Origin of the sequence: Pseudomonas moraviensis subsp. stanleyae (assembly GCF_036283065.1) — a bacterium.
Taxonomy (GTDB): Bacteria; Pseudomonadota; Gammaproteobacteria; order Pseudomonadales; family Pseudomonadaceae; genus Aquipseudomonas; species Aquipseudomonas stanleyae.
This window is the reverse complement of record NZ_JAADJI010000005.1, coordinates 228,997-285,666: the sequence shown is the minus strand read 5'-3', so window position 1 is coordinate 285,666 and position 56,670 is coordinate 228,997. Positions and strand designations below refer to the sequence as shown.

Below are 56,670 nucleotides of genomic sequence, written 5' to 3'. Positions count from 1 at the left end.
AGCGCACACAACTCGGCCGATGTCGCCGAAGTGGTCAGGTACAGCAGCGGTTTTTCACTGGAGCGAGCTGTGGCGCTCAAGCGCAGGGGCCAGGCGTTGATCCGGGTCTGGGCATTTGCGGTTTGGCTCTGTTTGCTGGAGCGGATGACCCAGATGTGCCTGGCTGTTCCCGGATCCGTTTCGAGGCGATTGGCGATATCGACCATGGTTAGCAGCGGCGAGGAAGAGCCCGCAGTCTGCTGCGGTGGAACTGTGCGGATCTTATCGATGCAGGCCTGAGCGGCCAGGCTGGTTTCTGGCGTCTTAGTGAAGCTGGAAAAGCCGATCATTCCACAATCTCCGTACGTTCCTTCGTGCCTGCACCTTACTCAAGGCTTCAATGTGATTGCAAGTGCAATGAAGTTGGGTGTCGGTTGCAGGCGATCGAAGTCCGACCTGATCAGGGGGCTGACAGCCTCGACGCGCGCGTTTTTTGGGGGCAAAAAAAAGGACCCGATGCGGGTCCTTCCGTATGTTTAACCCGGTCACAAGCGACCGGGTTAAAACAGCGCATCAGAGCTTCGGCAACTGCCCGACACGCCCCATCATTTCCGTGACGATCTGCAGATCCAGCAGGAACTGCTCGACGGTCTTGAACTCGCCATCGGTGTGGCCGGTGTATTTGGCTTCAGGTCGCGCCAGGCCGAATTGCACGCCGTTCGGCAATTCGTGGACCGAAGTCGCGCCAGCGGAAGTACCGAATTCCGACTTCATGCCGAGGTTTTCGCTGGCCACGGCGAGCAACGCCTTGACCCATTCACCTTCGGGATTGCGATACATCGGTTCGGCCACTGAATAGTCGAATGCGACCGCGACATGGGTCTTCTTGCTCCAGGCATCCAGTTTCTCGGCGATCTCGGCCTTGAGTTTCTCCGGCGACTTGCCCTTCGGCACCCGCAGGTTCACCGCCAGTTTGAAGGCCTTTTGATCTTCACCAACATAGGTCAGCGAGGTGGTCAGTGGTCCCATGAACGAGTCGGAGAAACCCACGCCAAGTTTTTTACCCAAGTAATCCAGGCCCCAGTTGTCATCGGCATAACGCGCGGCATCGGTGAACTGGTTGTGCTTGAGCGCGACTTTGCCATCCAGACTGTTGATGAAACTCAGCATTCGTGCGACCGGATTGACACCGGACTCTGGTTCGGACGAGTGCGCAGAAACCCCCGTTACAGTCAGTTTGACGTCCTTGCCATCAACCTTCGCAGCGACCTCAAAGTCGCCACCATTGGCTTTCGCATAGGCGTCGCCAGCTTTTTGCAGACTGGCGGCGAGCTCGGCAGGCTTGTCGGTTACCAGTGTGACAACCGAAGCCGATGGAATCTGGTTGGTCGCTTTGCCGCCGGTCATCGAAAGGATTTCCGCGCCGTTGCCTTCGCCTTTACGTTTGGCAAAGTTGGCCATGACAGTGCCGTAACCTTTTTCGGCGATCACCACCGGATAACCGCCGTCCAGCGCCATGTTGTAGTTCGGCGTCGGGTTGCGCTCGAAGTAGTAGGGAATGGCGTCGCCGCTGGTTTCTTCGGTGGTGTCGACCAGCAGTTTGAAATTGCGTGCCAGTGGCAGCTTCTCGTCCTTGATCACTTTCATGGCGTACAGCGCCACGACGATGGCGTTCTTGTCATCCTCGGTGCCGCGACCGTACATGCGATCACCAATCAGCGTGACTTTGAACGGGTCGAGCTTGGTGCCGTCTTTCAGCACCCAGTTTTCCGGGGTCACTGGCACCACATCAGCGTGTGCATGAATGCCAACGACTTCGTCGCCTTTGCCGTCCAGAGAAATTTCGTAGACACGGTTATCGATGTTGCGGAATTTCAAACCGAAGGATTCGGCGAGTTTCTGAATCTCGCCGGCAATCTTGATGAATTCAGGGTTGTCGTGCTGCGCCACGCCGTCCTTGCGGAAGGTTGGAATCTCGACGAGTTGACGCAGGGTTTCCAGCGCGGCCTTGCCGTATTTCACGCGGGTGTAGATACCCAGCAGGCGGTGGATTTCATTCTGCTGCTGGGCGTTCAGGGTCTTGTTATCGAGGAAAGCGCTGATGGACGGGTTGAGGTTATCCGTCTTGGCCAGGTCGTTTTTCGCCAGGCTGCCAAGGAAGCTGCGGAAATCCGTCAAGCTCTTGCCGTCGAAGGATTTCAGGATCGCTGCGCTCTGCTCGGCAGTGATGTTGGCTTGGGCGGCGCTGGTAAATGTGGCGAGGCTGGCCATGACCAGAGTGGCGGCGGCCAGTTTTTTCAGGGAAAAGACCATGGAACAGGCATTCCTTTGCTAAGGGTGGGAGGTAATAATTCTGACGCTTGTGGCAGAAACATTTTGCAACCTAACACCGTGAGCGGGTGAAGAGGGAGTCACAAACTTGATCTGTCGCACAGAAATGCAAAAGAGGCGCAAAGATGAAAAAGTCCCGGCAGCTGATGCCGGGACTTTTTTGCGTGGGTTACATCGACAGCATCAGGCGTCCGGCGAACAGAATCAGGATGACGCCCATGCTGCGCTCGAACCAATGTCCCAGGCGCATGAACAGCAGGCGCACTTTGTTGCTGGAGAAAAACAGCGCGACGATGACGAACCACAGCGCGTTGACGAAGCACATCCACAAACCGTAGAACGCCTGAATCTGCAGGGGTGTGCTGGCGCTGATGATCGTGGTGAAGATTGCCAGGAAAAACAGCGTGGCCTTGGGGTTGGTCGCGTTGGTCAGAAATCCGGTGCTGAAGGCTTTGAACAGCGACTGTTCGACCAGCGGCTCGTCAGCGGTTTTTTCGCCTTCGACGCTGCTTTTCGGTTTGCTGCGGATCAGGCTGACGCCCAGATAAAGGATGTAGGCACCGCCGACAACCTTGGCGACGGTGAGCAGCCAAGGCGTGGTGTGCATCAACGCGCCGACGCCGAGCAAGGTATACAGCACATGCACGGAAATCCCCGCGCCGATGCCCAGCGCGGTGCAGATGCCGACAAGGCGACCGAAGCGCACGCTCTGGCGGATGGTCACGGCGAAGTCCGGGCCGGGTGCAACGACGGCGAGGAAGTGGATGGTGGCCAATGCGAGAAATTCGCCCAGGTAATTGGAAAGCATGTCAGCTCCAGAAAGTCAGAGGGGAAGCATTGCCGCGATAGCCGACAAAGAACGACAGGCTCAAACGCGGATCCGCTACGCCCGGGGTCACCGAGTGCATGCGGCGCGAGTTGAACATGATGAAATCGCCGGGCTGCGGGCGCACTTCGAGCGCTGGCGGCCCCAGCAGCGCCGGCTCGATGCCATAACTGTCGCCTCGCATTTCGTCGAATTGGTCCGGGGTGATGTGGTCATTCCACATCTGCAGAGCGCCACCTTCGGTGGGCATGTTCAGGTAGACGTTGCAGGCAAACTGCGCCTCGAGGCTGCGTGCCTGAAAGCTGTCCGGGGCGTCCTTGGCGAAAATGTCGTGGTGGGCGAGAAAGCACACGCCGGGTTTGACCACCCGCGACAAGCCGACGTACATCTTGCGCCCGTAGAGGTTTTCCAGATGCGCGCCGGCGGGCCAGGACTCGTCGAGCATGCAGCGCAGGGTGTCGATCGGCGAGGAGTAGGGCGCGCAGCGCTGGCGCAGTTCGTCGATGTTGCGGGTGGCGCGTTCGAAGTAGTCCTCGATCAGCAGCGGCTGGTTTTCCGCCTCGTAAAAGGCCATGCCGATGCGGCCGATGCTCGGCGCATTGATGTAGCCCTCAAAGCCCGGGGCGAGAATCTTGTCACCGATTTCGATCGCCAGCGGCTCGGGTAGAAAGCGTTTGACGCGGATGGCGAGGACTTCTTCGTTGGCCAGTTTTTTTATGCACGTCTCATCGAGACGCTCGACGTCTAGCATCATTTGTTTTAGGTCCATCTATCGATAGTCAACGGAACCGGCGAGTGCGGTTCCCCGGCGTCGGACGCTGCGCGACGGCAATGCCCGAAATGCTCAATCCACGCTGTAGTGGACGGACAGCGTGCCTTTCTTCTGCGAAAGCGACGCGATCGTGACTGTGCCCAGATCCTTCAGGCTGCGTACGTGGGTGCCACCGCAGCCATAGGCCGGCAGTTCACCAAAACTGATTTCCCGCGCGCCTTCGCGCAGGGAGGTCAGGCGCGGCAGATCGTGTTCGATCCACTGCTCGATGCCGGTTTGCACCGTTGTCGCATCGACTTCTTCAGCGCCATCACCTGGCTTGAACTGCACCCGACCTTCGTCCGGCCAGTGATGCGCCTTGATCGGCATCCAGCCCTTGGCCTGAATGAAATGACCGATCAGGTGACCGGCCGAGTGCATGCGTGTGTTGAAGCGGCGGCGCTGTTCATCGACCCGGATGACGGTCATGCCCAGCGGCACCGGGCGGTCGACAAAATGAACGATGCGCTCCGGTTCCTGCACCACGCGCGATACCCGGCTTTCACCGATCCAGCCGGTGTCGCAAGGCTGACCGCCGCCCTGGGGGTGGAACAGGGTAGCGCGCAGCACTACGGCGAATTCGTTCTCGTGGGGTGTGCAGTCGAGGACTTCGACATTCGCCTTGAGGTCATCACTGTGAAAAAACAGGCGAAGCGTCATATTCCATGCCCTGATCGAAGTTCTGTTTTTATTATATGAATCGTGCAATAACGTGATAATCCATTCGAACATCAAAGGACTTGTGCGTTGTGAGCATCAATCTTCCACTGCCGCTGCTGGGTGAAATGGCGATTTTCGTCAAGGTTGTCGAGACCGGCAGCTTCTCTGAAGCGGCGCGGCAGATGGGTTCGTCTCCCTCAGCGGTCAGTCGCAGCATTTCCCGTCTGGAGAAGGCTTTGGCCACGCGCTTGCTGCAACGCACCACGCGCAAACTGCGCTTGAGCGATGGTGGTGAAGAGGTGTTCAAGCGTTGCCAGGAAATGGTCAGCGCGGCCAGGTCGGTGATGGAGATCAGCGGCCAGTTCACCCACGAAGCCGAAGGTCTGGTGCGGGTCAGCGTGCCGAAAGCGGTGGGGCGGTTTGTGATTCATCCGCACATGCCCGAGTTTCTGCGGCGCTATCCCAAGGTCGATGTCGAGTTGTTGCTGGAAGATCGGCAGGTTGATCTGATCGATGACCATGTCGATCTGGCGATTCGCATCACTGATCGTCCGCCGGCCGGTCTGGTCGGGCGGCAGTTGCTGACGATCGATCATTTGCTCTGCGCCACGCCGCAATACCTGGCCGAACATGGCACGCCGACGCATCCTCACGATTTGCTCAATCACAGTTGTATCTATCTGGGCGAAACGCCGAGCGATGCGCGCTGGAAATTCAAGAAAGGCAGCAAGGCGGTGACGGTCGGTGTGCGCGGGCGCTATGCCGCCAATCACACCGGGGTGCGGTTGGGGGCGGTGTTGCAGCATATCGGGATTGGCAGTCTGCCGTATTTCACGGCGCGTTATGCGTTGGAGCAGAAGTTGATTGTGCAGGTGCTGCCGGAGTGGACGTTTCTTGCTTCCTATCATGGTGGGTTGTGGTTGTTGCATTCGCCGACGCGGTATTTGCCGCCGAAGTTGCGGGTGTTTATTGATTATCTGGTGGAGTGTTTGCAGAAGGAGCCGACGTTGGGCAGGCCGGGGAAATCGGCCGGTGAGAGCAATGCGGCTGTGGCTTATGAGCTGCCGGAGAGTGAGGGGTTGCTTTGAGGTTTTCTGGGGGGCTTGGCGGCCTTTGGGCCGACCATGCTCTGGTGGTTTGGGTGAATATCCGTTGCTTCGGGGGTTGCTTCTGGCGGTTTCGCCCTTACGGCGAGTCACTTTTTCAGACGCCGGAATGCCGGCCCAGCAAAAAGTAACCAAAAGGCTAGCTCCTGCGTTCGGCCCTCGCAGGCTCGGGTTCCTTCGCTGCGGGATCGATCCGGGCGCAGCGTTTCCGGTTTGCTTCGCTGCACCTCCTTCCGCTGTGTACGACTGCGTCGTACGGTCGCTGCGCTCCCACGCCCGGATCATTCCCTCCACTCAGCCTTCCGACGTCGCCCGTGGATCAAGATCAAGAGCACTCGAGCTAACGCTCATTGTTGAGTGGTGAAAAGCGTGTGGTCTGCTTTGGATCTGTGTTGGATTCGCCCCTCATCGGAACGCCGCCCGCCCAGCCCTCTCCCGAGGGAGAGGGGGCCGATTTTTTGGCTTTTCGAAATCTGTATTCGACTCGGTAATTCAGGTCGGCGTACCTCGTCCAAACAACGCGGTCAATCCCCTCTCCCTCCGGGAGAGGGCTAGGGTGAGGGGCTTTTGATCTTCTGCATATTTGCATTCGATTCGGTATCACAGAACGACGTAACTCGCCCAAACACCTCGGTCAGTCCCCTCTCCCTCCGGGAGAGGGCCAGTGAGGGGCTTGATCTTGTGCATATTTTTGCATTCGACTCGGTATCACAGAGCGACGTAACTCGCCCAAACACCACGGTCAGTCCCCTCTCCCTCCGGGAGAGGGCTAGGGGGAGGGGCTTTTGATCTTCTGCATATTTGCATTCGACTCGGTATCACAGAGCGACGTAACTCGCCCAAACACCACGGTCAGTCCCCTCTCCCTCCGGGAGAGGGTTAGGGTGAGGGTGTTTTTGATCTTGAATAAAAAGGCCCGCATGGAATCTCCATGCGGGCCTTTTCATTTCCGTTTGAATATCAGTGCTTGCTGTCCTGTGCGGACATGGCCAGCAGTTGTTTTTCCTGGTTCCAGTCGAACGGTTCGTCGTTCTGTTCGGCTTCGTAGCGGCGTTCTTCGAGGGCCTGGTACAGGTCGATTTCTTCGTCGGAGAGGTAGTGCAGGCAGTCGCCGGCGAAGAACCACAGCAGGTCGCGTGGGATCAGGTGGGCGATTTGCGGGTAGCGGGTGATGACTTGGGTGAGGATGTCCTGGCCCAGGTATTGGCTTTCGATAGGGTCGATCGGCAGGGAGGCCAGCAGTTCGTCGAAGCGCTCGAGGAACAGGGCATGGCTTTCTTCGGGCACTTGTTCGGCCTCACCTACGGCGACCAGGATACTGCGCAGGTGGTCGAGCAACACGAGATGATCGGCAACGACGTTGGACACGAGATAAGTCCTCAAGAGCAAAACGGGCGCGGGAGTATAAAGCCCTCGCGCCGTTTTTTCACAAAAACCGGGATCAGCGGACTTTGCCCTCTGCCTGGGTCAGTTCGTCTTTGTCGAAATCATCGACGTCGATCACCTTGCGGCGGGCCGCTTCGGCGTCGCGCAGGCTTTGCGCTTCGACAGCTTGCAGCACGCCGGCCTCCAGGGCGGCATCAATGGCATGTTCGCCTGCTGCCGGTTTGACCTGGCCGCTTTTCAGCGCGATGTGCAGCTTTTTGTGCAGCGGTTGCGCAGCGTTGAGCAGGTTGCTGGCGTGTTGCAATGCGCCCACGGCATCGTCCGCCGATTGCGGGCGGTAGCAGCCGGCGAGCAGTTCTTCCAGTGCCGGATCGCCTTTGGCGCGACCAATGACCGCAGCGACTTCGGCACCGAGTTTGTCCGACGGGCCTTTGTGACGGCGGCCGAACGGGAACACGATAACCCGCAGCAGGCAGCCGAAGACCTTGTTCGGGAAGTTGCTCAGCAGTTCATCCAGCGCGCGCTCCGACTGGCCGAGGCTCTCTTCCATGGCCCAGCGGAACAGCGGTTCCATATACGCCGGCGAATCGAGGTCGTGATAGCGTTTGAGCGCGGCGGAGGCCAGATACAGGTTGCTCAACACATCACCGAGGCGCGCTGACAGGCGTTCGCGGCGTTTCAGTTCGCCGCCCAGGAGCATCATGCTGAAGTCGGCAAGCATGGCGAATGCGGCAGCCTGACGGTTGAGCGCGCGGAAGTAGCCTTGGCTGATCCTGTCGCCCGGCGCATGTTCGAAGTGACCGAGCCCGAGGTTCAGCACCAGTGTGCTGGCCGCGTTGCTCACGGCGAAGCCGATGTGCTTGAGCAGCAGGCCATCGAATTCCTTGAGTGCCTGTTCCTTGTCCGCACGACCAGCCAGGGCCATTTCCTTGAGTACAAACGGATGGCAGCGGATCGCGCCCTGGCCGAAGATCATCAGGTTGCGTGACAGAATGTTCGCGCCTTCGACGGTGATGAAGATCGGCGCGCCGTTCCAGCTGCGGCCGAGGTAGTTGTTCGGCCCCATGATGATCGCTTTACCGCCATGCACATCCATGGCGTGGCTGATGCATTCGCGGCCGCGTTCGGTGAGGTGATATTTGAGGATCGCCGAGAGCACCGAGGGTTTTTCACCGAGGTCCACCGCGTTGGCGGTGAGCATGCGGGCGGCGTCCATCATCCACGCGTTGCCGCCGATGCGCGCCATCGCTTCCTGGATGCCTTCGAACGCCGACAGCGGCACATTGAACTGTTCACGAATCTGCGCGTACTGGCCGGTCACCAGACTGGTGAACTTGGCCGCGCCGGTGCCGACGGCTGGCAGCGAGATCGAACGCCCGACCGACAGGCAGTTCATCAGCATCATCCAGCCCTTGCCGAGCATTTCCTGGCCGCCGATGAGGTAGTCCAGCGGAATGAACACGTCCTTGCCGGAGTTCGGCCCGTTCATGAACGCGGCGCCCAGCGGCAGGTGACGACGACCGATTTCCACGCCTGCGGTATCGGTCGGGATCAGCGCCAGACTGATGCCGAGATCTTCTTCTTCACCGAGCAGGTGATCCGGGTCGTAGGCCTTGAATGCCAGGCCAAGCAGAGTCGCGACCGGGCCGAGGGTGATGTAGCGCTTCTCCCAGTTCAGGCGCAGGCCGATGACTTCTTCACCCTCCCACTGGCCCTTGCAGATGATCCCGGTGTCGGGCATCGCGCCAGCGTCGGACCCCGCCAGCGGGCCGGTGAGGGCGAAGCATGGAATATCGTCGCCACGGGCCAGGCGCGGCAGGTAGTGATTGCGTTGTTCGTCAGTGCCGTAATGCAGAAGTAATTCGGCCGGGCCGAGGGAGTTGGGCACCATCACGGTAGAGGCGAGGTCACCGCTGCGGGTCGCCAGTTTCATTGCCACTTGCGAGTGGGCATAGGCAGAGAAGCCCTTGCCGCCGTATTCCTTGGGAATGATCAGGGCGAAGAAACCGTGTTGCTTGATGTGCGTCCAGGCTTCGGGCGGCAGGTCCATCGACTGACCTATCTGCCAGTCGCTGACCATCGCGCAGAGTTCTTCGGTCGGACCGTCGATGAAGGCTTGTTCTTCTTCGCTCAACTGCACCTTGGGATAGGACAGCAGTTTGTCCCAGTCAGGACGGCCGCTGAACAGCTCGCCGTCCCACCACACGGTGCCGGCATCGATCGCGTCGCGTTCGGTCTGCGACATCGGCGGCAGGGTTTTCTGGAACCAGTTGAACAGTGGCGCGGTGAAGTGTTTGCGGCGCAGGTCAGGCAGCAACAATGGCGCGGCGACCACCGCCAGCAAGACCCAGAAGATCAACAACAGCCAGCCCGGCGCGTGACTGAAAATCCCCATCGCCACCAGATAGGCAGCGACGATGCCCAACGCGGGCAGCGGGGCGATGCGTCGATGGGCGAGATACGCCACGCCGACGATCAAAACCAGTATCCACAACAACAGCATATTCAGTCCTCCGTGAACCAAGGCAAATCGACCCTCCAGAGCTTAGACGGCATCTGTAAATCCGGGTGGTCAGAGCATGGTGATTGAAATCGTGGGAAACCCCGGATGGTTTTCGTAGGTTCGGTGGGCAACACGTGTGGGAAATCGTTCGTTGCTGCGCAGCTTTGCTTTCAGGTTTGGCCGAAACGTCGTTATCTCTGTGCTCAGGCTGTCGCTAGACTCGTGGCTTACCCAGGAGATTGCCGTCATGCACGAGTATCTGAGCCCCGGCCGCTTCATCGATAGTGACCACCCGGCAGTGGTGGAGTTCGCCGAGCAGCATCGCGGCGCCAGCAATGATCCGCGTGAGCAGGCGATCAGTCTTTATTACGCCGTGCGTGAGGCGGTGCGCTACAACCCCTACACCTTCAGCCGTGATCCGCAAACCTTGCGTGGCAGTTACGCGCTGGCAGCGGGAGAGAGCTACTGCGTGCCGAAAGCCACGCTGCTCGCCGGTTGCGCGCGGCATTGCGGGATCCCGGCGCGCATCGGTCTGGCCGATGTGCGCAATCACCTGTCGACGCCGCGACTGCTCGAGTTGCTGAAAAGCGATGTGTTTGCCATGCATGGCTACACCGAGCTGTTTCTCGATGGCCGCTGGGTCAAGGCGACGCCGGCGTTCAACCAGCAACTGTGCGAATTGTTCAACGTCGCAGCGCTGGAATTCGACGGGGTCAACGACAGCGTTTTTCACCCGTTCAACCGCGACGGCGTGCAGTTGATGGAATATCTGCTCGATCACGGCCAGTTCACTGATGTGCCGGAAATCTTCTTCTTCGAGCACCTGCAAAAGTGCTATCCGCATCTGTTTGCTGAGCAGTTGCCGTTGCTGCTGGGCGATATGCAGACGGATTTGAGTCGTACCTGATCCGGCGTATGCTGGCCGTCCACTCATGTGCAAAGAGGCGGTCATGCTGAAGATCTGGGGACGGAAAAATTCATCGAACGTCAGGAAGCCCTTGTGGGCTGCCGAGGAGCTGGGCCTGGCCTACGAGGCCATTGATGCCGGGGGCGCGTTCGGTGTGGTCGACACGCCCGAGTACCGTGCGATGAACCCCAACGGCCGGGTGCCGGTGATCGAGGATGATGGTTTCGTGCTGTGGGAATCCAACGCCATCGTGCGCTATCTGCTGGCCAGACATGCACCGGACAGCGCCTGGTATCCGGCCGATGCGCAAGCCCGCGCCGCGGCGGACAAGTGGATGGATTGGACTACTTCCAGTTTCGCCGGGCCGTTTCGCACGGTGTTCTGGGGTGTGTTGCGCACGCCTGCCGAGAAGCAGGACTGGAAGGCGATCAATGCTGCGATCAAGGAATGCGATGAGTTGCTGAACATGGCCGACCATGCCCTGATCAGCCAGCCTTACCTCTCCGGCAATGACATCGGCATGGGCGACATCCCGCTGGGCAGCTTCATTTACGCCTGGTTCGAAATGCCCATCGAGCGCGCCCCGCAACCCCATCTGCAAGCCTGGTATGAACGTTTGAAGCAGCGTCCGGCCTATCAGAAAGCGGTCATGACCGCGTTGACTTGATAATTACTATCGACACACTTGACTGTACTTGTGCGGCGGCGGCAAGCACCATTGCGAACTTGCGCCGCGGTTGTTTCCCTCGCCGCTCGCCCTTATTTACTTCTTTCCTTCCTTCTTGGTGCGTAAATCCGATATGAGTTCCGCTCTGTCCATCCGGCAGCTAACCAAAACCTACGGCAACGGGTTCCAGGCCTTGAGTGGTATCGATCTGGACGTCGCCGAAGGTGACTTTTTCGCCTTGCTCGGCCCCAACGGCGCCGGCAAATCCACCACCATCGGCATCCTCTCGACCCTGGTCAACAAGACCAGCGGTACGGTGAATATCTTCGGCCACGATCTGGACAAGAACCCGGCGGCGCTCAAGCGCTCGATCGGCGTGGTGCCGCAGGAATTCAATTTCAACCAGTTCGAAAAGACCTTCGACATCGTCGTGACCCAGGCCGGTTACTACGGTATTCCGGCGAAAGTCGCCAAGGAACGCGCCGAGCAGTACCTGACCCAGCTCGGCCTGTGGGACAAGCGCGATGTGCCGTCGCGTTCGCTGTCCGGCGGCATGAAACGTCGTCTGATGATCGCCCGTGCATTGGTGCACGAACCGCGTCTGCTGATCCTCGATGAGCCGACTGCGGGCGTCGATATCGAGCTGCGCCGTTCGATGTGGACCTTCCTCACCGAGCTGAACCAGAAAGGCATCACCATCATCCTGACTACGCATTACCTGGAAGAGGCCGAGCAGCTGTGCCGCAATATCGGCATCATCGACCACGGCACCATCGTCGAGAACACCAGCATGAAACAATTGCTGGGCCAGTTGCACGTGGAAACCTTCTTGCTGGATCTGAAAAACGATCTGCACGCCGCGCCGCAGTTGCTCGGCTACCCGGCCCGGTTGCTCGACAGCCATACCCTGGAAGTCCAGGTCGACAAATCCATGGGCATCACGGCGTTGTTCACCCAGTTGGCGCAGCAGAACATCGAAGTGCTGAGCCTGCGTAACAAAACCAATCGCCTCGAGGAGTTGTTCGTGTCCCTGGTGGAGAAAAATCTGTCGAAGGTGGCGGTATGAGTTCCGAGTTCGGTCCCAACCTCGTCGCCCTGCAAACCATCGTCTACCGCGAGGTCAAACGCTTCATGCGGATCTGGCCGCAGACGCTGCTGCCGCCGGCGATCACCATGGTTCTGTACTTCGTGATCTTCGGCAACCTGATCGGCCGGCAGATCGGCGACATGGGTGGTTTCACCTACATGGAGTACATTGTGCCGGGGCTGATCATGATGTCGGTGATCACCAACTCCTACGGCAACGTGGTCTCGAGTTTCTTCGGCAGCAAGTTCCAGCGCTCGATCGAAGAGCTGATGGTCTCGCCAGTGTCCCCGCACACCATCCTGATCGGCTTCACCATTGGTGGCGTATTGCGCGGTCTGGCGGTGGGCCTGATCGTGACGATCCTGTCGCTGTTCTTCACCGATCTGCAGGTGCATCACCTCGGCGTGACCATTCTGGTGGTGGTGCTGACCGCGACGATCTTCTCGCTGCTGGGCTTCATCAACGCGGTGTTTGCGCGCAACTTCGATGATATTTCGATCATCCCCACTTTTGTGCTGACTCCGCTGACCTACCTTGGCGGCGTGTTCTACTCGATCACTTTGCTGCCATCGTTCTGGCAGACCGTGTCGCTGGCAAACCCGGTGCTGCACATGGTCAACGCCTTCCGCTACGGCATCCTTGGGGTTTCGGATATCCGCATCGGCATCGCCATTACCTTCATGCTGGTGGCGACGGTGGTGCTGTATCTCGGCTGTGCGCGGTTGCTGGTGAGCGGGCGCGGGATGCGTACCTGATCTCGACCGCAGCGCTTCCTTCGCGAGCAGGCTCGCTCCCACATTGGAATGATGTTCTCTGTGGGAGCGAGCCTGCTCGCGAAGGGGCCAGCCCAGACACAACAAAAAACGGCCTCCCATCGTGGAGGCCGTTTTGCATTCATTTCTGCCGACTTTTTTTGCGCCGCCGCCATTGCCGCGCCACCCACCAGCGCCAGTACAGCATCACCAGAAAGTAGGCGAGGATGCCCAGCACCAGGCCGACAACCACCGAGCCCAGCAGAAACGGCTGCCACAGCGTCGACAATTCGCCGCTGATCCATTCCCAGGTCAACTCGTCCGGCAGGTGCCGCGCCGGCACGTCCATCAGGAATGCCCCTGCCTGGTAGGTACAGAAAAACACCGCTGGCATGGTGATCGGGTTGGTCAGCCAGACCAGACTCACCGCGATCGGCATGTTGCCGCGCACCATCACCGCCAGCGCTGCCGCGACCAGCATCTGCGCGGGTATCGGCAGGAATGCGGCAAACAGGCCGACCGCCATCGCCCGGGCCACCGAGTGGCGATTGAGGTGCCACAGGTTCGGGTCATGCAGCAACTTGCCGAGAAAGCGTAAGGATTTGTGTTCCCTGATGCTCGTCGGGTCGGGCATGTAACGTTTGAATAAGCGCCGGGGCATAAGGCTTCTCGGTCGGTTAAGGCGGCAAGTATGTCTGGATTCTACGAACCGCCCATTCAGACTTTGTGACAATTGTTGACGACGGTGGTGCCGCAGACCCGCTATGCCTAGGGAGGGGACTCTCAAGGACGGGCATATGCGCACAGGGATGATGGCGCTGGCAGTCGGTCTGCTGGCCCCGGTTTTTTTGCCGGCGTTGCCGCCGGTCGGTTGCCTGGTGGTACTGCCGGTGTTGGCGCTGATGCTTTTGCCGTTTCGCAGCTATCCACTGGCATTTTTGCTGTTTGGTTTCACGTGGGCCTGCGTCGGCGCGCAGTGGGCCTTGAATGATCGTTTGCCGCCGAAACTGGATGGCGAAACGCGCTGGCTCGAAGGGCGTGTGGTCGGCTTGCCGCAGCATGGCGACGGCGTGGTGCGTTTCGAGCTGGCCGATGCACACTCACGGCACGAGAAACTGCCATCGCTGCTGCGCCTGGCCTGGTACGCCGGGCCATCGGTCAATAGCGGCGAACGCTGGCGCCTGGCCGTGAAGTTGAAGCGCCCGAGTGGCTTGCTCAACCCGGACGCCTTCGATTACGAGGCCTGGCTGCTGGCACAACGCATCGGTGCGACCGGCACGATCAAGGATGGACGGCGTCTGGCTGAGGCCCGGCATGCCTGGCGCGACGGCGTCCGTCAGCGCCTGTTGGCGGTGGATGCGCAGGGACGGGAGGGCGCGCTGGCGGCGCTGGTGCTCGGTGATGGCTCCGGGCTCAGTCGTGAGGACTGGCAGATACTGCAAGACACCGGCACCGTGCATTTGCTGGTGATTTCCGGCCAGCACATCGGTTTGCTGGCGGCAGTGATGTATCTGCTGGTCGCCGGGCTGGCGCGTTTCGGAATCTGGCCGTTGCGCTGGCCATGGTTGCCCTGGGCATGCGGCCTCGCCTTCGCGGCGGCGCTGGGTTATGGCTTGCTCGCCGGTTTCGATGTGCCGGTGCAGCGCGCCTGCGTGATGGTGGCGCTGGTATTGTTGTGGCGCCTGCGTTTTCGCCATCTCGGCGCGTGGTGGCCGTTGTTGCTGGCGTTCAACGGCGTGCTGCTGTTTGATCCGTTGGCCAGTTTGCGTCCCGGTTTCTGGCTGTCTTTCGCGGCAGTGGCGGTGTTGATCTTCACCTTCGGCGGGCGCTTGGGGGCCTGGCGTTGGTGGCAGACCTGGACCCGCGCGCAGTGGCTGATCGCGATTGGTTTGTGCCCGGTGTTGCTGGCGCTCAGCCTGCCGATCAGCGTCAGTGGCCCCGTGGCGAATCTGTTGGCGGTGCCGTGGGTCAGTCTTGTGGTATTGCCGCCGGCGTTGCTCGGCACGCTATTGCTGCCCGTGCCTTATGTTGGCGAAGGGTTGTTGTGGCTGGCCGGTGGTTTGATCGACTGGCTGTTTATCGGGCTGGCGCTGATTGCCGGGCAATGGCCGGCGTGGATACCTGCCGCCATTCCCTTGTGGGCGCTGGTCTTGGGCAGCCTCGGCGCCTTGTTATTGCTGTTGCCCCGTGGTGTGCCGCTGCGTCCATTGGGCTGGCCGTTGATGTTGCTGCTGATATTGCCGCCCCGAGAGCGAATAGAAGAGGGGCGGGCCGACGTCTGGCAATTCGACGTCGGCCAAGGCCTGGCCATCCTTGTGCGCACCCGCCATCACACGTTGCTGTATGACGCCGGGCCGCGTTTCGGCGAGTTCGATCTTGGCGAGCGGGTGGTGCTGCCAGCGCTGCGCAAACTGAATGTGCAAGCACTCGACCTGATGCTGCTCAGCCATGCCGACGCCGATCACGCTGGCGGCGCTCGAGCAGTGATGCGGGGATTGAAGGTGCAGCGCGTTGTCAGCGGCGATCCGCCAAACCTGCCGCCGGAGCTGAGCGCCGAAACCTGCGCAAGCGGCGAACAGTGGCAGTGGGATGGCGTGCACTTCCAGCTCTGGCAATGGTCGGCTGCCGATGACAGCAACCAGCGCTCCTGTGTCTTGCAGATCGAAGCCAACGGCGAGCGCCTGCTGCTCACCGGCGACATCGACATTCACGCCGAGCGCGTTCTGCTCGACAGCCCACTGGCGGTGCCGACGCAGTGGCTGCAATCGCCCCATCACGGCAGTCGCAGTTCATCCTCGATGGCCCTGCTCAAAGCCTTGCAGCCAGAAGCGGTGCTGATCTCCCGTGGCCACGGCAACTCCTTCGGTCACCCGCATCCAACCGTGCTTGCGCGCTACCGCAAGCAAGGCCTGCGCATCTACGACAGTGCCGAACAGGGCGCCATTCATCTGCAACTGGGCAGCTTCAAGTCGCCGTGGACGATGCGTCACCAACGGCGTTTCTGGCGCGACCCGCCGGCGCCCGGCCGTTGATCGGTGCCAGCATGGCTGCCATCTTACGGTCGTCGGGGCGGCGGGTCTTAATCGCGGATCGGTATGGTAAAGTGGCGCACTTTTTCGAGGGGACTGTCACTGTGTGGGAATTGGTCAAATCCGGCGGCTGGATGATGTTGCCGATCATTCTGAGTTCCATCGCGGCCATGGCGATCGTCGCCGAGCGCCTGTGGACACTGCGCGCCAGTCGCGTCACCCCCGAGCATCTGCTGGGTCAGGTCTGGGTCTGGATCAAGGACAAGCAGCTCAACAAGGAAAAACTCAAGGAATTGCGCGCCAATTCGCCGCTGGGGGAAATCCTTGCCGCGGGCCTGGCCAACTCCAAGCATGGCCGCGAGATCATGAAGGAGTGCATCGAAGAGGCTGCCGCGCGGGTCATTCATGAGCTCGAACGCTACGTCAATGCGTTGGGCACCATCGCCGCGATGTCGCCATTGCTCGGTCTGCTCGGCACGGTGCTGGGCATGATCGACATTTTCAGTGCCTTCACCGGTTCCGGCATGACCACCAATGCTTCGGTGCTGGCCGGCGGTATTTCCAAGGCGCTGATCACTACCGCTGCGGGCCTGATGGTCGGGATCCCGGCAGTGTTCTTCCACCGCTTCCTGCAACGCCGTATCGATGAGCTGGTGGTCGGCATGGAGCAGGAAGCGATCAAACTGGTGGAAGTGGTGCAGGGCGACCGTGATGTCGATCTGGCCGAGGGCCGCGCGTGAAATTCCGTCGCAAGCCTCGGGAAACCATCGATATCAACCTCGCGTCGCTGATCGACGTGGTGTTCATTCTGCTGCTGTTTTTCGTGGTCACTACCACCTTCACCCGCGAAACCCAGCTGCGCGTGGATTTGCCGGAAGCGGTCAGCGGTTCGCCCGCCGAAGATCAGCAAGTCAAACAACTGGACGTCGCGATCAGTGCCGAAGGCGTGTTTTCGGTGAACAACAGGATTCTGCCGAAAAATGATCTGCCGACGCTGATGGAAGCCATGCAGAAAGAATCCAACGGCGACACCAACATGCCGTTGTCGATCAGCGCCGATGGCAAGGCTCAGCATCAATCGGTGATCACCGCCATGGACGCGGCCGGCAAGCTCGGTTTCAGCCATCTGCGCATGACCACGGTCGAGGCGGCGCCGAAATCCTGATGAGCCTGTCCGATCGCCTGCTCGACGCGTGGTATCAGGGGCATCCGGCCCTGACGTTGTTGTGGCCGCTGGAAATGTTGTATCGCCGTGTGGTGATCAACAAACGTCAGCGCTTTCTCGACGGCGAAGGTGAAATCTACCAATCGCCGGTGCCGCTGATCGTGGTCGGCAATATCACCGTAGGCGGCACGGGCAAGACGCCGATGATTCTCTGGCTGATAGAACATTGCCGACGCCGTGGATTGCGCGTTGGCGTGGTCAGTCGCGGGTATGGCGCCAAGCCGCCGCAGCTGCCATGGCGGGTCGAGGCCGAGCAGAGCGCCGAGGTTGCCGGTGACGAGCCCCTGTTGATTGTCCAGCGCACCGGCGTGCCGCTGATGATCGACCCTGATCGCAGCGCCGCCGTCAGAGCCTTGATCGCCAGTGAGCCGCTGGACCTTATTCTGTCTGACGACGGCATGCAGCATTACCGCCTCGCGCGGGATCTGGAACTGGTGCTGATCGATGCCGCACGGGGCCTGGGCAACCAGCGCTGCTTGCCGGCGGGACCGTTGCGCGAGCCGGTCGAGCGCCTGCAAAATGTCGACGGCGTGCTGTTCAACGGTGCCTTGGCTGATCGTGAGGATGGTTTTGCCTTTCGCCTGCAGCCCACCGCGCTGGTCAATCTGCGCAGCGGCGAACATCAGCCGCTCAAGCATTTTCCGCCCGGGCAAGCGCTGCACGCGGTAGCCGGGATCGGCAATCCGCAACGTTTCTTCAATACCCTCGAAGCGCTAGACTGGCGCCCGGTTCCGCATGCATTTGCCGACCACGCCGAGTACAGCGTGCAGGCGTTGAATTTCACCCCGTCATTGCCGTTGGTGATGACCGAAAAGGACGCGGTGAAGTGCCGTGCCTTCGCCGCTGCCGACTGGTGGTATCTGGCGGTCGATGCCGTGCCGTCGCCGGCCTTCGTGGCCTGGTTCGACACGCAGCTGATGCGCCTGTTGCCGGATCGTCTGTTGCCTTAACTGTTTTTATTTCTGGGAATGTTCATGGATACCAAACTGCTCGACATCCTCGCTTGCCCCGTGTGCAAAGGCCCGCTCAAGCTCAGCGCCGACAAGACCGAACTGATCAGCAAGGGCGCCGGCCTGGCGTACCCGATCCGCGACGGCATCCCGGTGATGCTGGAAAGCGAAGCGCGCACCCTGACCACCGACGAGCGCCTGGATAAATGACCACAGCCTTCACCGTTGTCATCCCGTCGCGTTTCGCCTCGACCCGTCTGCCGGGCAAGCCGTTGCTGGATATTGCCGGCAAGCCGATGATCCAGCATGTCTGGGAACAGGCGAGTAAAAGCAGCGCCACCCGCGTCGTGGTTGCCACCGATGACGCGCGCATTGTCGAAGCGTGCAAAAGCTTTGGCGCCGAAGTGGTGCTGACCCGTGAAGATCACAATTCCGGCACTGATCGTCTGGCCGAAGTCGCGGCGAAACTGGGCCTTGCGCCTGACGCGATCGTGGTCAACGTGCAAGGCGATGAGCCGCTGATTCCGCCAAGCGTGATCGATCAGGTCGCCGCCAACCTTGCTGCCCATACCGAAGCGCGCATGGCCACGCTGGCCGAGCCGATCGAAGACGTCGAAACCCTGTTCAATCCCAACGTAGTGAAGGTTTCCAGCGACATCAACGGTCTGGCTCTGACCTTCAGTCGTGCAACCTTGCCGTGGGCTCGCGATGCGTTCGCCAAGAGCCGCGAGCAGCTGCCGGAGGGCGTGCCGTATCGCCGCCACATCGGCATTTATGCCTATCGCGCCGGGTTCCTCCACGACTTCGTGAGCTGGGGCCCATGCTGGCTGGAAAACACCGAATCCCTTGAGCAACTGCGTGCCCTGTGGCACGGCGTGCGCATTCATGTTGCCGACGCGCTGATCGCGCCGCCGACCGGCGTCGACACCGTTGAAGACCTTGAGCGGGTTCGTCGCCTGCTGGGGGCCTGATGCGCGTTCTGTTTGTGTGCCTGGGCAACATCTGCCGTTCGCCCACCGCCGAAGGCGTGTTGCGCCACAAGTTGCGCGAAGCCGGTCTGGCGGACGTGGTCGAAGTAGCGTCCGCCGGCACCGGTGACTGGCACGTCGGCAACCCGCCGGACAAGCGCAGCCAGGCTGCGGCGAAACTGCGCGGTTATGACCTGTCGACGCAACGCGCGCAGCAGGTCAACCGGGCCGATTTCGCCAGCTACGACCTGATCCTCGCCATGGACAGCAGCAACCTGCGCAACCTCAAGGCCTTGCAGCCGTCCGCCGGCAAGGCCGAGCTGGACCTGTTCCTGCGTCGCTATGCTGGATTGGTCGATGAAGTGCCGGATCCGTATTACGACGGCGATCAGGGTTTCGAGCAGGTGCTTGATCTGATCGAAGCGGCCTGCGACCAGGTGCTGATCGAAGTGAAAGGCCGCTTATGAGTTTGCAGGTCCAACCGCAGGTATCACTAAAAGCCTTCAACACTTTCGGCGTTGATGTGCGTGCGCAACTGTTTGCCGAAGCCCACAGCGACGCCGACGTCCGCGAGGCGCTGGCCTATGCCGCGTGCCATGACGTGCCGTTGCTGGTGATCGGCGGCGGCAGCAATTTGCTGCTGACGGCGGATATTCCAGCGCTGGTGTTGCGCATGGCCACTCGTGGCATCCGCGTGCTCAGTGATGATGGCAATCGTCTGGTGATCGAAGCCGAAGCGGGCGAGCCGTGGCATCCGTTCGTGCAGCACACGCTGGCCCAGGGGCTGGCCGGGCTGGAAAACCTCAGCCTGATTCCCGGCACTGTCGGCGCCGCGCCGATGCAGAACATCGGTGCCTATGGCGTCGAGATCAAGGACGTGTTTGCCGGGCTGACCGCGCTCGACCGCGAAAGCGGCGAGCTGCGTGATTTCAGCCTGCAAGACTGCAACTTCGGCTACCGCGACAGCCTGTTCAAACAGAAGCCGGGACGTTGGCTGATCCTGCGGGTGCGCTTCAAGCTTGATCGCGCAGCGCACCTGCATCTGGAATACGGCCCGGTGCGCCAGCGCCTGAGCGAGCAGGGCATCGAGCAGCCGACGCCCACCGACGTCAGCCGCGCCATCTGCAGCATCCGCAGCGAAAAACTCCCGGACCCGGCAGTGCTCGGCAATGCCGGCAGCTTCTTCAAGAACCCGCTGGTGCCCGCCGCCGTGGTTACGCAGATCAAGGCGCAGCACCCGGATCTGGTGGCTTACCCGCAAGCCGACGGGCAGATGAAACTGGCCGCTGGCTGGCTGATCGAGCGCGCCGGCTGGAAAGGTTTTCGCGAGGGCGATGCTGGCGTGCACAAGTTGCAGGCGCTGGTGCTGGTCAACTACGGCACGGCCACCGGCCTGCAACTGCTCGACCTGGCACAACGTATCCAGAAAGACATAGCCGAGCGCTTTCAGGTCGAACTGGAAATGGAGCCCAACAGGTATTGAAGCAGCTGCAAGTTTCAAGCTTCGAGCAGCAAGTTGCACTGCGTCATGAGCTATCTGCCGCTCTTGCTTGCAGCTTGTAGCTAGAAACTTGCAGCTAAAAAGCCCTGTATAAGCAGGGCTTTTTTGTTAATGCTAGGTTAACTTAGCCACCTAACGATACCAATAGTTTGCTCCACCCAAGGCGCGGTTGCGAGCTGCAAACTGCAAGCGAATCCGACACGCCTTCACTTGTAGCTTGCAGCTTGCAGCTTGCCGCTAAGATGTAACCCATAACCACTAAAAAATATGCGGGCGTGCCCATGATTACCCTGAAACTCAACGGTCAAGACCACTCCCTCGATGTCACCGAAGACATGCCGCTGTTGTGGGCGATTCGTGACGTAGCCGGTTACAACGGCACCAAGTTCGGTTGCGGCATGGGCCTGTGCGGCGCCTGCACCATCCACATCGACGGCTTGCCGGCGCGCAGTTGCATCACGCCGATCGGCTCGGTGATCGGCCAGAACGTCACCACCATCGACAATCTCCACGCCGATCCGGTGGGCAAGGTCGTGCAGCAAGCCTGGCTCGACAGCGCGGTCGCGCAATGCGGTTATTGCCAGGGCGGGCAGATCATGTCGGCCACGGCCTTGTTGAAGACCAACCCGAACCCGAGCGACGAGCAGATCGAAGAAGCCATGGTCGGCAACATCTGCCGCTGCGGCACTTACAACCGGATCAAAACCGCGATCCGCCAGGCCTCCACCCACCTGAAGGAGGTGAAGGCATGAGCCGCGTCCCGAATGATTTCGCCCTGAGCAACCTCAGCCGTCGTGGCTTTCTCAAAGGCGTCGGCGCCACCAGTGCGCTGGTCCTCGCCGCGAGCTGGGGCTGGCAGGATGCGCTGGCCGATGACGCGGCGAAGAAGTTCGGCGCCGACGGCATGCCCAATGGCTGGATCGACGATCCCAAGGTCTACGTGAGCATCGCCGCCGATGGCAGCGTCACCGTGGTGTGCAATCGTTCGGAAATGGGTCAGGGCGTGCGCACCAGCCTGAGCATGGTGGTTGCCGATGAGCTCGAGGCCGATTGGGCGCAGGTCAAAGTGCAGCAGGCGCCGGGCGACGAAGTGCGCTTCGGCAACCAGGACACCGACGGTTCGCGCAGCATGCGGCACTGGTACGAACCGATGCGTCGTTGTGGCGCCGCCGCGCGGACCATGCTCGAGCAGGCTGCCGCCGCGCAGTGGAAAGTGCCGGTCGGCGAATGCCATGCGCAACTGCACAAAGTTATTCATAAACCCTCCGGCCGTGAGCTGGGGTATGGCGAGCTTGCCGCTGCGGCCAGTGCGCTGGCAGTGCCGGCGCGTGACAGCCTGCGCCTCAAGCAGCCGTCGGAATTTCGCTACATCGGCAAAGAAGGCACCAAGGCCATCGACGGTGCCGACATCGTCAATGGCCGCGCAGTGTACGGCGCAGACGTGCATTTCGATGGCATGCTCTACGCCACCATCGCTCGCCCTGCGGTGTATGGCGGCAAGGTCAAAAGCCTCGATGACAGCGCCGCACTGAAAGTCCCCGGCGTGCTGAAAGTCATTCAGATCGAAGGCCGGCCATTGCCGTCGGAGTTTCAGCCGCTGGGCGGCGTCGCAGTCGTCGCCAGCAACACCTGGGCGGCGATCAAGGGCCGCGAGGCGCTGAAGATCGAGTGGGACGACGGCCCGAATGCCAGTTATGACTCGATTGCCTATCGCAAAGAGCTTGAAGCCGCGTCGCTGACAGCCGGCAAAGTGGTGCGCAACACCGGTGACATCGACAAGGCGTTGAGCAGCGCTGCCAGCACCCTCGAAGCCTCGTACTACCTGCCGCATCTGGCGCAGGCGCCGATGGAACCCATGGTCGCCATCGCGCGGTTCAAGGACGGCGTGTGCGAAGCCTGGGCGCCGAGTCAGGCCCCGCAGGTCACCCGTGAGCGCATCGCCGAGCGTTTGGGCGTGCCGTTCGAAAAGGTTACTTTCAACGTGACGCTGCTGGGCGGTGGTTTCGGGCGCAAGTCGAAACCGGACTTCGTCGTTGAAGCGGCGATTCTCGCCAAGGAATTTCCCGGCAAGGCTGTACGGGTGCAGTGGACGCGTGAAGACGACATCCACAACTCGTATTTCCACACCGTATCGGCGGAGTACCTGAAGGCCGGCATCGACAAGAACGGCATGCCCTCCGGTTGGCTGCATCGCACCGTGGCGCCAAGCATCACTGCACTGTTTGCCCCGGACATGAACCATGAAGCGGCGTTCGAGCTGGGCATGGGCTTTACCAACATGGCCTACGCGATTCCCAACGTGCGTCTGGAAAACCCTGAAGCCAAGGTGCACACGCGGGTGGGTTGGTACCGCTCGGTGTCGAACATTCCCCATGGCTTCGCGATTCAGAGTTTCGTTGATGAACTGGCGCACAAGGCCGGTGAAGATCCGCTCAAGTACCAGATCAAACTGCTCGGGCCGGATCGGCAGATCGATCCACGCACCTTGAGCGAAGAGTGGAACTACGGTGAATCGCCCGAGCGTTATCCGATCGACACCGGTCGCATGCGCACGGTGCTGGAAACGGCCGCCAAGGCTGCCGGTTGGGGGCGCAAGCTGCCCAAGGGCCGCGGCCTCGGTCTGGCGGTGCATTACAGCTTCGTCACCTATGTGGCCGCGGTGATCGAAGTCGAGGTCAAGGACGACGGTTCGCTGATCGTGCACAAGGCCGACATCGCCGTGGACTGCGGGCCGCAGATCAACCCTGAGCGCATCCGCTCACAGTTCGAAGGCGCGTGTGTCATGGGCCTGGGCAACGCCGTGCTCGGCGAGATCAGCTTCAAGGACGGCAAGGTCCAGCAGGACAATTTCCATATGTATGAGGTCGCGCGCATGTCGCTGGCGCCGAAGGAAGTTGCGGTGCATCTGGTCACGCCGCCGGGTGACGTGCCGTTGGGTGGCGTTGGTGAGCCGGGCGTGCCACCGATCGCCCCGGCGCTGTGCAATGCGATCTTCGCCGCGACCGGCAAGCGTATCCGCAATCTGCCGGTGCGTTATCAGTTGCAAGGCTGGCAGAAGGCGGAGGCGTAAATGGACAGCGTCGATCTCAATGTCCTGCGCAGCGTCCTCGAATGGCGCCGCGCCGGGCAGCGGGTGGTGCTGTTCAGCGTGGTGCAGACCTGGGGCACCGCGCCGCGCTCGCCCGGCGCCATGCTCGCCCTGCGCGAGGATGGCGTGGTGATCGGCTCGGTGTCGGGCGGTTGTGTCGAGGATGACCTGATCGCGCGACTGCACGACGGCCGCATTGCCACCGATGGTCCGCCAGTGCAGATGATTACGTACGGCGTGACCCGAGAGGAGGCCGCGCGTTTCGGCCTGCCATGCGGTGGCACCCTGCGCCTGACCGAGGAGCGCGTCGGCGACCCGGCGTGGGTGGCCGAGCTGCTGCAACGTTGCGAAAACCATGAAATCGTTGCCCGGGAACTGAACATCGAAACCGGCGAGGTGCTGTTGGCTCCGGCGAGTAAAACCGATTCCCTGGTGTTCGACGGCAAAGTCCTGCGGGCGATTTATGGCCCGCGCTGGCGCCTGTTGTTGATCGGCGCCGGGCAGTTGTCGCGCTACGTTGCTGACATGGCGCGGCTGCTGGATTTCGAAGTGCTGATCTGCGATCCGCGCACCGAGTTCGTCTACGGCTGGGAAGAGCAACACGGCCGTTTTGTTCCCGGCATGCCGGACGAAGCGGTGTTGAACATCCAGACCGACGAGCGCACGGCGATTGTCGCCTTGACTCACGATCCACGCCTGGACGACATGGCGTTGCTCACCGCGCTCGACTCGCCAGCGTTTTACGTCGGCGCGCTGGGTTCGCGGGTCAACAGCCAGAAGCGCCGGGAAAACCTCGCTCAGCTAGGTTTGTCGCAAGCATCGATTGATCGCCTGCACGGGCCGATCGGCCTGCACATCGGCAGTCATTCGCCAGCAGAGATCGCCTTGTCGTTGCTGGCGGAAATTGTTGCGATCAAGAACGGCGTCGAGCTGAAACAGAAGAAACCGCTGGAGGGTGCATGAGCCAATCCATCGCAGTGATCGTGCTGGCAGCGGGCGAGGGCAAGCGCTTTCGCCAGATCGCCGGCCCCGACAAAGACAAACTGCTTGCTGACTGCACGGGGCGTGACGGCGCCGTGCGCTCGGTGATCGAGCAAGTGCTGGTGAATCTGCCGGCCAGTCTCGACAATCGCGTACTGGTCACGACCGAAGCGCGACCGCAGGCGATGCGCATGGCCCAGGCTTACGGTTGCGACGTGGTGTCGATCGAGTCGACGGGCATGGGCGACAGCATTGCCGCAGGTGTCGCGGCCAGTGCTGATGCGGATGGCTGGTTAATTGTGCTTGGGGATATGCCTTTTATCTTGCCATCGACTATCGAGCGAGTGGTCGCGGCGATGGCTGATGATGCGGTGAGTGTGCCGGTGCTGAACGGCGAGTTTGGTCATCCGGTGGGGTTTGGTCGTTCGTTTGGTGCTCAGTTACAAGCGCTGACCGGTGATCGTGGTGCACGTCCTTTGTTTGCGCAGGGTAGGGTGGTGGAAGTGGCGGTGGATGATTCGGGGGTGTTGTGGGATATCGATGTGCCTGAATCTCTGGTATTTCCTCATTCCTGAGCCATGTTGAAATCCCTTGTGGGAGCGAGCCTGCTCGCGAATGCGGTGGTTCAGTTACATGAATATTGTCTGACCCACCGCTTTCGCGAGCAGGCTCGCTCCCACAAAGGTTGCGGATGATGCTGTATTGCAGACAATAAAAAGCCCCGCCAGGCTTGCACCTGGCGGGGCTTTTTATTGGCTTCAGGAATTACACGAGTGGTTTAGGCTCGTGCTCTTTTTCCTGGGCTTCTTCGCGCTGCTCGACCGCATCCTGAACGGAGCGGGGTGCTTCAGCGATCACCGCTTCCACCGATGCTTCTTCAGCGACCGGGGCTGGAGCTGCCTCGACCACTTCAGCCGCAGCGGTTGGTTCGGCAGCCACTGGCGCCGCAGCGGCAGCCAGTTCGGCTTCCTTCTGCAGACGCTCGGCTTCACGCTTGCGACGACGCACTTCACGCGGGTCGTTTGGCGCGCGGCCGTTTGGCGTCAGGGCGCTGACCGGAGCCGGAGCCTCAACCACCGGGGCTGGCGCTTCGACTGCGGCTGGCGCTTCTTCAACCTTGGCTTCGACAACCGGTGCTTCGACTGCTGGAGCTTCAACCGCTGGCGTCGGTGCCGGCTCGGCCGCTGTGACCACTGGCTCGGAAACCATGGCTGGCGGCACTTCGGCTTCCGCGACGGGCGCTGGAGTCTCAGTGACGGCTGGCTCGGCAACCCAGTTGAACGCAGTCTGCTCTTCGCGAACTTCACGCACGGTTTTGGTCACTTCTTCAGTGACGGTTTCAACCGCTGGCTCAGTGACGGCAGCTGGCGCTTCAACGTTAGCTTCTGGTACAGCCGCCGCTTCAACCTGAGGCTGAGTTTCGCGGATCGGGGCTACTTCGATTTCCGGTGCAGCAGCCACTTCCACAGGGGTGCTGGCTTCGACAACCGGGGCTTCGACTGGAGCAGTTTCCAGTGTGGCGGCGGTGGCGCGTTCAGCCTGCTCGTGGGCCTGGGCTTCAGCCGGCGCGCTGATGGTGCTGCTGGCAACGGCGGCGGTGACGGCCAGGCCAGCGGCCAGATCGGCAGTGCTTGGCTCACCAGCGTTTTCAGCGGACTCGGATTCTTCCGAACCTTCGATCACGTTGCCGTTGGCATCACGCTGACGCTCGCGACGGTTGCTGCGACGACGCTGACCACGGGAGCGACGACGTGGACGATCGCCTTCGGCGTTGTCCTGACCGTCTTCCGGCAGTTGCTCTTCGTTGTTGCTGTTCACTTCTTCTTCACCAACGGCAGCAGCGGCCTGCTCGGCACGCGGTTGACGCTCTTCACGCGGCGGACGCGGAGCGCGCTCTTCACGTGGCTGACGGGCCGGACGCTCTTCAGCCGACACGGCAGCGGTGGCTGCGGCTGCGACTGGCGCGGCGTCCAGTGGCTCACGCAGTTCACGTACGCGTTCTTCACGCTCGCCACGCGGCTTGCGATCTTCACGCGGGGCGCGCGGTGCACGTTCCTCACGCGGAGCACGTGGTGCGCGCTCTTCGCGGGCTACCGGCGCTTCGCTGCGAGTTTCGCGCGGTTCACGGGCTTCACGTGGCTGACGCTCTTCGCGCGGCTCGCGTGGTGCGCGCTCTTCACGCGGAGCACGTTCTTCGCGCGGCTTGCGTTCTTCATCGCGGCGACCGTTACGGTTGCGGCTCTGCTGACGACCATTGCGACGCTCTTCGTTACGCGCTGGACGCTCGGTGGCAGCCGGTTTCGCAACAGCGACCGGTGCGGCTGGCTCTTCCTTGGTGGCGAACAGGCTGACCAGCGACTTCACCAGACCCTTGAACAGGCTTGGCTCAGGCGCGGCAACCGGTGCCGGAGCAGGTGCGGCAGGGGCAACTTCGGTCGGCACCGGTGCGTTGGCACGGGCCGGCGCAGTCTTCACCGCAGCTTCCTGGCGAACCAGGGTACGGGTCGCAGCGGCTGGCTGGACTTCTTCGACTTCGGCAGCGGCGGCAGCGATTTCGTAGCTGGACTGGTTGGTCGCGGCTTCCGGGCTGTCATCACGCAGTCGCTGAACTTCGAAGTGCGGCGTTTCGAGGTGGTCGTTCGGCAGAATGACGATGCGGGCACGGGTGCGCAGTTCGATCTTGGTGATCGAGTTGCGTTTTTCGTTGAGCAGGAACGCGGCGACCGGGATCGGCACCTGAGCGCGAACTTCGGCGGTGCGGTCCTTCAGGGCTTCTTCTTCGATCAGGCGCAGGATGGCCAGCGACAGCGATTCGACGTCACGGATGATGCCGGTGCCGTTGCAACGCGGGCAGACGATGCCGCTGCTTTCGCCGAGAGATGGACGCAGGCGCTGACGGGACATTTCCAGCAGGCCGAAACGCGAGATGCGACCGATCTGCACACGGGCGCGGTCGGCTTCCAGGCATTCACGGACTTTTTCTTCCACGGCGCGCTGGTTCTTGGCCGGGGTCATGTCGATGAAGTCGATGACGATCAGGCCGCCGATGTCGCGCAGGCGCAACTGACGGGCGATTTCTTCGGCGGCTTCAAGGTTGGTCTGCAGGGCGGTTTCTTCGATGTCGCTGCCTTTGGTGGCGCGCGCCGAGTTGATGTCGATGGACACCAGGGCTTCGGTCGGATCGATAACGATGGAGCCGCCGGAAGGCAGTTCGACGACGCGCTGGAAAGCGGTCTCGATCTGGCTTTCGATCTGGAAACGGTTGAACAGCGGCACGCTGTCTTCGTACAGCTTGATCTTGCTGGCGTACTGCGGCATCACCTGGCGGATGAAGGTCAGGGCTTCGTCCTGGGCTTCAACGCTGTCGATCAGCACTTCGCCGATGTCCTGGCGCAGGTAATCGCGGATGGCGCGGATGATCACGTTGCTTTCCTGATAGATCAGGAATGGCGCGGAGCGATCCAGCGAAGCTTCTTTGATGGCGGTCCACAGTTGCAGCAGGTAGTCGAGGTCCCACTGCATTTCTTCGCTGCTGCGGCCCAGGCCTGCAGTGCGCACGATCAGGCCCATGTCGGCCGGAGCGACCAGACCGTTCAGCGCTTCACGCAGTTCATTGCGCTCTTCGCCTTCGATGCGACGGGAAATGCCGCCGGCACGCGGGTTGTTCGGCATCAGCACGAGGTAACGACCGGCCAGGCTGATGAAGGTGGTCAGGGCGGCGCCCTTGTTGCCACGTTCTTCTTTCTCGACCTGAACGATGACTTCCTGGCCTTCGCTCAGGACGTCCTTGATGTTGACGCGGCCTTCGGGGGCTTTCTTGAAGTATTCGCGGGAGATTTCTTTGAGGGGCAGGAAGCCGTGGCGCTCGGAGCCGAAATCGACAAAGGCAGCCTCAAGGCTTGGTTCGATGCGAGTGATACGGCCTTTATAGATGTTGGCCTTCTTCTGCTCGCGTGCACCGGATTCGATGTCCAGGTCGTAGAGGCGCTGGCCATCTACCAGTGCAACACGCAACTCTTCGGGTTGAGTTGCGTTAATCAGCATTCTTTTCATGTAGTACCGTCGGTTTCCGGGCTGCCGGAAACGGCGTTCGGCACACACGACTTCTCACGGTCGGTGTCAGGTGCGTCGGGAGTGGTTGGCCATTCCCGTGTCCAGCGATGTGCGGCCAATTGGGCCGATACCGCGACGTACGCGTCCTGCTTGCTGTGGCTACTTAAGCACTCAGTCAGGAGGAGGAATCAACCAGCGGCTGTGGACGAGATGAAGCGTCTTGATCAAAGCTTGTTGCTACACAGTCCGGCGGTTGTGCATCTCCACCCTACACGTATCCCTGATAATTCGGGTGCTGCCGCGCGCAGAATCCGCAGCGGGTTGGCATTTACCGTGAGCTCCGAAAGGGGAGGTCACGCATCATGGCTAATTCAGGCGATGTTTCCGAAACATTCGCTCGGGGTCATTCGCAGTCGACTGCACTTTGTGAACTGGCCTCGAATGTTGCCTGCCGGGCGAGTGAGAACTCTGCTCGGCGGTGTAATTCAGGCCTCATGTCACCTGCGCTGGTTACAACCGCAAACTCCACCGTTACGTAGCGAAAGCCCCGTAGGACGGCCTCGCGCCCTGGTGAATTGCGTTGGTCAGGGCCGGTCTTCGACCGTGGTTCCGCTGTCCAGGCCGCTTTTGGCGGCGTTCGCGACTATAGCAGCAATGATTAAGTGCTTCAATTCCATAAAAATTGTTATCATCCGCGGCATGACAACTACTACCCCTTCGACTCCAGGCGTTCAACTGCTTGAAGTCTCGCCGGAGTATGCCGGCCAACGAATCGACAACTTTCTCCTCGCCCGGCTCAAAGGCGTGCCCAAGACCTTGATTTACCGCATTTTGCGCAAAGGCGAAGTGCGCGTGAACAAAGGTCGGATCAAGCCCGAATACAAGCTGCAGGCCGGCGATATCGTGCGTGTGCCGCCGGTTCGCGTGCCTGAGCGCGACGAACCGGTGCCGCTGGCCCAGGGCCTGCTGCAGCGCCTGGAAGCCTCGATCGTCTTCGAAGACAAAGCCCTGATCGTGATCAACAAGCCCGCCGGCATTGCGGTTCACGGTGGCAGTGGCTTGAATTTCGGTGTGATCGAAGCCTTTCGTCAGTTGCGTCCCGATGCGAAGGAGCTGGAGCTGGTCCATCGTCTCGACCGTGACACCTCCGGCCTGCTGATGATCGCCAAGAAGCGCAGCATGTTGCGCCACCTGCACGAGCAACTGCGTGGCGATGGCGTCGACAAGCGCTACATGGCGCTGGTCCGTGGCAACTGGGCAACCTCGATCAAGCAGGTCCGCGCACCGTTGCTAAAGAGCAATCTGCGTTCCGGCGAGCGCATGGTCGAAGTCAACGATGAAGGCAAAGAAGCCCTGACGATGTTCAAGGTGCTGCGCCGCTTCGGCGATTTTGCCACCATGGTCGAGGCGAAACCGGTGACCGGTCGTACCCACCAGATTCGCGTGCACACCTTGCATGCAGGCCATTGCATTGCCGGTGACAGCAAGTATGGCGACGAGGATTTCACCAGGGAAATCCGTGATCTGGGCGGTAAGCGCCTGTTCCTGCACGCTTACATGCTGACCGTGCCGCTGCCCGACGGCGGCAAGCTGAATTTGCAAGCGCCCGTGGATGAAATGTGGGCCAAGACCGTGGAGCGATTGAGTGCGCCCATCTGATTACAAGCTGCTGATTTTCGATTGGGACGGCACGCTCGCCGACTCCATTCACCGGATTGTCGAAGCCATGCACTCGGCGTCCGGGCGTTCCGGTTTCGAGCTGCGCGATGACTTCGCCGTAAAAGGCATCATCGGCCTCGGATTGCCGGAAGCGATTCGCACCCTGTACCCCGAAATCAGCGACGCAGAACTGCTCGCGTTTCGCGAGTACTACGCCGATCACTACATCGCTGCCGAAGCCGTGCCTTCGCCGCTGTTCGAAGGCGTGGTCGAATCGATGGCGTCGTTTCGCGAGCAGGGCTATCAACTGGCGGTGGCGACCGGCAAAAACCGGCGCGGACTGGATCGTGTACTCAAGGCCAATGGCTGGGAAGATTATTTCGATATCACCCGTGCCGCCGATGAAACTGCCAGCAAGCCACACCCTCTGATGCTTGAGCAGATCGTCAGCCACTGTGGCGTGCGCCCGGAGCAGGCGTTGATGGTCGGTGATTCGTCGTTCGATCTGCTGATGGCACGCAACGCGGGGATGGATTCGGTGGCGGTCAGTTATGGCGCGCAATCGATCGAGTCCCTGCAACAGTTCGAGCCGCGGCTGTCGATCGACCGTTTTTCTGAATTGCATGCCTGGCTGGGTCAGCGGGCTTAATACGTTTTTGCTGGGGTAGATGGCATGACCGACGAATGGAAAGCACCGGCCAAGGCAAGTGCCGACGACGGTGACGCGAAAAGCTGGAAGCTGTTGGAAAAAACTCTGCTGGCTGGCGTGCAGGAACAACGCCGTTCGCGGCGCTGGGGGATTTTCTTCAAGCTGCTGACGTTTGTTTATCTGTTTGTTGCTCTGTTGTTGTTCACGCCGCTGATGGACATGGAGAAAAGCGCCGCACGCGGCCCGAACTACACGGCGTTGATCGAGATTGACGGTGTAATCGCCGACAAGGAACCAGCCAGTGCCGACAATATCGTGGGCAGCCTGCGCGCGGCGTTTGAAGACAAGAAGGTCAAAGGCGTCGTTCTGCGCATCAACAGCCCGGGCGGCAGTCCGGTGCAGTCCGGTTATGTCTATGACGAGATCAAGCGTCTGCGTGCTCTGCACCCGGAGATCAAGTTGTATGCAGTGATTTCCGATCTCGGTGCCTCTGGAGCTTATTACATTGCCAGTGCGGCGGATCAGATCTACGCCGACAAGGCCAGTCTGGTCGGCTCGATCGGCGTGACGGCGGCGGGTTACGGTTTCGTCGGCACCATGGAAAAGCTCGGTGTTGAGCGTCGCACCTACACCTCGGGCGAGCACAAGGCATTCCTCGATCCGTTCCAGCCGCAAAAGTCTGAAGAAACCGCGTTCTGGCAAAGCGTGCTCGACACTACGCATAAGCAGTTCATCAACAGCGTCAAGCAGGGTCGTGGCGATCGCCTGAAGGACAAGGAGCATCCGGAGCTTTTTTCCGGGCTGGTCTGGTCGGGTGAGCAGGCGCTGCCGCTGGGGCTGATCGATGGCCTGGGCAGTGCCAGTTCGGTGGCGCGTGATGTGATTGGCGAGAAGGAGCTGGTGGACTTCACTGTGCAGGAATCGCCGTTCGATCGCTTCTCGAAAAAGCTCGGTGCCAGCGTGGCCGAGCAGTTGGCGATGTGGATGGGTTTCCACGGGCCTTCGTTGCGGTAAATTGCCGGTAGATCAAAAGATCGCAGCCTGCGGCAGCTCCTACAGGATTAATGTTCAATCGCTTTTTTTGCGGTGACGCCGATTCTGTAGGAGCTGCCGAAGGCTGCGATCTTTTGCTTTTAAGGGATTTGCACACCTTCGACCAACAACATATCGATCAGGCGAATCAGCGGCAGGCCGACCAGACTGGTGGCGTCCGGACCTTCGGTCGATTGAAACAGGCTTACACCCAAGCCCTCGGCCTTGAAACTGCCGGCGCAGTCGTACGGCTGCTCGATTCGCAGGTAGCGCTCGATGTGCGCCTGATCCAGCTGACGCATGTGCACCGTGAACGGCACGCAGTCGACCTGGCATTGCCCGGTCTGGCTGTTGAGCAGCGCCAAGCCAGTGAGGAAGGTCACGCTCGCGCCGCTGGCGGCCATCAGCTGATCACGGGCCTTCTCGAAGGTGTGCGGCTTGCCGATGATTTGTTCGCCCAGCACGGCAACCTGGTCCGAGCCGATAATCAGGTGAGCAGGGTGGCTGTCCGCCAGGGCGCGGGCTTTTTCTTCGGCGAGACGCTTGACCAATTCGATTGCAGACTCGCCCGGGCGGTGACTTTCGTCGATATCCGGCGAGCTGCAGACGAACGGCAGATGCAGGCGAGCGAGCAATTCGCGGCGATAAGTCGAGCTTGAAGCAAGTAATAAAGGCAGCATGGACGTCTCCTGAGGCAGGTGCGGATTCTAGCGGAGGCGCGCAAGTGACGGACAGGGCACAATTTCCTTTGACATGGGTGGGTGCATCCCTATAATGCTGCGCCTATGTTGAATGACCCGATTCCACCTCACGTTGACCCGCGCAAATTGGCTGACCGTGGCACCACCCTTCAAGGTGAACTGCTGCTGGCCGATTTGAAGAGACTCTGCGACCCGCTTTCCGACGATGTCGGTACGGTGCAGGCCAAATTCGTTTTTGAACGAGATGAACGTAAGTCTGTGGTCATCCACAGCTTTATCGACACCGAAGTCAAAATGGTTTGCCAGCGTTGTCTTGAGCTGGTCACCCTGCCGATCCACAGCGAATGCAGTTACGCGGTGGTGAAGGAGGGTGCGAATACCCAGTCGTTGCCGAAAGGTTATGACGTGCTGGAACTGGGCGAAGATCCATTGGATCTGCAGTCACTGATCGAGGAGGAGCTTCTGCTCGCCTTGCCCATTGTGCCTGCTCATCATCCGGAAGAATGCCAGCAGCCGGCGGGAGCAGATGAGCCCGAACCGAGCGAGGACGAGGTAACGCGGTCCAACCCGTTCAGTGTATTGGCGCAGTTAAAGCGTGACCCAAACGTTTAGGAGTTAATCAATTATGGCTGTTCAGCAGAACAAAAAATCCCGCTCTGCCCGTGACATGCGCCGTTCGCACGACGCTCTCGAGGCTAGCACCCTGTCTGTAGAAAAAACCACCGGTGAAGTTCACCTGCGTCACCACGTATCGCCAGAAGGCGTATACCGTGGCCGTAAAGTGATCGACAAGGGCGCTGACGAGTAATCACTTGTCCGCTCAAGTCATCGCGATTGACGCAATGGGCGGGGACTTCGGTCCCCGCAGCATTGTTCAGGCCAGCCTTGCTTGCCTGTCTGCTACGCCCTCGCTGCACCTGACCCTCGTCGGTCAACCCTCCCTTCTTGAAGAACTGATTCACGGCCAGTCGGCTGCCGATCGCGCGCGCCTGACGATTGTCGCGGCCAGCGAAGTCATCACCATGGACGAAAAACCTGCCCAGGCCTTGCGTGGCAAGCCGGATTCGTCGATGCGTGTCGCCCTTGAGTTGCTCCGCGATGGCAAAGTGCAGGCCTGTGTCAGTGCCGGCAACACCGGTGCGTTGATGGCGCTGTCGCGATTTGTGCTGAAGACATTGCCAGGCATTGATCGTCCGGCCATGGTCGCGGCGATCCCGACGCAGACCGGTTATTGCCAGTTGCTCGATCTTGGCGCCAACGTCGATTGCAGTGCCGATCACCTGTTGCAGTTCGCGGTGATGGGTTCGGTGGCCGCGCAGACCCTGGGAATCGCGCGGCCGCGTGTGGCGCTGCTGAACATCGGCACCGAAGACATCAAGGGCAATCAGCAGGTCAAGCTGGCCGCAACGCTGTTGCAGGCGGCGCGCGGGATCAACTACATCGGCTTTATCGAAGGCGACGGCTTGTATCGCGGCGAGGCCGATGTGGTGGTGTGTGACGGTTTCGTCGGCAACATCCTGCTCAAATCCAGCGAAGGCCTGGCGACGATGATTGCGGCGCGCATCGAGGCGCTGTTCAAGAAAAACTTCGCGTCTCGCGCTGTCGGCGCTCTCGCATTGCCGTTGATGAAGCGTCTGCAGGCTGATCTGGCTCCGGCGCGACATAATGGCGCAAGCTTTCTCGGCTTGCAGGGCATCGTCGTGAAGAGTCACGGATCGGCCGGGGTGCAGGGCTTTCAGAGTGCGATTCAACGGGCGCTGATCGAAATTCAGGAGAACCTGCCCGAGCGTCTCCACGGTCGTCTGGAGGACCTGTTGTCTTAGGCGTTTTCGTCGGACAATGCTTAAATGTGACCGCCCGGTTCAAAGGGCCATCCAAACTGTCAGTTTCTGGCGTCCCGAACAGGGCGTTATTTTCCGACGACAAGATCATTAGGGGCTTGTTACATGTCTGCTTCCCTCGCATTCGTCTTTCCAGGACAGGGTTCGCAGTCCCTCGGCATGCTGGCCGAGCTGGGCGCGCAACATCCGCTGATCCTCGAAACCTTTCAAGAAGCCTCTGCTGCGCTGGGCTACGACCTGTGGGCGCTGACCCAGCAGGGCCCGGAAGAGTTGCTCAATCAAACCGATAAAACCCAACCGGCCATTTTGACCGCTTCGATCGCCCTGTGGCGTCTGTGGCTGGCCGAAGGCGGCGCGCGTCCGGCATTCGTCGCCGGCCATAGCCTGGGTGAATACAGTGCGCTGGTAGCCGCTGGCAGCCTGACCCTGGCTGACGCGGTCAAGCTCGTCGAGCGTCGTGGCCAGTTGATGCAGGAAGCGGTGCCGGCCGGGCAGGGCGGCATGGCTGCGATCCTCGGTCTGGAAGACGCCGATGTGCTGGCTGCCTGCGCCGAAGCAGCACAAGGCGAAGTTGTCAGCGCGGTGAATTTCAACTCGCCGGGCCAGGTGGTAATTGCCGGTGCCAAGGCTGCTGTCGAACGTGCCATCGAAGGCTGCAAGGCCCGTGGCGCCAAGCGCGCCATGCCATTGCCGGTGAGCGTGCCGTCGCACTGCGAGCTGATGCGTCCGGCTGCCGAGCGCTTCGCTGAATCCATCGCCGCCATCGACTGGCAGGCGCCGCAGATCCCGGTCGTCCAGAACGTCAGCGCACAAGTGCCGGCCGATCTGGAAACCCTCAAGCGTGATCTGCTCGAGCAACTCTACAAGCCGGTGCGCTGGGTTGAATCGGTGCAGACCCTGGCGGCCAAAGGCGCGACCAATCTCGTCGAATGCGGCCCCGGCAAAGTCCTTGCCGGCCTGAACAAGCGTTGCGCCGAAGGCGTTTCTACTTCCAACCTCAATACCCCAGATGCCTTCGCTGCCGCTCGCGCAGCGCAGGCCTGAATCAGGAGAAACTTGCATGAGTCTGCAAGGTAAAGTTGCACTGGTCACCGGTGCAAGCCGCGGTATCGGCCAGGCCATCGCGCTGGAACTGGGTCGTCAGGGCGCCATCGTTGTCGGCACCGCGACCTCCGCGTCGGGCGCCGAGCGCATTGCCGCGACCCTGAAGGAAAACGGTATCCAGGGCGCCGGTTTCGAACTCAACGTCACCAGCGACGAATCGGTCAGCGCGGTGCTGGCGGGTATTCAGGAGCAGTTCGGTGCGCCCGTGGCAATTCTGGTCAATAATGCCGGCATCACCCGCGATAACCTGATGATGCGCATGAAAGACGACGAATGGTACGACGTGATCGATACCAACCTGAACAGTCTGTATCGCCTGTCCAAGGGCGTTCTGCGCGGCATGACCAAGGCTCGCTGGGGTCGAATTATCAGTATTGGCTCGGTGGTGGGTGCCATGGGCAACGCCGGCCAAGTAAACTATGCAGCCGCCAAGGCCGGTCTGGAAGGTTTCAGCCGGGCGATGGCGCGTGAAGTCGGTTCGCGTTCGATTACGGTCAACTCGGTAACCCCTGGGTTCATCGACACCGATATGACCCGCGAGCTGCCTGAAGCACAGCGTGAAGCCTTGCAGACGCAGATTCCGCTGGGTCGTCTGGGACAAGCTCAAGAGATCGCGTCCGTGGTCGCTTTTCTTGCATCCGACGGTGCGGCATACGTTACCGGGGCTACAATCCCGGTGAACGGTGGGATGTACATGTAAGTAAAATGTGACGGATTGCTTCAAAAAAATGTCATACGAGCTGTCTAAAATCCGTTATAAAGCTGCAATCTATTTATAGGCAGAGGGCCGCAGGGTTTGAGGAGTGAAGCTTTCAGTTGAAAAACTGAAAAGGCTTTCTATACACTTACCCACTGGCCAGCTGCCTGAATTTGTCCATTAGGAGTGAAAACAAGGTATGAGCACCATCGAAGAGCGCGTCAAGAAAATCGTTGCCGAGCAACTGGGTGTTAAAGAAGAAGAAGTGGTCAACACCGCTTCCTTCGTAGAAGACCTGGGTGCCGACTCCCTTGACACCGTTGAGCTGGTGATGGCTCTGGAAGAGGAATTCGAGACCGAAATCCCTGACGAAGAAGCTGAAAAGATCACTACTGTACAAGCTGCAATCGACTACGTTACCAGCCACCAGGCGTAACAGTTTGTAATCGTTGCTTGCTGTCATGGAAAAACCGCACTGCCATCATGGCGTGCGGTTTTTTCTTTAGGCCTGATGCAAAGTCGTCATTTGAAAAAGGAGAGTGCTGTGTCGCGTAGACGCGTCGTAGTCACCGGTATGGGTATGTTGTCGCCACTGGGCACGGATGTGCCGAGCAGTTGGCAGGGCATTCTGGCTGGCCGCAGTGGCATTGGTCTGATCGAACACACCGACCTTTCTGCCTATTCGACCCGCTTCGGCGGTTCGGTCAAAGGCTTCAATGTCGAGGAATACCTGTCGGTCAAGGAAGCGCGCAAGCTCGACCTGTTCATTCAGTACGGCCTCGCCGCAGGCTTTCAAGCCGTGCGCAATGCCGGTCTGGAAGTCACCGATGCCAACCGTGAACGCATTGGCGTGGCCATGGGTTCGGGTATCGGCGGTCTGACCAACATCGAAGAAACCAGCCGCACCCTGCACGAGACCGGCCCACGGCGGATCTCGCCTTTCTTTGTGCCTGGCTCGATCATCAATATGATTTCCGGCTTCCTGTCGATCCATCTGGGCGCACAGGGACCCAACTACGCCATCGCCACCGCGTGCACCACCGGTACGCACTGCATCGGCATGGCTGCGCGCAACATCATGTACGACGAAGCCGACGTGATGATTGCCGGCGGCGCGGAAATGGCCGCTTGCGGTCTTGGCATGGGTGGCTTCGGCGCGTCCCGTGCACTGTCGACCCGCAACGACGAGCCGACCCGCGCCAGCCGTCCATGGGACAAGGGCCGTGACGGTTTCGTCCTGTCCGACGGTGCCGGTGCGCTGGTTCTCGAAGAGCTCGAACATGCCAAGGCCCGTGGTGCGACGATCTATGCCGAGCTGATCGGTTTCGGCACCAGTGGCGATGCGTTTCACATGACCTCGCCACCCGCCGATGGCGCCGGTGCCGCGCGTTGCATCACCAATGCCCTGCGCGACGCGAAGATCAATGTCGATCAGGTGCAGTACATCAACGCCCACGGCACCTCGACCCCGGCCGGCGACCTCGCCGAAGCCAATGCGATCAAATCGGTGTTCGGCGATCACGCCTACAAACTGGCCGTCAGCTCGACCAAGTCGATGACCGGCCACCTGTTGGGTGCGGCGGGCGCGGTCGAGGCGATCTTCAGCGTGCTGGCGATCAACAGCCAAGTGGCACCGCCGACCATCAACCTCGATGAGCCGGACGAAGGCTGCGATCTCGATTTCGTCGCGCACACTGCGCGTAACATAGACATTGATGTCGTACTGTCCAACTCCTTCGGTTTTGGCGGCACCAACGGCACTCTGGCATTCCGCCGGTTCGCTGGCTGATGGACAGCTGGGTCGACGGTCAACCGGCTGACGCGCTGTCGCTGAAAGATCGCGGCCTGGCTTACGGTGATGGTCTGTTCGAGACCATTGCTGTGCACAGTGGTCGGCCGATCCTGCTGGATCGACACCTGACGCGTCTGGCCGATGGCTGCGCGCGTCTGGCCATTGCCACGGATCTCGAGCTGGTTCGCCACGAGCTGCTCAGCTATGCGACAGCGATGGGCGAGGGCGTGCTCAAGCTCATCCTCACTCGTGGTGACGGTTTGCGCGGTTATGCGCCCGACCCCGCGGCACAGGGCCGGCGCATTCTGCAAGGCAATCCGCCGGCGGCTTATCCCGCTGTTCACGCCGAACACGGCATCCGCCTGTTTCCCTGCAACACCCGCTTGTCCACGCAACCTCTGCTGGCCGGGCTCAAACATCTGAACCGACTGGAACAGGTGCTCGCCCGCGCCGAATGGCAGGACGGCGATCACGCCGAAGGCTTGATGCTCGATCAGGCCGGGCGCGTCGTCGAAGGCGTGTTCAGCAATATTTTCCTGGTGCGCGACGGTGGTCTGATCACGCCCGACTTGAAGCGCTGCGGCGTCGCCGGGGTGATGCGCGCGGAAATATTGTTTCAGGCCGAGTCACTGGCCATCCCCACGCAAATCGCTGATATCAGCCTCGAACAGTTGCAATGGGCTGATGAAGTGTTTGTCTGCAACAGCGTTTATGGCGTCTGGCCGGTACGCGCCTGTGCTGCACTGAGCTGGCCGGTTGGCCCGCTCACCCGTAAACTGCAAACCATTGCCCGCGCGCTACTGGATGCTTGATTCGTGAGACGTAAACTTTTGCTGCTGCTGGAAACCGGACTGGTTCTGGCAGGGCTGCTGTTGGGCGCCAGCGCCTGGAAAATTCATTCGGCACTGGAACAGCCCCTGAACATCCCGCAGGAACAACTGTTGGATGTGCCGAAAGGCTCTACACCGACGCGTACCTTCCTTGAGCTCGAAACCGACGGCGTCATCAAGGACGCGTTCTGGCTGCGTGTCTACTGGCGCTTCAATCTCGCCGGTACGCCGATTCACAGCGGCGAGTACCGCATGCAGCCGGGAATGACCGTCAACGGTCTGATCGATTCATGGAAGCGCGGCGACGTGGTTCAGTACAGCCTGACCCTGGTCGAAGGCTGGACTTTTCATCAAGTGCGCGCCGCCCTGGCCAAGGACGACAAGCTTGAGCAGACACTCAACGGTCTGAGCGACAGCGACGTCATGGCGAAGATTGGCCACAAAGGCTTGTTCCCTGAAGGTCGGTTCTTCCCGGACACGTACCGTTTCGTGCGTGGCATGTCCGATGCCGAGTTGCTGAAAAAGGCTTTTGAGCGTCTCGACGAAGTGCTCGCCAAAGAATGGGCGCAGCGTTCTGCCGATGTGCCTTACAGCGAACCTTATCAAGCGCTGATCATGGCCTCGCTGGTCGAAAAAGAGACTGGCGTACCGCAGGAGCGCGGGCAGATTGCTGGCGTTTTCGTACGGCGCATGGCACTGGGCATGCAGCTGCAGACGGATCCGACGGTGATCTATGGCCTCGGCGATCGCTACACCGGCAAATTGACCCGCGCGCATCTGAAAGAACCGACGCCCTATAACACCTACGTGATTCCCGGCTTGCCGCCGACGCCGATTGCCATGGTCGGGCGCGAGGCGATTCACGCCGCGCTCAATCCGGTGGAAGGCAGCAGCCTGTACTTCGTCGCCCGTGGCGATGGCAGCCATGTGTTCTCCGATGATTTGGATGCGCACAACAACGCAGTGCGCGAGTACCAGCTCAAGCGCCGTGCCGATTACCGCTCCAGCCCTGCGCCAGCGACCACCCCGGAAACAGCGCCAGCAAACGATGAGGCGATTCCGGCAGCCTCGCCGAATACCGCGTCCGAGGCGCTGCCGCAAATGCCGCCGCAAGAACCTGCGCCAGCCCCGGAACCGGACGCCGCTGCACCGCAGAACGCGCAATGACTTTGATGAAGGACTGCCTGTGACTGGCTTGTTTATTACCCTGGAAGGCCCGGAAGGCGCGGGCAAGAGCACCAACCGCGAATACCTCGCCGAGCGCCTGCGCGCCGCCGGTATCGAAGTGGTACTGACCCGTGAGCCCGGCGGTACGCCGCTGGCCGAGCGGATTCGCGACGTGTTGCTGACCCCGGCCGACGAAGTGATGAACCCGGACGCCGAGCTGTTGCTGGTATTCGCCGCACGCGCCCAGCATCTGGCGGAGGTTATTCGCCCGGCGCTGGCCCGTGGCGCGGTGGTGCTGTGTGACCGCTTCACCGACTCGACGTACGCCTATCAGGGCGGCGGTCGTGGTTTGTCGCTGGAGCGCATCGCCACTCTGGAGACTTTCGTGCAGGGCGACTTGCGGCCCGATCTGACGCTGATTTTCGACCTGCCCGTGGAAATTGGTCTGGCCCGTGCCAGTGCCCGTGGTCGACTTGATCGTTTCGAACTCGAAGGCCGGGCGTTTTTCGAGGACGTGCGCAATGCGTTCCTGAAACGCGCCGAAGCCGACCCTTCGCGCTATGTGCGCCTCGATGCCGGCCAGCCATTGGCCAAGGTCCAGCAATCGCTGGACACCTTGCTGCCGAATCTGCTGGAGCTGGCCCGTGGCTGAGGCCTATCCATGGCAGGACAACCTCTGGCAGCAACTGGCCGGACGCAGTCAGCACGCCCACGCGTATCTGCTGCACGGCCCTGCCGGGATCGGCAAACGTGCGCTTGCCGAACGTCTGATGGCCAGCCTGCTGTGCCAGCGGCCAACCCCCGAGGCGTGTGGCGAGTGCAAATCCTGCTTGCTGCTCAAGGCCGGCAGTCACCCGGACAATTACATTCTGGAGCCGGAAGAAGCGGACAAGGCGATCAAGGTCGATCAGGTTCGTGATCTGGTCAGCTTCGTTGTGCAGACCGCGCAGCTCGGTGGGCGCAAAGTGGTGCTGATCGAGCCGGTCGAGTCGATGAACATCAACGCTGCCAACGCCTTGCTGAAAAGCCTCGAAGAACCGTCCGGCGATACCGTGCTGCTGTTGGTCAGCCATCAGCCGAGCCGTTTGCTGCCGACCATCAAGAGCCGTTGTGTGCAGCAGGCCTGCCCGTTGCCGAACGAGGCGATGAGCCTGGAGTGGCTGGCTCAGGCGCTGCCGGATTGCGCCGAAGAAGAACGCGTCGAACTGCTGACCCTCGCTGCCGGCTCGCCGTTGATGGCGGTCAGCCTGCAATCCCAGGGCGTGCGTGAACAGCGCGCGCAGGTGGTCGAAGGCGTGAAGAAGTTGCTCAAGGGCCAGCAATCGCCAACGCAGCTTGCGGAAGAGTGGAAAAGCATTCCGATGCTGCGTCTGTTCGACTGGTTCTGCGACTGGTCGAGCCTGATTCTGCGTTATCAACTGACCCAGGATGAGGCCGGCCTCGGCCTGGCCGATATGCGCAAGGTTGTGCAATATCTGGCGCAGAAAAGCGCGCAGGGCAAAGTGCTGGAGATCCAGGACTGGATTCTCGCCCAGCGGCAGAAGGTGCTGAGCAAGGCCAACCTCAATCCGGCCCTGTTGCTGGAAGCGTTGTTGGTGCAATGGGTGGGATTGCCTGGTCAAAGATGAGAATGTGTACCTAGACTCTGAAGATCAGCAGTGGAGGTGAACATGATTGAACCTGTCAGCCCGGGGCCGCGTAACGGCATCCTGTCCCTGACCATCAAGGACAAGTCGGTGCTTTACGCCGCCTACATGCCGTTCATCAAGAATGGCGGCCTGTTCATCCCGACCAACAAAAGCTACCGGTTGGGTGACGAGGTGTTCATGCTTTTGCACCTGATGGATGAAGCGGAAAAGATTCCGGTCGCCGGCAAAGTCGCCTGGATCACCCCCAAAGGCGCACAAGGCAATCGCGCCGCCGGTGTCGGCGTGCAGTTCAACGACGGCGACGACACCGCGCGCAGTCGCATCGAAACTCATCTGGCCGGAGCGCTGAAATCCGACCGTCCCACTCATACGATGTAAGTTGCAGTCCTTTTTATGCTCGTAGATTCCCATTGTCACCTTGACCGTCTCGACCTCGCCGCCCACGACGGCTCGCTGGATGCCGCACTCGCTGCGGCCCGTGAGCGCGGGGTCGGACATTTTCTGTGCATCGGCGTCAGCGCCGACAACGCCGCCGACGTCAAAGCCCTCGCCGAGCGTTATGCCGACGTCGATTGCTCGGTCGGCGTGCATCCGCTGGATGTGCAGCCGGGCGCGGCACCAGCGCTTGACTGGTTGTTGCACGAGCTCAACCACCCGAAAGTGGTGGCGATCGGCGAGACCGGCCTCGATTATCACTACGAACCGGAAGCCGCCGAGTTGCAGCAGGAATCGTTTCGCCTGCACCTGCAAGCGGCGCAGCAGACCGGCAAACCGGTGATCATCCACACTCGCGGCGCCCGTGCCGACACCTTGCAACTGCTGCGCGAAGCGGCGTTGCCCCAGGCCGGCGTGCTGCATTGCTTCACCGAAGACTGGGACATGGCCAAAGCGGCGCTGGACATGGGCTATTACATTTCCCTGTCAGGCATTGTCACGTTCCGCAACGCCGACGCTTTGCGCGATGTGGCGAGCAAAGTCCCGGCCGATCGCTTGCTGGTGGAAACCGATTCGCCGTACCTGGCGCCGATTCCGTATCGCGGCAAGCCGAACCTGCCGCAATATGTGCGCGAAGTTGCGGAGTTTCTGGCGATGCTGCGTGGTGAGAACTACGAGCGCTTTGCCGAGCAGACCACGGAAAACTTCAAGCGCCTGTTCCCGCTGGCGAGTGTTAAATCTGCCGTATGACAGCTGGCCAAATCGCAGGCAAAAAAAACCCGGGTTCTGGGGGGTGAATCCGGGTTAAGACCATTAGGAGTAAAACAAAGGCACGCGGTCCGTTGGTACCTTTACCGGCGCGACACTTGGGGGAGATGTCGCCCGACAGTTCAAGTATTGATCAGTCTGGCGTGCAGTCCAGTGAGCCGGTCGGGGTTTTTAAACAAATTTGGAATACGTTTGCTTCAGTTGAGTTCTCATTGCAGTCGAATCGTTCTCAAAATGAACAAGAAACACAGATTTGGTCGATGAACCGTGCTTTTTTGTGCAAGTTAGGCATAATACGCGGCTTCGAATTTTGACCCTTCAGACCTTTTTCTTATGCATAAAGAACCTCGTAAGGTCCGTGAATTTCGTCGCCGCGAGCAGGAAATTCTCGATACCGCGCTCAAGCTGTTCCTCGACCAGGGTGAAGACAGTGTCACCGTCGAGATGATTGCTGATGCCGTGGGTATCGGCAAAGGCACGATCTACAAGCACTTCAAATCCAAGGCCGAGATCTACTTGCGCCTGATGCTCGACTACGAGCGCGATCTGAACGAGCTGCTGCATTCGGCCGATGTCGACAAGGACAAGGAAGCGCTGTCCCGCGCCTACTTCGAATTCCGCATGCGCGACCCGCAGCGCTATCGCCTGTTCGACCGCCTCGAAGAGAAAGTGGTCAAGGGCAATCAGGTGCCGGAGATGGTCGAGGAGCTGCACAAGATCCGTGCCTCGAACTTCGAACGCCTGACGCTGCTGATCAAGGGCCGCATCAGTGAAGGCAAGCTCGAAGACGTGCCGCCGTATTTCCACTACTGCGCATCCTGGGCGCTGGTGCACGGCGCGGTGGCGCTGTACCACTCGCCGTTCTGGAGCAATGTGCTGGAAGATCAGGAAGGCTTCTTCCAGTTCCTGATGGACATCGGCGTGCGGATGGGCAACAAGCGCAAGCGCGATCCGGAAGCGCCGAGCACATAAGTCATTCAGCGCGATGATTGCGCCATGTTTTCGCAACATGGCGCAATAGCGCAGGAATATACTCAGGCATAGGGCTTGCTAAAACCTGATTTCTCAGTCAAGTTTTGCGCGCTCGATTTTCTTTCGCCGGAGTGTTTCATGATCGTTGACCGTCAAGGCAGGCGTTTTCGCAATCTGCGCATCAGCCTGACCTCTGCCTGCAATTACGCCTGTACCTACTGCGTGCCCAACGGCAAGCGGTTGGTGGCTGCGCAGGATGAGCTGTCAGCCGAGGCCATGGCGCGCGGCGTCGAATACCTGATCGAAGCGGCCGGCATCGAGCGCCTGCGCATCACCGGCGGCGAGCCGCTGGTCAGCCCCAAACTCGAATCGTTCATGACTGCCGTCGGCCAGATGGGCCTCGACGACATCAGCCTGACCACCAACGGTCAACTCCTCGCGAAAAAATTGCCGCTGCTGGTCGATGCCGGTCTGCGCCGGATCAACGTTTCCCTCGATACCCTTGATGCCGCTGCCTTTCGCAGCATTGCCCGTGGCGGCGATCTGGCCAGCGTGCTCGATGGCATGGATCAGGCTGCCGCCGCCGGGATGAAAATCAAGGTCAACATGGTGCCGTTGCGCGGGCAGAACCTTGATCAGGTCATGCCGCTGCTCGATTACTGCCTGGAACGTGGTTTTGAGCTGCGTTTCATCGAGCTGATGCGCATGGGCCACCTGGCCAAGGACTCGAATGCCTTTCTGCAGCAGTTCGTCAGCCTTGAGCAGTTGCTCGGCCTGATTGGCGAGCGTTATGAATACGCCCAGACCGACGCGCCAGTGGATGCGACCGCTGTGCGCTATACGATTCCCGGTCGCGGCAACTTCGGCGTGATCGCCAACGAAAGCGTGCCGTTCTGCCGCACCTGTTCGCGCTTGCGCCTGTCGTCGACCGGTTGGCTGCATGGCTGCCTGTCGTCGAGCAACCGCCACTATGTCGGCGATCTGCTCGACAAGCCGCGACATCAGGCGTTGCCGGCGCTGCAACGTTTGCTGGTCAAGGCGTTGGGTGACAAGCAGGAAGTGGCGTTCTCCGGTGGTGCGACCGTCATGAAGATCATTGGCGGCTGATTAACCGCCTTCGCGAGCAGGCTCGCTCCCACATTTGGATTGCATTTCAATTGTGGGAGCGAGCCTGCTCGCGAATGCCTCTAACACTGAATTTGTCGAGCTGGCGCAAAAGCTGCATCCAACGGCCATTCGCCGGTTTTCCGACACCGGCTTCTGGAGGAATAGGATGCGTAGCCTGGTTTTGCTGCTGGCCGTTTTGGCGCTTGGCGGCTGCATGAATGTCAGCGATATGGCCGAAGGCACTCGCTATCACATGAGCGATGCGGGGCTTCTGGACCACAGCGACAGCCGCCGGGTGAACAATATCCGCATTCAGCCGGACTCGTTCATCTTCATCGCCCAGGGCGCGTTCGCACCGCCGGGTGGTTCCTATCCGCGGCCGAACGTGGTCGCCGAAGAAGCCTTCAAGGGCTTTGTCGAATACTTCCCGATGGTCCGCCGCGCCCGAGCCCCGGAAGGCCTCGATCAGGCCATGGGCGAAGCTCGCGATGCCGGCGCGCATTACCTGCTCTACACACGTTTTGCCAAGGCTGACGACCGCATCGGCAACTCCGACGAGTGGCTGGATCAGGAAGCCGTGGATCGCCTCGGTATCGATGGCGGCGTGATTCAGATCATGTTGATCGAGACCAGCACCCAGTATTTGATTGATACTGCGCGGATCAAGAGTCGTGGCGGTTTACTGACGTTCCATGACTCCAAACCCGAAGACCTCATCGGTCCGCCACTGGCGCAATACGCACGCAGCCTGCTGGGGATCGGCGACCAGTAATCAAGGAGTACGCCATGAGTGACCCGCAAACAGCCAATGACCTGCTGGGACAGATTCCCAAGACCAAAGGCCTGCCACCGGTGCATTTGTGGAACCCGGATTTCTGCGGCGAAATCGACATGCGCATCGCCCGCGACGGCACCTGGTACTACCTGGGCACGCCGATCGGGCGCAAGCCGATGGTCAAATTGTTCTCTACCATCATCCGCCGCGATGGCGATGATTATTTCCTGATCACCCCGGTCGAGAAGGTCGGCATCAAGGTCGATGACGCGCCGTTCGTGGCGGTTGCCGTGGAAGTGCAGGGCGAGGGTGAGGCGCAGCTTTTGCGCTTCACTACCAATGTCGAGGAAACCACCGAGGCGGGGGCTGACCATCCGATTCGCGTCGAGATTGATCCTGAAACCCAGGAGCCTGCGCCTTATGTGCATGTGCGCAGCAATCTGGAAGCGCTGATTCACCGCAATGTGTTCTATCAGTTGGTGGAATTGGCGGTGAGTCGCGAGATCGATGGTCAGCGCTGGCTTGGCGTGTGGAGCGGCGGCGAGTTCTTTCGTATCGGTCTCGAACCCTGACACAAAAACAAAATGTGGGAGCGAGCCTGCTCGCGAACGCGGTGTATCAGTCGCAATCAATGTGAACTGACACGACGCTTTCGCGAGCAGGCTCGCTCCCACAATGGTTTGTGCCGGTCGCAAAAAATCCGATTGACTGTTATTCGTATGATGATTAGCGTAGGCACCCATTGCGATTCGCCTTGAGGTGTTCATGTCCAGCAGCTTTCATGCGTCGACCGTTGACTGGCTGGGCAGTTGGATTGCCGCTGGCCAGGTCAAGCCGGGGCAGACCATCAAGGTCGAGGCGGATCTGGGCGAGCAGCTCGGTGTCAGCCGTACGGTGATTCGCGAAGCGATCAAAACCCTCGTCGCCAAAGGCATGCTTGAAGTCGGGCCGAAAGTCGGCACGCGTGTTTTGCCGGTGCGGCGCTGGAACCTGTTCGATCCGCAAGTGGTGGGTTGGTTGTCGCGCAACGGCCTGCCGGAAAACTTCGTCGATGACCTGCTGGACTTGCGCCGCACCATCGAGCCAATGGCGGTGCGCTGGGCTTGTGAGCGGGCGACGCCGGAGCAGATCGAAGCGGTGCAACTGGCTTTCAATGCACTGGAACGTGCGGTCGACAGCGGCATCGATTACAACCGCGCCGACCAGGCCTTTCATGAATGCATCCTGGCCGCCAGCCATAACCAGTTCATCGAGCAAATGGTCCCGGCCCTCGGCGCGTTGCTGGCGGTGTCGTTCGAAGTCTCAGCCGCCGACCCTGATGAACTGCGCCGCACCTTGCCGATCCACAAAGACATGGCCGACGCCATCGCCGCACGGGATTCGACCCGTGGCGTATGGGCGTGCATGACCTTGATCGACAATGCCGATCTGGCGATAAAACGCTTTTACCCGAAAGTCATGGCCGACCGGAAAGCCAGCTAAGATCGAAAATCCCCTGTGGGAGCGAGCCTGCTCGCGAATGCGTCAGGTCAGATACATCATCAATGACTGACACGCCGCTTCGCGAGCAGGCTCACTCCTGCATTGCGAAACAACAAGAAAATGAAGGATTCCAGATGACCTGCACCGCCCTGACCCAACACCGCGCCCAACTCGGCGAAGGCCCGTTCTGGGATGCGCCGACCCAGGCGTTGTACTGGGTCGATATCGCCGGCAAGCAAGCGTTGCGCCTGATCGGCCAGAACGTGCAGATCTGGCAAATGCCCGAGCACATCTCCGCGTTCATTCCCTGCGCCAGCGGCGATGCACTGGTGACGTTGAGCAGTGGCGTCTATCGACTGGATCTCGATTCTCCCGGGCTCGAGCCACGGTTGACGCTGTTCTGCGTCGCCGACCCGCAACCCGGCAACCGACCCAACGAAGCCCGTTGCGATGCCTTGGGCCGCTTGTGGCTCGGCACTATGCAGAACAACATCGGCGAGCACGGCGAGGATTTGCCGATCGTGCGTCGCTCCGGTGGCCTTTTCCGTATCGATCCCGATCAACGCGTCACGCCACTGCTGCTCGGTCTGGGCATTCCCAACACCCTGCTGTGGAGCGACGACGGCACCACGCTGCTGTTCGGCGAAAGTCTCGACAGCACACTCAATCGATATTTCATCCGCACCGACGGCAGTCTCGATGCGCCACAGGTCTTCTATTCATCCGATCAGCACGGCGGCCCCGACGGCTCGGCCATGGATGCCGAAGGCTATGTGTGGAACGCGCGCTGGGACGGCAGTTGCCTGTTGCGCCTGACGCCGGACGGGCAAGTGGATCGCAGAATCGATCTGCCGGTCAGTCGCCCGACCAGTTGCGTATTCGGTGGTGAAGACCTGAAAACCTTGTACATCACCAGTGCAAAAAGTCCGCTCAACCATCCGCTCGATGGTGCGGTGCTGAGCATGCGCGTTGATGTTGCAGGAAAACTCTGTACGCGTTTTGCCGGTTAAATCCCAAAATATGGGATGCAAAATTATATATTGAGATTATTTGCGGGTCGGGTTTATAGTCGGCTTCAGCAGTAACACGCACTCACACTTAAAAAGAACAAAACAGGTGAAGTGATGCAGCGAATTCTTGCCGCCCGCGCAAGCGGGATCCGCCTTTCGCCACGGCTCGATGCCGTTGGCGACGCTTGCCTGTTTCTTTTCCCAAACCGTGAAAACCGGACATCGACCGATGCCCGGTTTTTTTGCGTCTGCGCGCAGGAGGCCTGAGTCATGCCTCAAGCGCTGACATTGCCTGCCGTGCCGCCGCCGCCGAAAGGCGAACGCCTGAAAAACAAGGTCGTGCTGCTGACCGGTGCCGCTCAGGGTATAGGCGAAGCCATCGTCGCCGCCTTCGCCTCGCAGCAGGCCAGACTGCTGATCAGCGATATCCAGGCTGACAAGGTCGAACAGGTCGCCGCGCACTGGCGCGGTCAGGGCCATGACGTGCAAGCGCTCAAGGTCGACGTATCGAATCAGCAGGATCTGCACGCCCTGGCCCGACGCGCCGTGGAATTGCATGGCCGCATCGATGTGCTGGTCAATTGCGCCGGGGTCAATGTGTTCCGCGATCCGCTGCAGATGACCGAAGAAGACTGGCGCCGCTGCTTCGCCATTGATCTGGACGGCGCCTGGTATGGCTGCAAAGCCGTGCTGCCGCAGATGATCGAGCAGGGCGTCGGCAGCATCATCAACATCGCCTCGACCCATTCCAGCCACATCATTCCCGGCTGCTTTCCGTACCCGGTGGCCAAGCACGGCTTGCTCGGCCTGACCCGCGCGCTCGGCATCGAATACGCGGCCAAAGGCATTCGCGTCAACGCGATCGCGCCGGGCTACATCGAAACGCAGCTGAACGTCGACTACTGGAACGGCTTTGCCGATCCGCACGCCGAGAGGCAGCGCGCCTTCGACCTGCATCCGCCCAAGCGCATCGGCCAGCCGATCGAAGTGGCCATGACGGCAGTGTTTCTGGCCAGCGATGAAGCACCGTTTATCAACGCCTCGTGCATCACCATCGATGGTGGTCGTTCGGTGATGTACCACGACTGAATAAAACGAATTTCCAGCGCTGAACTACGCTTGAAATCCAATCATCATACGATATGACTATTTTTAACCAGCTTTGCAGCAGTACGTGTCACGCCACCACACCTGTGGCGAGGGAGCTCGCTCTCGCTCGGCTGCGCAGCAGTCGTAAATTCGGGCTATGCGGTGTGTCTGATTGACCGAGGTAACCGGTTTAAGGCCGCTTCGCAGCCCAGCGGGAGCAAGCTCCCTCGCCACAAGCTGTTTAATTTGCTCAAAAAAATAACAAGGAGTCATCAAATGAAACGTCGTTTCGGGATTCGCACCCTGTGCAGCACTGCCCTGGCGGTCACTGCGTTCAGCCTGAGCAGTGCGCTGCTCGCCGCCGACGCGGTGAAGATCGGTTTCCTGGTCAAGCAGGCCGAAGAACCCTGGTTCCAGACCGAATGGGCTTTCGCCGAAAAAGCCGCCAAGGACAAGGGCTTCGAACTGATCAAGATCGCTGTGCCTGATGGCGAAAAAACCCTTTCGGCCATCGACAGCCTGGCTGCCAACGGCGCCAAGGGCTTCGTGATCTGCCCGCCGGACGTGTCCCTCGGCCCGGCCATTATGGCCAAGGCCAAGCTCAACGACCTGAAAGTGATTGCCGTCGACGACCGTTTTGTCGATGCCAACGGCAAATTCATGGAAGACGTGCCGTACCTGGGCATGGCCGCGTTCGAAGTCGGCCAGAAGCAGGGCGCCGCCATGGCTGCCGAAGCGAAAAAGCGTAACTGGGACTGGAAAGACACCTACGCGGTGGTCAACACCTACAACGAACTCGACACCGGCAAGAAACGCACCGACGGCTCGGTCGATGCCCTGAAGAAGGCCGGCATGCCGGAGGACCATATCCTCTTCGCCGCACTGAAAACCCTCGACGTCCCGGGCAGCATGGACGCCACCAACTCGGCGCTGGTGAAACTGCCGAGTGCAGCGAAAAACCTGATTATCGGCGGCATGAACGACAACACCGTGCTCGGCGGCGTGCGCGCTACCGAAGCGGCCGGGTTCGCCGCGAGCAACGTGATCGGCATCGGCATCAATGGCACCGACGCCATTGGCGAGTTGAAAAAGCCTAACAGCGGCTTCTTCGGTTCGATGCTGCCTAGTCCGCACATCGAAGGCTACAAGACCGCCGAGATGATGTACGAGTGGATCACCGCCGGGAAAGAACCGCCGAAGTACACCGCCATGGATGACGTCACCCTGATCACCCGCGAAAACTTCAAGCAAGAGCTGGAAAAAATCGGCTTGTGGAACTGAGGCAGCGACGGCCCGGGCAGCCGGGCTGTTTTTCGGTGTGAAGAGGTGGCTTTATGCACGCGCAAGTACAGACACAAGAACAACACCATGGCGCCAGCGGCAGCCTGCGCTTCAACGGGATCGGCAAGACCTTTCCCGGCGTGAAAGCGCTCGATGGCATCAGCTTCGTCGCCCACCCGGGCCAGGTTCATGCCTTGATGGGCGAGAACGGTGCGGGCAAGTCGACGCTGCTGAAGATCCTCGGTGGCGCCTATATTCCGAGCAGCGGCGAACTGCAGATTGGCGAGCAGGCGATGGCGTTCAAGTCGACTGCCGACAGCATTGGCAGCGGCGTCGCGGTGATTCACCAGGAACTGCATCTGGTTCCGGAAATGACCGTGGCCGAGAACCTGTTTCTCGGCCATCTGCCGGCCAGTTTCGGTTTGATCAATCGCAGTGAGCTGCGCCAGAAAGCCTTGAATTGCTTGAAAGGCCTGGCCGACGAAATCGATCCGCAGACCAAAGTCGGGCGCTTGTCGCTGGGCCAGCGGCAATTGGTGGAAATCGCCAAGGCGCTGTCGCGCGGCGCCCACGTCATTGCTTTCGACGAACCGACCAGCAGCCTCTCGGCACGCGAGATCGATCGCTTGATGGCGATCATCGGGCGCCTGCGCGACGAGGGCAAAGTCGTGCTCTACGTGTCCCATCGCATGGAAGAAGTGTTCCGCATCTGCGACGCCGTGACGGTGTTCAAGGACGGCCGCTACGTGCGCACGTTTGAAGACATGAGCCAGCTGACCCACGATCAACTGGTGACCTGCATGGTCGGTCGCGACATTCAGGACATCTACGATTACCGTCATCGCCCGCGTGGTGCCGTGGCGCTGAAGGTCGATGGTTTGCTCGGCCCGGGCCTGCGCGAGCCGATCAGTTTCGAAGCGCACAAGGGCGAAATCCTTGGCCTGTTCGGGCTGGTCGGGGCAGGGCGCACCGAGCTGTTTCGCCTGCTCAGCGGCCTGGAGCGCAACACTGCCGGGCGCCTCGAATTACGCGGCCATGAGCTGAAACTGCGCTCGCCCCGTGACGCGATTGCCGCTGGTATTCTCCTTTGCCCGGAAGACCGCAAGAAGGAAGGCATCATCCCGCTGGCCAGCGTCGCCGAGAACATCAACATCAGCGCACGCGGTGCGCACTCCGGGCTTGGCTGCCTGATTCGCGGCCTGTGGGAAAAGGGCAACGCCGACAAGCAGATCAAAGCCCTGAAAGTGAAAACCCCGCACGCTGGCCAGCAGATCAAGTTCCTTTCCGGCGGCAACCAGCAGAAGGCCATTCTCGGCCGCTGGCTGTCGATGCCGATGAAAGTCCTGCTGCTCGACGAACCGACCCGTGGCATCGACATCGGCGCCAAGGCCGAGATCTACCAGATCATCCATAACCTCGCCGCCGACGGCATTTCGGTGATCGTGGTGTCCAGCGATCTGATGGAAGTGATGGGTATTTCCGACCGCATCCTGGTGCTGTGCGAAGGCGCCCTGCGCGGCGAAGTCAGCCGCGACCAGGCCAATGAATCCAACCTGCTGCAACTGGCTTTGCCACGCCACCGCGCTGACGGCGTGGCGAACTGAGAGGTGACTATGATGACTACCCAAAACGAAACCCTGCCGACCGAGCGCAAACCCCTGGACATGCGGCGCTTCCTCGATGACTGGGTCATGCTGCTGGCGGCGATCGGCATCTTCGTCGCCTGCACGCTGCTGATTGACAACTTCCTCTCGCCGCTGAACATGCGAGGTCTGGGCCTGGCGATTTCCACCACCGGCATCGCCGCGTGCACCATGCTTTACTGCCTGGCGTCCGGGCACTTCGACCTCTCGGTCGGCTCGGTCATCGCTTGTGCCGGCGTGGTTGCGGCGGTGGTGATGCGTGACACCAACAGCGTGTTCCTCGGCGTCAGCGCGGCACTGGTGATGGGCCTGATCGTCGGGCTGATCAACGGCATCGTGATTGCCAAGTTGCGCGTCAACGCGTTGATCACGACCCTGGCGACCATGCAGATCGTTCGCGGTCTGGCCTATATCTTCGCCAACGGCAAAGCGGTCGGCGTTTCGCAGGAATCCTTCTTCGTCTTCGGCAATGGCCAGCTGTTCGGCGTGCCGGTGCCGATCCTGATTACCATTGTCTGCTTCCTGTTCTTCGGCTGGCTGCTGAACTACACCACCTACGGGCGCAACACCATGGCCATCGGTGGCAACCAGGAAGCGGCGCTGCTGGCGGGCGTCAACGTCGACCGCACCAAGATCATCATCTTCGCCGTGCACGGTGTGATCGGCGCGCTGGCGGGGGTGATTCTGGCGTCGCGGATGACCTCCGGGCAGCCGATGATTGGTCAGGGTTTTGAACTGACGGTAATTTCTGCCTGCGTATTGGGCGGGGTTTCGCTGAGCGGCGGCATCGGCATGATCCGCCATGTGATTGCCGGGGTGTTGATTCTGGCGATCATCGAGAACGCGATGAACCTGAAGAACATCGATACGTTTTATCAGTATGTGATTCGTGGTTCGATCCTGTTGCTGGCCGTGGTCATTGACCGCCTGAAGCAACGCTAAGGTCAAAGCTACCCTCACCCCAGCCCTCTCCCGGAGGGAGAGGGGGCCGACCGAGGTGTCTTGCGGTCTACATCGACCTGGAAGGTTGGGTCGATTGTGGATTCGCTAAAGCAATATCAGGTCGGCGTATCTCCTGAGCATCCCTCACCCTCTCCCTTTCCTCCGTGAGAGGGAGAGGGGGCCGACCGAGGTGTCTTGCGGTCTACATCGACCTGGAAGGTTGGGTCGATTGTGGATTCGCTAAAGCAATATCAGGTCGGCGTATCTCCTGAGCATCCCTTTCCCTTTCCCTCCGGGAGAGGGAGAGGGGGCCGACCGAGGTGTCTTGCGTAATCCGTCTACCTGAAAGCTCTCGTCGATTATGGATTCGGCGAAGCACTTTCAGGTCGGCATACCTCTTGAGCATCCCCCATTCAGTCCCCTCTCCCTCCGGGAGAGGGCTAGGGTGAGGGTGCTTTTGACTTTCAACCTTCTGTCTCTTCCCCGAGATTTTCCTTGCTCGCCCGCACCCGTTTCGGTTATCAATTTGTACATGATTAGACAGGTACGATTCGACAAGAAACAAAGGGTGGTCGACGAGCTCGTCCGGCGCATCGAAAGCGGCCTCCTGGAGGACGGTTTCCTGTTGCCCGGCGAACATCAGTTGGCTCAGGAATTCCAGGTCAGCCGTGGCACCTTGCGTGAGGCGCTGGCCGAACTGAAGCGGCGCAAGTACATTGCCACGCAGAGCGGGGTCGGCTCCATCGTCACCTTTGACGGGGTTGCGCTGGATCAGCGCAGCGGCTGGGCGCAGGCGCTGGCCGACAGCGGGGCGCTGATCAATACCGAGGTTTTGCGCCTCGAAGCCGTGACCCGGCCAGATCTGCTGGTGCGCTTCGGCACTGATCAATTCATTACCCTCGATCGTCGCCGGCGCGCCACCGACGGTACGCTGGTGTCTCTGGAACGTGCATTGATGCCGGCCAACGGCGGCCTGGAAAGCCTGCCTCGCGTCGGTCTGATCGATAATTCCCTGACCATCACCCTGGCCGCCTACGGTTACATCGGCGAGCGCGGCGATCAGTGGATCGGCGCCGAGCCGCTGAATACCGAAGACGCCGAGCTGCTCGGTCGCCCGGTCGGCACGGTGTTCCTCAAGGCGCTGCGCACGACTTACGACCGACAGAACCGTTTCATGGAGCAGGTCGAAAGCCTGCTCGATCCGGTGCACTTTCGTCTGCACCTGCAATTCGGAGAATCGAAATGACCGCGCTCAACCGTGCGCTTGGCGCTTTCTACGGTCTGGCCCTGGGCGATGCGCTGGGCATGCCGACCCAATCGCTAAATCGCGAAACCATCAAGGCGCGCTTCGGCCAGATCACCGATCTGCAGGACGCAGGTCCCTTGCAGCCGATCGCCGCGAACATGCCCAAGGGCTCGATCACCGACGACACCGAACAGGCCATTCTGGTGGGCGAGTTGCTGGTCGAAGGTCAGGGCCGCATCGAGCCGGCAGTTCTCGCCCAGCGCCTGATCGAATGGGAAGCCGAGATGCAGGCCAAAGGCTCGCAGGATTTGCTCGGGCCCTCGACCAAGCGCGCCATTGAAATGATCCTCGCCGGGCATTCCCCGGAAGAAGCCGGGCGCTACGGCACCACCAACGGCGCGGCGATGCGCATCACCCCGGTGGGGATCGCTGCGAACGTGGCCGATCCCGAGCGTTTTATCGCAGCAGTGGTGCAGGCGTGCCAGGTGACTCATAACACCACATTAGGGATTTCCAGCGCAGCAGCGGTGGCGGCGGTCGTCTCGGCCGGGATCAACAGCGTCGATCTCGGCGAAGCGCTGAACCTCGGCCAGCAAATTGCCCAGCAAGCCGAAGTCCACGGGCACTGGGTTGCCGGTGGGCGCATCGCCTCGCGGATCAGCTGGGCGCGCAGCATCAGTGTCGACAGCGACAAAGCGTTGCTCGCCGATCTGCTCTATGACGTGATCGGTACTTCGGTGGCGTCGCAGGAGTCGGTGGTAGTTTCATTCGCCCTGGCGCAGCAGGTAGCCATTGGTGAGATGAGCGCTTTTGAAGCGCTGTGCATGGCTGCCAGTCTGGGTGGCGACACCGATACCATTGCGGCGATTCTCGGCGCCATGCTCGGGGCCTGCCTGGGGCTTGAGTGCTGGCCGCAGCAGATGATCGAGACGGTGAAAGCGGTTAATCAACTCGAGCTCGAGCCATTGGTGCAGGGGCTTTTGGCCTTGCGTTGACTGGCTGGCCTCTTCGCGAGCAGGCTCGCTCCCACAATTGGAATGCATTTCCTTGGGGGAGCGAGCCTGCTCGCGAAAGGGGCGGCGCATTTCTAAAGAATTCACACAGCAATGGATCGCACAGACAGGCCTCGGAAGGCCGATTGTCTTGTCGTTTTGCATCATTGCCACAACCACAAAAAAGGCAAACAGGAGCATCTTCATGAGTTCATCAACCGCCGGGCAAAGCGTCGGGCAACTGGAAACCCGGGGCATCGAGCCGGTGCCGGAAGCCGAGTGCAATGGTCATCCGCTGCAACTGTTCTGGGTCTGGTTCGCCGCTAACATTTCCATTCTCGGCCTGCCGCTGGGCGCCACGCTGGTTGCGTTTCGCGGGCTGGCGATCTGGCAGGCGATCATCGTCGCGATCCTCGGTGCCGCCGGTTCGTTTGCCGTGGTCGGCATCATCTCGATTGCCGGGCGTCGCGGCCGCGCACCGAGCCTGACGCTGTCGCGGGCGATCTTCGGCGTACGCGGCAACATCGGCCCGACGCTGGTTTCGCTAATGTCGCGTCTGGGTTGGGAAACCGTCAACACCACCACCGCAGCGTTCGTGTTGCTGTCGCTGTGTTCGATCCTGTTCGGCTCGCCGGTCGAGGCGAAAAGTGCGCCGATACTGACGCTGATCTTTATCGCCATCTTCGTCCTGCTGACGTTGGCGGTGTCCGGCCTCGGCCACGCGACCTTGCTGGTCATTCAGAAGTGGGCGACCTACGTGTTCGGTGCGTTGAACATTCTCGTCGGTGGTTTTCTCTGCGCAACCATCGACTGGAGTGCGGTGTTCAACGCCACGCCGGCGCCGCTGAGCGCGATGATCATCGGTATCGGCACCATGGCTGCCGGCACCGGCATCGGCTGGGCCAACGCCGGTGCCGACATGTCGCGCTATCAGCACCGCAGCGTCAAGGCGGTGCGGCTGGTGGCGTCGGCGGCGTTCGGCGCGGGCATTCCGCTG

At 60.6% G+C, this 56,670-nt stretch carries 56 protein-coding genes (2 of these 56 cut by a window edge); 46 read left to right on the top strand and 10 right to left on the bottom strand.

The genetic code is table 11. The annotated features are described in order from the left end of the window. The 5 genes from GXB78_RS11065 to GXB78_RS11045 form a co-directional block, all read right to left on the bottom strand. A protein-coding gene (locus GXB78_RS11065; RefSeq protein WP_329515411.1) for a transketolase-like TK C-terminal-containing protein crosses the window boundary here: on the bottom strand, positions 1-329 show its beginning. It extends 772 nt beyond the left edge of the window; 329 of the gene's 1,101 nt are visible here — the first part of the coding sequence; it begins with the start codon at positions 327-329; its stop codon lies beyond the left edge, outside the window. Positions 330-552: 223 nt separating this feature from the next. Beyond that, the gene (locus tag GXB78_RS11060; protein ID WP_329515410.1) at positions 553-2,292 is read right to left on the bottom strand and encodes a dipeptidase; all 1,740 of its coding nucleotides are present in this window, start codon (positions 2,290-2,292) and stop codon (positions 553-555) included. 187 nt (positions 2,293-2,479) lie between these two features. Further along, positions 2,480-3,118, bottom strand: a complete 639-nt coding sequence (locus GXB78_RS11055; RefSeq protein ID WP_016773667.1) for a LysE family translocator — start codon at positions 3,116-3,118, stop codon at positions 2,480-2,482. 1 nt (position 3,119) lies between these two features. After that, the gene (locus tag GXB78_RS11050) at positions 3,120-3,890 is read right to left on the bottom strand and encodes a 2OG-Fe(II) oxygenase (RefSeq protein ID WP_329515409.1); all 771 of its coding nucleotides are present in this window, start codon (positions 3,888-3,890) and stop codon (positions 3,120-3,122) included. A gap of 90 nt (positions 3,891-3,980) precedes the next feature. After that, a complete protein-coding gene (locus GXB78_RS11045; protein WP_329515408.1) occupies positions 3,981-4,607 on the bottom strand; it encodes an alanyl-tRNA editing protein in 627 nt (208 codons plus the stop codon). A gap of 89 nt (positions 4,608-4,696) precedes the next feature. Between GXB78_RS11045 and GXB78_RS11040 the strand changes: the two genes are divergently transcribed. Further along, positions 4,697-5,695: a LysR family transcriptional regulator gene (locus tag GXB78_RS11040; RefSeq protein WP_329515407.1), complete on the top strand. Its 999-nt coding sequence runs from the start codon at positions 4,697-4,699 to the stop codon at positions 5,693-5,695. A 978-nt stretch (positions 5,696-6,673) separates the two neighbouring features. On the opposite strand, the gene GXB78_RS11035 is transcribed toward GXB78_RS11040, so the two are convergent. Both GXB78_RS11035 and GXB78_RS11030 read right to left on the bottom strand, forming a co-directional pair. Next, a complete protein-coding gene (locus GXB78_RS11035; RefSeq protein ID WP_007967565.1) occupies positions 6,674-7,081 on the bottom strand; it encodes a PA2817 family protein in 408 nt (135 codons plus the stop codon). 73 nt (positions 7,082-7,154) lie between these two features. After that, complete coding sequence (locus GXB78_RS11030; RefSeq protein WP_329515406.1) at positions 7,155-9,602, bottom strand: acyl-CoA dehydrogenase; 2,448 nt, start codon at positions 9,600-9,602, stop codon at positions 7,155-7,157. A 247-nt stretch (positions 9,603-9,849) separates the two neighbouring features. On the opposite strand from GXB78_RS11030, the gene GXB78_RS11025 reads away from it, so the two are divergent. The 4 genes from GXB78_RS11025 to GXB78_RS11010 all read left to right on the top strand — a co-directional run bounded on the left by GXB78_RS11025 (position 9,850) and on the right by GXB78_RS11010 (position 13,018). After that, on the top strand, positions 9,850-10,509 hold the full coding sequence (locus GXB78_RS11025) for a transglutaminase-like domain-containing protein (protein ID WP_329515405.1): 660 nt from the start codon (positions 9,850-9,852) through the stop codon (positions 10,507-10,509). Positions 10,510-10,552: 43 nt separating this feature from the next. Next, positions 10,553-11,176 carry a glutathione S-transferase family protein gene (locus tag GXB78_RS11020; RefSeq protein ID WP_323168276.1) on the top strand — a complete coding sequence of 208 codons (624 nt, stop codon included), beginning with the start codon at positions 10,553-10,555 and terminating at the stop codon, positions 11,174-11,176. Positions 11,177-11,309: 133 nt separating this feature from the next. Then, positions 11,310-12,242, top strand: a complete 933-nt coding sequence (locus tag GXB78_RS11015) for an ABC transporter ATP-binding protein (RefSeq protein ID WP_042610685.1) — start codon at positions 11,310-11,312, stop codon at positions 12,240-12,242. Next, positions 12,239-13,018, top strand: coding sequence for an ABC transporter permease (locus tag GXB78_RS11010; RefSeq protein ID WP_329515404.1), 780 nt, complete (start codon positions 12,239-12,241; stop codon positions 13,016-13,018). The genes GXB78_RS11015 and GXB78_RS11010 overlap by 4 nt, the downstream gene beginning before the upstream one ends. A 139-nt stretch (positions 13,019-13,157) precedes the next feature. Here the strand turns inward: GXB78_RS11010 and GXB78_RS11005 are convergent, their stop codons facing one another. Then, the gene (locus GXB78_RS11005; RefSeq protein WP_042610686.1) at positions 13,158-13,676 is read right to left on the bottom strand and encodes a DUF2062 domain-containing protein; all 519 of its coding nucleotides are present in this window, start codon (positions 13,674-13,676) and stop codon (positions 13,158-13,160) included. Between the two features lie 136 nt (positions 13,677-13,812). Here GXB78_RS11005 and GXB78_RS11000 point away from each other — a divergent pair, with 136 nt between their 5' ends. From GXB78_RS11000 to GXB78_RS10945, 12 genes are all read left to right on the top strand, one after another. Continuing rightward, on the top strand, positions 13,813-16,047 hold the full coding sequence (locus GXB78_RS11000) for a DNA internalization-related competence protein ComEC/Rec2 (RefSeq protein ID WP_329515403.1): 2,235 nt from the start codon (positions 13,813-13,815) through the stop codon (positions 16,045-16,047). Between the two features lie 101 nt (positions 16,048-16,148). Beyond that, positions 16,149-16,784, top strand: coding sequence for a MotA/TolQ/ExbB proton channel family protein (locus tag GXB78_RS10995; protein ID WP_007908216.1), 636 nt, complete (start codon positions 16,149-16,151; stop codon positions 16,782-16,784). After that, entirely contained in the window at positions 16,781-17,209 is a 429-nt protein-coding gene (locus tag GXB78_RS10990) for an ExbD/TolR family protein (RefSeq protein WP_329515402.1), read from the top strand. Before GXB78_RS10995 ends, GXB78_RS10990 begins: the two co-directional genes overlap by 4 nt. Then, positions 17,209-18,219 carry a tetraacyldisaccharide 4'-kinase gene (gene lpxK, locus GXB78_RS10985; RefSeq protein ID WP_329515401.1) on the top strand — a complete coding sequence of 337 codons (1,011 nt, stop codon included), beginning with the start codon at positions 17,209-17,211 and terminating at the stop codon, positions 18,217-18,219. The genes GXB78_RS10990 and lpxK overlap by 1 nt, the downstream gene beginning before the upstream one ends. Positions 18,220-18,243: 24 nt before the next feature. After that, positions 18,244-18,429 carry a Trm112 family protein gene (locus tag GXB78_RS10980; RefSeq protein ID WP_003179363.1) on the top strand — a complete coding sequence of 62 codons (186 nt, stop codon included), beginning with the start codon at positions 18,244-18,246 and terminating at the stop codon, positions 18,427-18,429. Further along, entirely contained in the window at positions 18,426-19,190 is a 765-nt protein-coding gene (kdsB, locus tag GXB78_RS10975; protein ID WP_073472249.1) for a 3-deoxy-manno-octulosonate cytidylyltransferase, read from the top strand. The genes GXB78_RS10980 and kdsB overlap by 4 nt, the downstream gene beginning before the upstream one ends. Then, on the top strand, positions 19,190-19,654 hold the full coding sequence (locus GXB78_RS10970) for a low molecular weight protein-tyrosine-phosphatase (protein ID WP_329515400.1): 465 nt from the start codon (positions 19,190-19,192) through the stop codon (positions 19,652-19,654). The genes kdsB and GXB78_RS10970 overlap by 1 nt, the downstream gene beginning before the upstream one ends. Beyond that, positions 19,651-20,670, top strand: coding sequence for a UDP-N-acetylmuramate dehydrogenase (gene murB, locus GXB78_RS10965; RefSeq protein ID WP_329515399.1), 1,020 nt, complete (start codon positions 19,651-19,653; stop codon positions 20,668-20,670). The genes GXB78_RS10970 and murB overlap by 4 nt, the downstream gene beginning before the upstream one ends. 299 nt (positions 20,671-20,969) lie before the next feature. After that, positions 20,970-21,440: a (2Fe-2S)-binding protein gene (locus GXB78_RS10960; protein WP_016771000.1), complete on the top strand. Its 471-nt coding sequence runs from the start codon at positions 20,970-20,972 to the stop codon at positions 21,438-21,440. Then, on the top strand, positions 21,437-23,758 hold the full coding sequence (locus tag GXB78_RS10955; RefSeq protein WP_329515398.1) for a xanthine dehydrogenase family protein molybdopterin-binding subunit: 2,322 nt from the start codon (positions 21,437-21,439) through the stop codon (positions 23,756-23,758). Before GXB78_RS10960 ends, GXB78_RS10955 begins: the two co-directional genes overlap by 4 nt. Next, the gene (locus tag GXB78_RS10950; RefSeq protein WP_329515397.1) at positions 23,759-24,739 is read left to right on the top strand and encodes an XdhC family protein; all 981 of its coding nucleotides are present in this window, start codon (positions 23,759-23,761) and stop codon (positions 24,737-24,739) included. Beyond that, complete coding sequence (locus GXB78_RS10945; RefSeq protein ID WP_329515396.1) at positions 24,736-25,332, top strand: nucleotidyltransferase family protein; 597 nt, start codon at positions 24,736-24,738, stop codon at positions 25,330-25,332. The genes GXB78_RS10950 and GXB78_RS10945 overlap by 4 nt, the downstream gene beginning before the upstream one ends. A gap of 190 nt (positions 25,333-25,522) precedes the next feature. On the opposite strand, the gene rne is transcribed toward GXB78_RS10945, so the two are convergent. Next, the gene (rne, locus tag GXB78_RS10940; RefSeq protein ID WP_329515395.1) at positions 25,523-28,810 is read right to left on the bottom strand and encodes a ribonuclease E; all 3,288 of its coding nucleotides are present in this window, start codon (positions 28,808-28,810) and stop codon (positions 25,523-25,525) included. A 699-nt stretch (positions 28,811-29,509) separates the two neighbouring features. Between rne and rluC the strand changes: the two genes are divergently transcribed. The 3 genes from rluC to sppA are packed head-to-tail and all read left to right on the top strand — an operon-like array spanning position 29,510 to position 32,132. Next, positions 29,510-30,469: a 23S rRNA pseudouridine(955/2504/2580) synthase RluC gene (gene rluC / locus GXB78_RS10935; RefSeq protein WP_329515394.1), complete on the top strand. Its 960-nt coding sequence runs from the start codon at positions 29,510-29,512 to the stop codon at positions 30,467-30,469. Beyond that, positions 30,456-31,118 (top strand): HAD-IA family hydrolase, encoded by a 663-nt coding sequence (locus GXB78_RS10930; RefSeq protein WP_329515393.1) that lies wholly within the window; start codon positions 30,456-30,458, stop codon positions 31,116-31,118. The genes rluC and GXB78_RS10930 overlap by 14 nt, the downstream gene beginning before the upstream one ends. A gap of 24 nt (positions 31,119-31,142) precedes the next feature. Beyond that, on the top strand, positions 31,143-32,132 hold the full coding sequence (gene sppA / locus GXB78_RS10925; RefSeq protein WP_329515392.1) for a signal peptide peptidase SppA: 990 nt from the start codon (positions 31,143-31,145) through the stop codon (positions 32,130-32,132). Positions 32,133-32,251: 119 nt separating this feature from the next. On the opposite strand, the gene GXB78_RS10920 is transcribed toward sppA, so the two are convergent. Then, positions 32,252-32,830, bottom strand: coding sequence for a Maf family protein (locus GXB78_RS10920; RefSeq protein WP_329515391.1), 579 nt, complete (start codon positions 32,828-32,830; stop codon positions 32,252-32,254). A gap of 105 nt (positions 32,831-32,935) precedes the next feature. On the opposite strand from GXB78_RS10920, the gene GXB78_RS10915 reads away from it, so the two are divergent. The 26 genes from GXB78_RS10915 to GXB78_RS10790 form a co-directional block, all read left to right on the top strand. After that, on the top strand, positions 32,936-33,463 hold the full coding sequence (locus GXB78_RS10915; protein WP_003204262.1) for a YceD family protein: 528 nt from the start codon (positions 32,936-32,938) through the stop codon (positions 33,461-33,463). A gap of 13 nt (positions 33,464-33,476) precedes the next feature. After that, on the top strand, positions 33,477-33,659 hold the full coding sequence (gene rpmF, locus GXB78_RS10910) for a 50S ribosomal protein L32 (protein WP_003179396.1): 183 nt from the start codon (positions 33,477-33,479) through the stop codon (positions 33,657-33,659). A 4-nt stretch (positions 33,660-33,663) separates the two neighbouring features. Further along, entirely contained in the window at positions 33,664-34,674 is a 1,011-nt protein-coding gene (gene plsX / locus GXB78_RS10905) for a phosphate acyltransferase PlsX (protein ID WP_329515390.1), read from the top strand. A gap of 123 nt (positions 34,675-34,797) precedes the next feature. Then, positions 34,798-35,736, top strand: a complete 939-nt coding sequence (gene fabD / locus GXB78_RS10900) for an ACP S-malonyltransferase (protein WP_056788244.1) — start codon at positions 34,798-34,800, stop codon at positions 35,734-35,736. A gap of 16 nt (positions 35,737-35,752) precedes the next feature. Beyond that, entirely contained in the window at positions 35,753-36,496 is a 744-nt protein-coding gene (fabG, locus tag GXB78_RS10895; RefSeq protein WP_016770989.1) for a 3-oxoacyl-ACP reductase FabG, read from the top strand. Between the two features lie 196 nt (positions 36,497-36,692). Beyond that, on the top strand, positions 36,693-36,929 hold the full coding sequence (acpP, locus tag GXB78_RS10890; RefSeq protein ID WP_003175607.1) for an acyl carrier protein: 237 nt from the start codon (positions 36,693-36,695) through the stop codon (positions 36,927-36,929). 108 nt (positions 36,930-37,037) lie between these two features. Then, complete coding sequence (gene fabF, locus GXB78_RS10885) at positions 37,038-38,282, top strand: beta-ketoacyl-ACP synthase II (protein ID WP_329515389.1); 1,245 nt, start codon at positions 37,038-37,040, stop codon at positions 38,280-38,282. Further along, a complete protein-coding gene (gene pabC / locus GXB78_RS10880; RefSeq protein WP_329515388.1) occupies positions 38,282-39,097 on the top strand; it encodes an aminodeoxychorismate lyase in 816 nt (271 codons plus the stop codon). The genes fabF and pabC overlap by 1 nt, the downstream gene beginning before the upstream one ends. 3 nt (positions 39,098-39,100) lie before the next feature. Then, positions 39,101-40,282, top strand: a complete 1,182-nt coding sequence (gene mltG / locus GXB78_RS10875; protein ID WP_329515387.1) for an endolytic transglycosylase MltG — start codon at positions 39,101-39,103, stop codon at positions 40,280-40,282. Positions 40,283-40,301: 19 nt separating this feature from the next. Beyond that, positions 40,302-40,934, top strand: coding sequence for a dTMP kinase (gene tmk / locus GXB78_RS10870; RefSeq protein ID WP_329515386.1), 633 nt, complete (start codon positions 40,302-40,304; stop codon positions 40,932-40,934). Beyond that, a complete protein-coding gene (locus tag GXB78_RS10865) occupies positions 40,927-41,910 on the top strand; it encodes a DNA polymerase III subunit delta' (protein WP_329515385.1) in 984 nt (327 codons plus the stop codon). The genes tmk and GXB78_RS10865 overlap by 8 nt, the downstream gene beginning before the upstream one ends. Before the next feature lie 42 nt (positions 41,911-41,952). Next, complete coding sequence (locus tag GXB78_RS10860; protein ID WP_016770983.1) at positions 41,953-42,309, top strand: PilZ domain-containing protein; 357 nt, start codon at positions 41,953-41,955, stop codon at positions 42,307-42,309. Between the two features lie 15 nt (positions 42,310-42,324). Continuing rightward, positions 42,325-43,116: a TatD family hydrolase gene (locus GXB78_RS10855; RefSeq protein WP_329515384.1), complete on the top strand. Its 792-nt coding sequence runs from the start codon at positions 42,325-42,327 to the stop codon at positions 43,114-43,116. Positions 43,117-43,467: 351 nt separating this feature from the next. Next, a complete protein-coding gene (locus GXB78_RS10850; RefSeq protein ID WP_329515383.1) occupies positions 43,468-44,106 on the top strand; it encodes a TetR/AcrR family transcriptional regulator in 639 nt (212 codons plus the stop codon). 138 nt (positions 44,107-44,244) lie between these two features. After that, positions 44,245-45,213 (top strand): GTP 3',8-cyclase MoaA, encoded by a 969-nt coding sequence (locus tag GXB78_RS10845; RefSeq protein WP_329515382.1) that lies wholly within the window; start codon positions 44,245-44,247, stop codon positions 45,211-45,213. 166 nt (positions 45,214-45,379) lie between these two features. Continuing rightward, positions 45,380-45,985 carry a DUF4823 domain-containing protein gene (locus GXB78_RS10840; RefSeq protein WP_024013915.1) on the top strand — a complete coding sequence of 202 codons (606 nt, stop codon included), beginning with the start codon at positions 45,380-45,382 and terminating at the stop codon, positions 45,983-45,985. A 14-nt stretch (positions 45,986-45,999) separates the two neighbouring features. Further along, positions 46,000-46,560 carry a DUF1285 domain-containing protein gene (locus GXB78_RS10835; protein ID WP_329515381.1) on the top strand — a complete coding sequence of 187 codons (561 nt, stop codon included), beginning with the start codon at positions 46,000-46,002 and terminating at the stop codon, positions 46,558-46,560. 193 nt (positions 46,561-46,753) lie between these two features. Continuing rightward, complete coding sequence (locus GXB78_RS10830) at positions 46,754-47,470, top strand: FadR/GntR family transcriptional regulator (RefSeq protein WP_039760144.1); 717 nt, start codon at positions 46,754-46,756, stop codon at positions 47,468-47,470. A gap of 134 nt (positions 47,471-47,604) precedes the next feature. After that, entirely contained in the window at positions 47,605-48,480 is an 876-nt protein-coding gene (locus tag GXB78_RS10825) for an SMP-30/gluconolactonase/LRE family protein (protein ID WP_329515380.1), read from the top strand. A 270-nt stretch (positions 48,481-48,750) separates the two neighbouring features. Continuing rightward, positions 48,751-49,569, top strand: coding sequence for an SDR family oxidoreductase (locus tag GXB78_RS10820; RefSeq protein WP_329515379.1), 819 nt, complete (start codon positions 48,751-48,753; stop codon positions 49,567-49,569). A gap of 276 nt (positions 49,570-49,845) precedes the next feature. Then, positions 49,846-50,850 carry a substrate-binding domain-containing protein gene (locus tag GXB78_RS10815; RefSeq protein ID WP_329515378.1) on the top strand — a complete coding sequence of 335 codons (1,005 nt, stop codon included), beginning with the start codon at positions 49,846-49,848 and terminating at the stop codon, positions 50,848-50,850. A gap of 53 nt (positions 50,851-50,903) precedes the next feature. Continuing rightward, complete coding sequence (gene araG / locus GXB78_RS10810) at positions 50,904-52,454, top strand: L-arabinose ABC transporter ATP-binding protein AraG (RefSeq protein WP_329515377.1); 1,551 nt, start codon at positions 50,904-50,906, stop codon at positions 52,452-52,454. Positions 52,455-52,466: 12 nt separating this feature from the next. Next, positions 52,467-53,435: an L-arabinose ABC transporter permease AraH gene (araH, locus tag GXB78_RS10805; protein ID WP_042610738.1), complete on the top strand. Its 969-nt coding sequence runs from the start codon at positions 52,467-52,469 to the stop codon at positions 53,433-53,435. 532 nt (positions 53,436-53,967) lie between these two features. Continuing rightward, complete coding sequence (locus GXB78_RS10800) at positions 53,968-54,681, top strand: GntR family transcriptional regulator (RefSeq protein WP_329515376.1); 714 nt, start codon at positions 53,968-53,970, stop codon at positions 54,679-54,681. After that, entirely contained in the window at positions 54,678-55,676 is a 999-nt protein-coding gene (locus tag GXB78_RS10795; protein WP_329515375.1) for an ADP-ribosylglycohydrolase family protein, read from the top strand. Before GXB78_RS10800 ends, GXB78_RS10795 begins: the two co-directional genes overlap by 4 nt. A gap of 202 nt (positions 55,677-55,878) precedes the next feature. Beyond that, positions 55,879-56,670: the 5' portion of a purine-cytosine permease family protein gene (locus GXB78_RS10790; protein ID WP_329515374.1), read on the top strand. 675 nt of this gene lie beyond the right edge of the window; the window shows 792 of its 1,467 coding nt (coding positions 1-792); its start codon is at positions 55,879-55,881; its stop codon lies beyond the right edge, outside the window.

What these genes read in the sequence shown, in the direction of transcription:
- GXB78_RS10795 (WP_329515375.1), top strand. Translation starts at nt 54,678, where the DNA reads ATGACCGCGCTCAACCGTGCGCTTGGCGCTTTCTACGGTCTGGCCCTG.
- GXB78_RS10850 (WP_329515383.1), top strand. Translation starts at nt 43,468, where the DNA reads ATGCATAAAGAACCTCGTAAGGTCCGTGAATTTCGTCGCCGCGAGCAG.
- GXB78_RS11055 (WP_016773667.1), bottom strand. Translation starts at nt 3,118, where the DNA reads ATGCTTTCCAATTACCTGGGCGAATTTCTCGCATTGGCCACCATCCAC.
- GXB78_RS10815 (WP_329515378.1), top strand. Translation starts at nt 49,846, where the DNA reads ATGAAACGTCGTTTCGGGATTCGCACCCTGTGCAGCACTGCCCTGGCG.
- GXB78_RS10945 (WP_329515396.1), top strand. Translation starts at nt 24,736, where the DNA reads ATGAGCCAATCCATCGCAGTGATCGTGCTGGCAGCGGGCGAGGGCAAG.
- GXB78_RS11010 (WP_329515404.1), top strand. Translation starts at nt 12,239, where the DNA reads ATGAGTTCCGAGTTCGGTCCCAACCTCGTCGCCCTGCAAACCATCGTC.
- sppA (WP_329515392.1), top strand. Translation starts at nt 31,143, where the DNA reads ATGACCGACGAATGGAAAGCACCGGCCAAGGCAAGTGCCGACGACGGT.
- GXB78_RS10955 (WP_329515398.1), top strand. Translation starts at nt 21,437, where the DNA reads ATGAGCCGCGTCCCGAATGATTTCGCCCTGAGCAACCTCAGCCGTCGT.
- GXB78_RS10860 (WP_016770983.1), top strand. Translation starts at nt 41,953, where the DNA reads ATGATTGAACCTGTCAGCCCGGGGCCGCGTAACGGCATCCTGTCCCTG.
- kdsB (WP_073472249.1), top strand. Translation starts at nt 18,426, where the DNA reads ATGACCACAGCCTTCACCGTTGTCATCCCGTCGCGTTTCGCCTCGACC.
- araH (WP_042610738.1), top strand. Translation starts at nt 52,467, where the DNA reads ATGACTACCCAAAACGAAACCCTGCCGACCGAGCGCAAACCCCTGGAC.
- rpmF (WP_003179396.1), top strand. Translation starts at nt 33,477, where the DNA reads ATGGCTGTTCAGCAGAACAAAAAATCCCGCTCTGCCCGTGACATGCGC.
- GXB78_RS10980 (WP_003179363.1), top strand. Translation starts at nt 18,244, where the DNA reads ATGGATACCAAACTGCTCGACATCCTCGCTTGCCCCGTGTGCAAAGGC.
- GXB78_RS11015 (WP_042610685.1), top strand. Translation starts at nt 11,310, where the DNA reads ATGAGTTCCGCTCTGTCCATCCGGCAGCTAACCAAAACCTACGGCAAC.
- GXB78_RS10960 (WP_016771000.1), top strand. Translation starts at nt 20,970, where the DNA reads ATGATTACCCTGAAACTCAACGGTCAAGACCACTCCCTCGATGTCACC.
- GXB78_RS10970 (WP_329515400.1), top strand. Translation starts at nt 19,190, where the DNA reads ATGCGCGTTCTGTTTGTGTGCCTGGGCAACATCTGCCGTTCGCCCACC.
- GXB78_RS10825 (WP_329515380.1), top strand. Translation starts at nt 47,605, where the DNA reads ATGACCTGCACCGCCCTGACCCAACACCGCGCCCAACTCGGCGAAGGC.
- GXB78_RS11020 (WP_323168276.1), top strand. Translation starts at nt 10,553, where the DNA reads ATGCTGAAGATCTGGGGACGGAAAAATTCATCGAACGTCAGGAAGCCC.
- araG (WP_329515377.1), top strand. Translation starts at nt 50,904, where the DNA reads ATGCACGCGCAAGTACAGACACAAGAACAACACCATGGCGCCAGCGGC.
- GXB78_RS11025 (WP_329515405.1), top strand. Translation starts at nt 9,850, where the DNA reads ATGCACGAGTATCTGAGCCCCGGCCGCTTCATCGATAGTGACCACCCG.
- GXB78_RS11050 (WP_329515409.1), bottom strand. Translation starts at nt 3,890, where the DNA reads ATGATGCTAGACGTCGAGCGTCTCGATGAGACGTGCATAAAAAAACTG.
- rluC (WP_329515394.1), top strand. Translation starts at nt 29,510, where the DNA reads ATGACAACTACTACCCCTTCGACTCCAGGCGTTCAACTGCTTGAAGTC.
- GXB78_RS11005 (WP_042610686.1), bottom strand. Translation starts at nt 13,676, where the DNA reads ATGCCCCGGCGCTTATTCAAACGTTACATGCCCGACCCGACGAGCATC.
- GXB78_RS10950 (WP_329515397.1), top strand. Translation starts at nt 23,759, where the DNA reads ATGGACAGCGTCGATCTCAATGTCCTGCGCAGCGTCCTCGAATGGCGC.
- acpP (WP_003175607.1), top strand. Translation starts at nt 36,693, where the DNA reads ATGAGCACCATCGAAGAGCGCGTCAAGAAAATCGTTGCCGAGCAACTG.
- GXB78_RS11000 (WP_329515403.1), top strand. Translation starts at nt 13,813, where the DNA reads ATGCGCACAGGGATGATGGCGCTGGCAGTCGGTCTGCTGGCCCCGGTT.
- GXB78_RS10915 (WP_003204262.1), top strand. Translation starts at nt 32,936, where the DNA reads ATGTTGAATGACCCGATTCCACCTCACGTTGACCCGCGCAAATTGGCT.
- pabC (WP_329515388.1), top strand. Translation starts at nt 38,282, where the DNA reads ATGGACAGCTGGGTCGACGGTCAACCGGCTGACGCGCTGTCGCTGAAA.
- GXB78_RS11045 (WP_329515408.1), bottom strand. Translation starts at nt 4,607, where the DNA reads ATGACGCTTCGCCTGTTTTTTCACAGTGATGACCTCAAGGCGAATGTC.
- GXB78_RS11060 (WP_329515410.1), bottom strand. Translation starts at nt 2,292, where the DNA reads ATGGTCTTTTCCCTGAAAAAACTGGCCGCCGCCACTCTGGTCATGGCC.
- GXB78_RS10855 (WP_329515384.1), top strand. Translation starts at nt 42,325, where the DNA reads ATGCTCGTAGATTCCCATTGTCACCTTGACCGTCTCGACCTCGCCGCC.
- lpxK (WP_329515401.1), top strand. Translation starts at nt 17,209, where the DNA reads ATGAGCCTGTCCGATCGCCTGCTCGACGCGTGGTATCAGGGGCATCCG.
- GXB78_RS10800 (WP_329515376.1), top strand. Translation starts at nt 53,968, where the DNA reads ATGATTAGACAGGTACGATTCGACAAGAAACAAAGGGTGGTCGACGAG.
- GXB78_RS10830 (WP_039760144.1), top strand. Translation starts at nt 46,754, where the DNA reads ATGTCCAGCAGCTTTCATGCGTCGACCGTTGACTGGCTGGGCAGTTGG.
- GXB78_RS10845 (WP_329515382.1), top strand. Translation starts at nt 44,245, where the DNA reads ATGATCGTTGACCGTCAAGGCAGGCGTTTTCGCAATCTGCGCATCAGC.
- GXB78_RS10840 (WP_024013915.1), top strand. Translation starts at nt 45,380, where the DNA reads ATGCGTAGCCTGGTTTTGCTGCTGGCCGTTTTGGCGCTTGGCGGCTGC.
- GXB78_RS10820 (WP_329515379.1), top strand. Translation starts at nt 48,751, where the DNA reads ATGCCTCAAGCGCTGACATTGCCTGCCGTGCCGCCGCCGCCGAAAGGC.
- rne (WP_329515395.1), bottom strand. Translation starts at nt 28,810, where the DNA reads ATGAAAAGAATGCTGATTAACGCAACTCAACCCGAAGAGTTGCGTGTT.
- fabG (WP_016770989.1), top strand. Translation starts at nt 35,753, where the DNA reads ATGAGTCTGCAAGGTAAAGTTGCACTGGTCACCGGTGCAAGCCGCGGT.
- GXB78_RS11030 (WP_329515406.1), bottom strand. Translation starts at nt 9,602, where the DNA reads ATGCTGTTGTTGTGGATACTGGTTTTGATCGTCGGCGTGGCGTATCTC.
- fabD (WP_056788244.1), top strand. Translation starts at nt 34,798, where the DNA reads ATGTCTGCTTCCCTCGCATTCGTCTTTCCAGGACAGGGTTCGCAGTCC.
- GXB78_RS10835 (WP_329515381.1), top strand. Translation starts at nt 46,000, where the DNA reads ATGAGTGACCCGCAAACAGCCAATGACCTGCTGGGACAGATTCCCAAG.
- murB (WP_329515399.1), top strand. Translation starts at nt 19,651, where the DNA reads ATGAGTTTGCAGGTCCAACCGCAGGTATCACTAAAAGCCTTCAACACT.
- GXB78_RS10920 (WP_329515391.1), bottom strand. Translation starts at nt 32,830, where the DNA reads ATGCTGCCTTTATTACTTGCTTCAAGCTCGACTTATCGCCGCGAATTG.